Below are 57,671 nucleotides of genomic sequence, written 5' to 3' on the forward strand. Positions count from 1 at the left end.
CGCATCATAGAACGCTTTAATCGCATCTTTATAAGCCTGTTGCACATCTTTGGCAAATTCTTCACGGGTTGCATAGATACCGTGATCCCATTGCACCGGATACATTAATTGGTTCGGGCTTGGAATAGTAAATTTTGCTACCGCTCTACCGGCGACAATCGCATTAAATTTTTTGAAATGCTCAAGGAACGGATGATTCGGATTCCAAGAAACTTTACCGCAACAACGCGTGTTGTACGGACGTACAGCTACGCCTTTAAACGCATACGCTTTCTCCGGTACATAACCTTCGATACCGTTTAAATTCTCTAAGAAATCGATGTGCCACCAAGAACGATGGAATTCACCGTCGGTTACCACTTGAATACCGGCATCTAATTGTGCCTGTACTAATTTTTGACTTCTTCTTCAACAATCGCATCGCGCGCTTCAAGTGAAATCGTGCCGGCTTTATAATCCGCATGCGCTTTTTTCCACGCATCCGTTCTTAAATACGAACCGACCGTATCCGCATGAAAAGGTAAATTTTTTACTGTCATAATTAGGGTACTCCGTTAATGTGATATTTCGTAGTTATCGTAAGCGAACGAACTGTATCACTCAAGGAAAATCATTCAAATTAATGTGAAACTTTTTCGATTTTTTATGAAATTAATTCATAATCAATTTAGAGATTCTTACACGCCGTACTGCTCGCGATAAGCACGCATTGAAGCTAAATACGGTGCGTATTGTTCCGATTTTTCAATAAATTGAATTAAATCGTCAAAATCGATAATCGAGAAAACTTGGCAGCCGTAATCACGTTCGACTTCTTGAATTGCGGAAAGCTCGCCTTTGCCCTTTTCTTTACGATTTAACGCAATCAATACGCCTGCTAATTCCGCTTGATTCGCATTAATGATTTCCATCGATTCACGGATTGCCGTACCGGCGGTAATCACGTCATCAACTAATAAGATTCTGCCTTTCAACGGCGAACCGATAAGATTACCGCCCTCGCCGTGATCTTTCGCTTCTTTACGGTTAAAGCAACAAGGCTTATCCACATCAAATTGATTAACTAACGCAACCGCAACCGTCGTTGCAATCGGGATACCTTTATAAGCCGGTCCGAAAAGTACGTCGAAATTTAGACCGCTTGCTTGAATCGCCTGCGCATAAAACTCACCGAGTTTGGCAAGATCTCTACCGGTATTAAATAAACCCGCATTAAAGAAATACGGGCTTTTTCTGCCTGATTTCAGGATAAATTCGCCGAATTTTAAAACGTTACGGCTTAATGCAAATTCAATAAAATCGTGTTTATATTGTTCCATGTTGTTTCCTTATAAAAAAACCACAGACAACACCGATTTTCACGGAAACTTCCGTTTATCTGCGTTATCTGCGACTAATCAAATTATTCCGGCGTGATCCAACTCACCGTCCAAGATGCCGTTCCTTCCGGAACCAGCACTTCGGCAAGATACGGAAGCACTTTTTTCATCTGGCTTTCTAATTGCCAAGGCGGATTAATCACAATCATACCGCTTGCCGTCATACCACGTTGATCGGAATCCGGTCGTACCGCCAATTCAATTTGTAAAATTTTACGAATACCGCTATCCGCCAAACCGCGTACAATACGTTTAGTGTGCTGGCGTAATACCACCGGATACCAAATCGCATAAATACCCGTGGCAAAACGTTTATAGCCTTCCTCTATCGCTTTCACCACCAATTCATAATCTTCTTTTAATTCGTACGGCGGATCGATTAACACAAAACCACGACGCTCTTTCGGCGGTAATGCGGATTTTAATTGCTGAAAACCGTTTTCACGCTTGGTAACGACATTATCTTTCTTATCAAACTCTTGGCGTAATAACGGGAAATCATTCGGATGTAATTCGGTTAAAATTGCACGATCTTGCGGACGTAACTGATTAACCGCCAATAACGGCGAGCCGGCGTAATAGCGTAATTTCTCGCCTTTATTAATTTTTTTCAGTTCATTAATGTATAACGCGACTTCTTCCGGTAAATCCGTTCGTTCCCACAAACGGGCAACACCTTCCAGATATTCGCCGGTTTTCTCCGATTCCGCGCTTAATAAGCTATAACGCCCGACACCGGAATGCGTATCCAAATAAAGAAAGCCTTTATCTTTCTGTTTTAATGATTGTAAAATCAAAAGCTGAACAATATGTTTTACCACATCCGCATGATTACCGGCGTGGAAACTATGGCGATAGCTGAGCATAAATTCTCTCTATTTTTTCAATATGTTATGAATTGTGATTTTAACACGGAACAAAGCGGAAAACACGGAAAATAGCATAAGTTATCATTCACCGGTTCAATAGCAACAGAAAGGAAATATATGGATCTCACGATACAAAACGGCATACTTATTCATCAAAAACAAGTTCCTTCTCCTCACTTTAACGCTCGCCCGATAGCGAACGATATTTCGCTGTTAGTGATTCACTATATCAGCCTGCCTCCGGAACAGTTCGGCGGTAATTTTATCGACCAATTTTTCCAAGGTAATTTAGATCCGACCGTTCATCCTTATTTTGAAGAAATCAAAGACTTACGCGTTTCGGCACACTGCTTAATTAACCGTAAAGGCGAAATTACTCAATATGTCAATTTTAACGATATGGCATGGCACGCCGGACTTTCCGAATTTAACGGACGAGATAAATGTAATGAATATTCGATTGGGATTGAGCTGGAAGGCAGTAATCATCAGCCGTTTACCGAAGCGCAATACAAATCCTTGGCGCACTTAACTCAAGCACTGATGACGGAATATCCTGAAATCACCTTACAACGTATCGCGGGGCATTGCGATATTGCACCGGAACGTAAAATCGATCCCGGACAATATTTCGATTGGGGTTATTATAAAACACTGATTGCTTAACGATTTAGCTCGTTTGGCATAAAAAACGGCTAGGAATAAATCCTAGCCAATATATTAGGAATGAATAAAATTTTCTAAGTCATTTGGATGATGACCCGTTCTATAACAAGGATGGTTTGTCATAGAACGAAAACATTGTAAACAATAAATTAATTTATGTAAAGCATATTTGTAAAATAATTTAAATTAACTTCATCAAAATTCCGCTTGAGCGGTAAAAGTCATCGCTTCACCGGTTATCGGATGCGTAATGGATAACGATTCCGCATGCAAACACAAACGAGGAGATAAACTTTTAGCTAACGGATTAGCATAAAATTTATCGCCGAGAATCGGATGCCCTAACGCAAGCGAATGTACTCTTAGCTGATGTGAGCGACCGGTAATCGGGGTGAGTTTTACTCGAGTGGTATTATTCGGTAAATGCGCCAATACTTCATAATGCGTAATCGCCTTTTTACCTCGTTCATAACAAATTTTCTGACGAGGACGATTTTCCCAGTCACAAATCAGCGGAAAATTCATTTCGCCGGTATCACCGACCTTTTCGCCTAATTTGCCCCAAAGCAAAGCGATATAATGCTTTTTCGGTTCCCTGTCACGAAACTGACGCTTCAACTCTTTTTCCGCCGCTTTGCTGAGTGCAAATAACAGAATACCGCTGGTTGCCATATCCAGACGATGTGCCGGTTCGGTAAAGCCATATTTCTGCTGTACACGAGTCATTGCACTATCATAATACTCCGGACGATTGCCCGGCACGGAAAGCAACCCACTCGGTTTATTAATCACTAAAATATGATTATCACGATAAACTTCCGTTAAAAACGGTTCAAGCGGAGGATGATATTCAATTAATGCCATTTTTATTACCATAAAAAACACGGAACGGACGAATACATCGAACAAGCGGTAAATTTTGAAGTTTTTTCTGCAAATTCACGTTGCCGTATTTCCGTCTATTCCGTGATAAATACCCTATTCTTTATTACTTACAATCACACGTAAGCTGTCTAAACGCCAATTTGCTAATGCAATTTGCTTAAGCGATTCAATGCGTTGTTGTTCCAATGCTTCAATTTCATCAGCACGAATATTTTTATTCACCGCTTGTAACGAGGTTAAACGGTGCAATTCCGCACTTAATGTACTATCCGCATCTTGGCTGGCTTTTTCGATTAATTCCGGTAATTTAGCTGCGATTTTTTGCTCGCTGATACCGATTAATTTTTTAATATCAGCTTGCGCCATTTTCGCAATTTTATTTGCCATTTGTTTATTCAGCGGTTTTAACTGCTTCTCAAGCCCTGCAAACGACACCTGAGCCGCCATATCGTTACCTTTATTATCTAATAAGATACGCACCGGTGTCGGCGGTAGGAAACGCGTTAAATTTAAACCTTTCGGCGCTTGAGTTTCCACCATATAAATCGCTTCAAGCAATAAAGTGCCTGCCGGTAAGTTTTTATTAATCAGTAACGAAATTGCCGATTTACCGATGTCGCCGGAAGTAATCAAGTCAATACCGTTACGAATCATTGGGTGATCCCAGGTTAAAAACTCAACCTCTTCTCGCATGAGTGCAAGCTGGCGATCAAAAGTCACAGTCGTGCCGTCTTCGGCAATGCCCGGGAAGTCCGGCACTAACATATGACCGGTCGGGCTAATCACGATAGATTGCTCGCCTAAATCTTCCTGCTCTAAGCCGATAACATCAAATAAACTCAAAGCAAAATTGACTAAGTGCGGATTATTATCTTCTTTCGCAATCGCCTCAGCTAACTCTTGTGCCGCTTCACCGCCATTTGAATTGAGCTCAAGCAAACGATCTCGACCTTGCTCTAATTCTGCCTTCAACTGTTGCTGACGTTTAAAGGTTCTTGCAAGAAATTCGTCAAATCCGACCGCTTGCGGGTTCTTCAAGAAGCCTTCCAATTCTTCGCCGAATTCACGGAATAATGCGGCGCCCATCGGACAAGTTTCTTCAAACGCATTTAGACCTTGATGATACCAAGTCGCCAATACCATTTGCATTGAATTTTCAAAGCACGGTACGTGAATCTGAATATCATTTTTCTGACCGATACGGTCTAAACGTCCGATACTTTGTTCCAATAAGTCCGGATTATCCGGTAAATTGAACAACACTAAATTGCTGGCAAATTGGAAGTTACGCCCTTCCGAGCCGATACTCGAACTAATCAAGACCTGAGCGCCCTCTTCCATTTGGGCAAAGTAAGCGGAAGCTCTGTCTCGTTCTACAATCGACATTTTTTCGTGGAACACCGCCGAACGAATCGCTTCACGTTCACGTAAGATTTGTTCCAATGCAATGGCCGTATCCGCTTGCTTACAAATGACTAAGATTTTCTCGTCACGGTGATTTTTCAGGAAGGTAATCAACCATTCGATACGAGGATCAAAATCCGCCCATTTTGCCGCCGGATTCATACGTTGGAATAAACGTTCCGGATAAAGCTGATCATCTTTGGTTACGCCGCCCATCATTCCCATCACTTTTAACGCATTGGTATATTGGCTCGGCATTTCCAAAGTAATTTGATGATAAACACGATGTGGGAAACCTTTCACACCCTGACGTGTATTACGGAATAACACACGGCTGGTACCGTGGCGGTCAATCAGCTCACGAATCAATTCTTGACGCACTTGCAAGCGGTCATTTTCTTTCGATTTTTCGCTATTGATTACCTTAAACATCGGTTCGGTATCTTTCTCGCTGAGTAATTCCGCAATGCTATTTTGCTCGTCATTGCTTAACGCTTTGTCATTCAGCAAGGTCGCCACCGCATCCGCCACCGGTTTGTAATCTTTTTGTTCGGCAACAAAGCTGTTGTAATCGTAGAAACGATTAGAATCCAATAACGCTAAACGAGCAAAGTGACTTTCTTGCCCTAATTGCTCCGGTGTTGCGGTGAGCAGTAATACCGCCGGAGTTTGTTTGGATAAACGCTCAACAAATTGATAGCCGACACTCGGCTCGTTTTCCGACCATGCTAAGTGGTGCGCTTCATCCACGATGAGCATATCCCAATGGCTTGCCAATACTTGCTTCGCACGATTTGGTGAACTTTCTAACCAGTCGATTGAAGCGATTACTAACGCTTCGCTATCAAACGGATTTTCGCTGACATCATTACCGTCTTCATCCGCTTTATCAAAATCGCTGCAACGCTCTTCATCAAATAGTGAGAATTTCAAGTTGAAACGACGTAACATTTCAACCAACCACTGATGTTGCAAACTTTCCGGCACAAGCACTAATACGCGTTCGACTCTGCCGGAGAAAAGTTGCTGCTGTAAAATCATCCCCGCTTCAATCGTTTTACCTAAACCGACTTCATCCGCCAATAACACACGAGGCGCAACACGCTGACCGACTTCTTTGGCAATATGTAATTGATGCGGAATTAAACTTGCACGAATGCCTCGCATTCCTCGTAGCGGCGATTGAAATTGGGCTTGTTGATGTTGTAATGCTCGATAACGTAAAGCAAAACGATCGGAACGGTCGATTTGTGCTGAAAATAAACGGTCTTGCGGCTTGCTGAAGCTTACTTTATGGTCTAACTGCATTTCAGGCAATACGGCTTCTTCACCGGAATCCGCTCGCTTACCTAAATAGATAATAAAACCTTGGTTTTCGACTACCTCTTCAACATCTAACTGCCAACCTTCCACGCTATTGATTCGATCACCTTTTTGAAATTGTACCCTTGTTAAAGGGGCGACCGAAAGCGCATAAATACGCTCTTCTTCTGCGGCAGGAAATTGAATGGTAACGGTACGATTATCACTTGCCGTTACGATACCTAAGCCTAAATTATTTTCTGATTCGCTAATCCAGCGCTGACCTACTACGAACATTTTGGGGTTATTTCTCCTATTTATAAATTATTATCTATTCTAGCAAATTTCACACTTCAAGCGGTCTGATTCTTACGTGATTTTGCAAATTTTCAGCGAAAAGAAACCGCTTTATAAATAAAGCGGCTATCGAATAAACAATTCGGATTTTCGAGCCGATAAATTACCGGCTTATAAACTTTGATAAAGCTTAAATGCCTGTCCGTCCGACATACCTGCCAGATAATCGCAAATTACCCGAGGGCGTTTTGACGGTGTCGATTGTTGCCAACGTAATGCGACATTTTGTGGTAATAAACGCTCCGGATCGGTGCTTAACATATCAAACAACGCCATTAAAATTCGCTGCCCTTTATATTCCACTCTCTGCGTTTTCACATCGCAAATCACATATTGGTAAACAAAGCGTTTTAAAATTTCCAACACACATTTCACATCGTCCGGCAAATAAGCGTTAAAACGTAATAACGGCTCATCAAAGCCAGACTGCTCACGCCATTGGACGTTGGTCACAAAATAATTAACCAACGCCCCGATCACATCTTTACGTTCATAACGATGTTGGGAAAATAATTTCTGGCTAAGGGTCGGTAAAATCGTTTGAATCCAAGGAGAAGAACATTGTGCTAATTGTTGCTCTGCCTGTTGCCATGATTGTGGCGTGACCATACCGCCGGCAATCGCATCTTCCAAATCGTGTACGCCGTAGGCAATGTCATCGGCAAGTTCCATAATGCTGCAATCCAGCGATTTATATTGCGTTTTATGCGGTTCAAGCGGATCTTTACTGAAACTTATCGAACGCAACAAGTTACGATCTTGCTCGCTTAACGGCGCTAACACCCAATCGAAAAAGGTTAGATCATCGCTAAATATACCCTTACAAGTTTTGAATTGGTGCAAATTAATATAGGGCGACTCGGCAAATTGCGGGCGTGCTTGCGGTTCGGTTTCTTCAAGCAGTGCCGGATATTTAATAATGCCTAACAAGGTTCTACGAGTGAGGTTCATACCGTGTTGAGGTGTATAGGGCTCAAGTTGGGTAACAATCCGAAACGACTGAGCATTACCTTCAAAACCGCCATACTCTCGCATTTTATAATTAAGCGCCATCTCGCCACCGTGTCCGAACGGCGGATGCCCGATGTCGTGAGCGAAACAAAGCGATTCAATCAAACTGCGAGACGGCAATAAAGCGGTCAGATTTTCAGCAAAATTTGCAAATTTTTGCTCGGAAACGACCGCTTGAAAACCTTGTGTGTCTTGCAATAATTTGGCACGGATACTACTGCCAATCTGTGCCACTTCGAGCGAATGAGTCAAGCGTGTACGATAAAAATCATCTTCGCCAACTGCGTGAATCTGCGTTTTAGCTTGCAGGCAACGAAAGGCTTCGGAATGCAAAATTCTCGCGCGATCTCGCTGAAACGGCGAACGATGGTCTTGTTCCCGTTTTTTATCCGCCAAAAAACGTTCGGTCCAAACATTCGAAATCATCTTTTCCCCTTTTTCATATATAATAACTGACTTTACGAATTTGATTTTACACTAAAAATGGCACTGTTCTACTCTGAAAAAGCTGCAAAACAGCAAGCAAAAAAATCGGCAAAAATGACCGCCTGTCCGCCGGTTACCATTCAATCTTTGGATTACCAAGGCTTAGGCGTAGCAAAAATAGCCGGTAAAACTTGGTTTATCGAAAATGCCTTACCTAACGAACAAGTTGAAATCCAAATATTGGAAGAAAAACGCCAATACGGGCGGGCTAAAGCGGTTAAAATTTTAAAGCCATCCGCCGAACGCCAACAGCAGAGCTGCGCGCTCTACGGCAAATGCGGCGGCTGCCAAATGCAACATATTCCGCTGGATTTACAGCGAGAAGCCAAACAGCGTGCGCTTTTTCAACGTTTACAAAAACTGCAATCACAGCCGATTGAGTTTCAGCCGATGATTGTCGGCCACGATAAAAGCTATCGCCGCCGAGCAAAACTCAGCATCGCGTTACAAAATAATCAGTTAGCGATTGGTTTTAGAATGCAAAATTCAAACCAAATCATACCGCTTGAACATTGTGAAGTGTTGGTAGAACCACTTTCTCAGCTTATCAAACCATTGCAAAGCCTATTTAGTACGTGGCAGAACAAAAAGGCACTTGGGCATATTGAACTGGTTCAAGCGGATAATACCATTACGATGTTGGTACGTAACGTAGGGCAATTCCATCCGCAAGACAGCCGAAACTTGCAACAATTTGCCGAACGGCATTCACTTTCATTGTATGTGATGACCGCTGAAAACGACATCGTTCAACTAAGTGGTGAAGTGCCCCACTACCAAATTCACGGCGTTAAACTGGGCTTTTCGATTCGTGATTTCATTCAAGTAAACGGCGACTTAAATGAAAAAATGGTGGATAAAGCGCTGGAATGGCTTAATCTTTCCGCACAAGATCGAGTACTGGATTTATTCTGCGGTATGGGAAACTTCACTTTGCCGATTGCCAAGCAAGCCGGCTTTGTTGTGGGGGTGGAAGGCGTTGAGCCGATGGTTGCACAAGCCAAGCAGAATCGTGATACAAGCGGTCTAAAAAACGTAGCATTTTACCAAACCAACCTAGACGAACCTTTTGCCGATAAACCTTGGGCAAGCGAACCGTTTAACAAAGTGTTATTAGATCCGGCGCGTAACGGTGCATTTTTCTGTTTAGATCATTTAGCCGCATTGAACCCCGAAACGATTGTCTATGTTTCCTGTAACCCTGCCACCTTAGTGCGAGATGCGGAAAAACTGATTCAAGCCGGTTATAAACTGAAAAAAGCGGCAATGATCGATATGTTTCCGCATACCGGACATTTGGAATCTATATCACTGTTTAGCAGTCATTAAATTGTCATACATTTTTGTCAGAATAATGTCCTCAAGAATTTCTGATGCACGAAAAATCAACTGAGGACAATTAATGCTGGTTTTTACAAACAAACATAATGAAGCAAAATATACCGCGAAAGAATTAAGCTGGTTGGCATTTAATGAGCGTGTTTTGCAAGAAGCGGCGGATGAAAGCAATCCGCTATTGGAACGTATCCGTTTTTTAGGAATCTTCGCCTCTAATCTGGATGAATTTTATCAAGTCCGCTTTGCCAATTTAAAACACCAATTGCTGATCATTCGTAAACAAGAGTCTTTACCCGCCAAGCAAATTCGCTCTCATTTAAAAACCATTCAAAAACGTACGGAACAGTTAAACGAAAAATTCGAGGAATTATATAATCGTTTAATGTTACGCTTGGCAAAACATCAAATCTTCTTAATTAATGAAAGCCAACTTTCTACTTTTCACCAAGATTGGTTGAAAGACTATTTTCGAAAAGAAATTAAGCAACAAATTTTTCCGATTATTTTAAATGAAGAAATTGATTTATCCGCATCTTTAAACGCACACAATTCAAACCTGATTGTCGAACTGAAGAAAAATAAGAAAACTTCTCAATTGGCTGTGTTGCCGATTCCTTCATATAAACTGTCCCGTTTTGTCGTATTGCCGAAAGAACGTTACAAACGCCATCAGCGCATTATTTTATTAGATAATATTATTCGTTTTTGTGTGGATGAAATCTTCTCAAATTCCGCTTTTGACTATGATGAAATTACCGTCTATTCCATTCGTATGACGCGCGATGCGGAATATGATTTGGTTACCGAGGTGGAATATAGTTTATTGGAGTTAATGTCTTCCAGCTTGAAACAACGTATTGCCGCCCAACCGGTTCGATTTTTATACGAAAAAACAATGCCGAAAGATTTGTTAAAACTCCTTAAAGAACGCTTGAATATGAGTAATTTAGACTCTATCGAGGCCGGTGAACGTTATTTGAGCTTTAAACATTTATTGCAATTTCCGGATCTCGGCAAAAAAGAACTACTCAATACGCCGTTACCACCGATTCGCCATCCGCAAATTAAAGAAGGCTACCCGATTTTAGATGCAATCAGTAAACGAGATATTTTGCTTTATTATCCGTACCATAGTTTTGATGCGATTTGTGAATTATTTCGCCAAGCTTCGTTTGATCCGAATGTTATCTCGATAAAAATCAATTTATATCGTGTCGCTTCCCGCTCACGCATTATTCAAGCGTTAATTAATGCGGCAAATAACGGTAAAAAGGTTACGGTAATTATTGAATTACAAGCTCGTTTTGATGAAGAAGCGAACATACATTGGGCTAAAATGCTTACCGATAATAATATCAAAGTAGTATTTTCATCACCAGGTTTTAAAATCCATTCCAAGCTCTTTTTAATCAGTCGTATGGAAGAGGGTAATTTAATGGAATACGCACACGTAGGCACAGGAAATTTCCATGAAAATACCGCAAAAATTTATACGGATTTTGCTCTACTGACGAAGAACCCGAAAATTACCAAAGAAGTTAAAAACGTTTTCCGTTTTATTGAAATGCCTTTTAATCCGATTAAGTTTGATCATTTATTGGTTTCTCCGGTAAATGTTCGTAAAAACTTAACGGAATTGATAAGACGAGAAATCAAAAATGCGAAAGACGGCAAAAAAAGCGGTATGATTTTTAAAATCAATAATTTGGTTGATCAGGAAATTATTGATTTACTGTACGAAGCAAGCCAAGCCGGTGTAACGATAAAAATGATTATTCGAGGCATGTGCGCATTACGTGCCGGAATGAAAAATCTGAGTGAAAATATTCATATTATCAGTATCGTAGATCGATTCTTAGAACACCCTCGCGTTTATTATTTTGAAAATGAAGGCGATCCGGACGTATATATTTCGTCCGCCGATTTAATGACTCGCAATTTAGACCGCCGTATTGAAGTAGGTACACCATTATATGATGCTCACGCAAAACAATGTGTGATCGATATCCTGAATATCCAACTTGCGGATAATGTAAAAGCTCGCATTATTGATGCGAACGAAAAAAACGAATATGTTCATAATGACAAGCCGATTTGTTGTTCTCAGATTGCCATTTATGAATATTTAGCAAATAAAGCCAACACTAAAAAGTAATTAGGGAGTTATGATGAACACAGAAAAACCGGCTGAAAACCTAGCACACTTTGCTGCCGTAGATTTAGGTTCCAATAGTTTTCATATGATGATTGTCCGTATTGTGAATGGATCAATTCAAGTATTATCTCGTTTAAAACAACGTGTACAGCTCGCGAACGGCTTAGATAACAACAATCATTTAAATCAGGTCGCAATTCAACGAGGCGTAGATTGCTTAGCACTATTTGCCGAACGGCTTCAGGGGATTCCGGTTGAAAATGTACGTACTGTAGCCACCTATACGCTTAGAACAGCCGTTAATAATCAGGATTTTTTAGAAGCCGCCAAAGCGGTTTATCCTTTCCCTATTCAAGTAATTTCCGGTCAAGAAGAAGCCGAATTGATTTATTCGGGCGTTTCTCACACCCAACCGGAAAACGGTCGCAAAATGGTAGTGGATATTGGCGGCGGCTCGACAGAAATGATTATTGGTGATGGTTTTACTCCATTACGCTGTGAAAGTCGTCATATGGGATGTGTGAGTTTTGCTAAAGCATTCTTTAAAACCGACAAAATTAATGAAAAACAATTTCAGAAAGCACAAAAAGCCGCTTTAGCAAAAATTGAAGATTTGGCTTGGGATTACCGTAACTTAGGTTGGCAAGCCGTATTAGGCTCATCCGGTACGATTAAAGCCGTCAGTCAAGTGGTGCAGGCTAATTACCATAGTGATGTGATTACCGCCGAACATTTGCAAAAAATTATTGAACAAGTCTTAAAATTTGACAGTTTGGATAAACTTAAGCTCGATGGATTGGAAGACGATCGCATCGCCTTATTTTTGCCGGGATTGGCTATTTTAAGTGCGGTATTCGAAACCTTTGGTATCGAGCAAATGCGTTATTCCGACGGTGCGTTACGCGAAGGGGTAATGTACGGCTTAGAACAAAGTTTTCAAGTGGACGATATCCGCCAACGTACGGTAAACAGCTTAATGAAAAACTTTGCAATTGATCGAGCCCAAGCCGCTCGCGTCAATCATACCGCTGAAGTATTGGCTAAAGCATACGAGCGTTGGCATCATCCGGAACAATTCGACGAAATGCTCCGAATCTTATCCTCCGCCGCCCAATTACATGAAATCGGACTAGTACTAAATCATAGCCGAGTGCAAAAACATTCCGCTTATATGCTAAAAAGTTTGGATTTACCCGGTTTTTCACTGGAACAAAAACAGCTTTTAGTTAATTTAGTCCGCTTTCACATTAAATCTTTCAAAGCTTTAAATTTATCTAAAGACGGCTCATTCCATAAAAAGGATATGCTTGCCTTAATCGTGCTATTGCGCTTAGCCGTCATTATCAATCGTTCTCGTCAAGCGGCGGAATTTACTGATGACTATACTTTACACATCAATCACGGCGGGGAAAATTGGACATTAGAATTTGAAAAAGATTATCTGGAACGCAATCCGTTAGTGTTGAATGATTTAGCGGAAGAACAAATGACATTAAAAACGATTGGAATTCAATTTAATTATAGATAGTCAATCCGAAAGGCATAGAAAAAAAGAAACCCCGTAGAAAACCTACGGGGCAAATTCTTTTGTTCTAATTCTGGAGGTATGAATCACTGTTTTATAAAAGGAGACAAATAAAACAAGAACAAAAGCAAAACTAAAGGAAATTAGTGGCTCCTCCTGCGGGACTCGAACCTGCGACATATGGATTAACAGTCCACCGTTCTACCGACTGAACTAAGGAGGAACATTTCGGAAAAAAATAATATCGCTAAACCGTTTTAGCGTCAAACGCTATAACCTAACTTGTCAATTCTTTTCAATTCTTGAACATTACCTTTCTATCCACAACAAATCTCACAATTTTGAAGTTTTGGCAGCTTCATTTCCCTTACCGAAAAATGTAAGCCGTCAATCATCAATAATTTTCCGGAGAGACTTTTGCCGATATTCAACAATAATTTAATCGCTTCCAACGCCTGCAAACTGCCGACTACGCCGACAATCGGCGCAATCACACCTGCTTCCACACAACTTAAGGTGCCGTCACCGAATAATTGACTCAAACAGTTATAACAAGGCTCATTTTCAGCATAGGTAAATACTGAAATTTGCCCCTCAAAGCGAATCGCTGATCCGGAAACAAGCGGTCGTTTTTGCGCAAAACATTGCAAATTCAGCTGATTTCTAACCATGACGTTATCGGTGCAATCCACGACTAAATCCACTCGCTCAATCAGCTCGGCAAATTCGGCATCGCTACATTGTTTATTAATCGCCTCAAGCTGAATATGCGGATTGATTTGGCTTAAACGCATTTTTGCCGATTCCACTTTAGGCTGACCGATATTGGCATCCGTATGCAAAATTTGGCGTTGTAAATTGGATAATGAGACTTTATCAAAATCAACCAAGATCAAATGCCCGATGCCGGCAGAAGCTAAATATTGCGCCGCACTACAGCCCAAACCACCCAAACCGACAATTAATACTCGGCTGGCTTTTAGTTTTTCTTGCCCGTCAAAATCAACACTTTTTAAAATAATTTGACGGTTATAGCGTAACATTTCCTGATCGCTAAGTTCCATATTCACTCACTATCTCAATAAACTGTTAAACGGCTGAATCGTCACTTTTTCACCGGCATTCACATCGCCTCGTTCCGCATCCAACACAATAAAGCAATTGCTTTCATAAAAAGCACTGAAAATATGCGAGCCTTGCGAACCGACCGGACGTACCGCGACTTCGCCTTGCTCATTCACATAATAGAAGCCACGTTGGAAATCTTGGCGACCTACCGCTTTTTTCAAATTCGTATCGGCAATAGCGGTTAAATTTTGAGTAAGATTTGCAATACGCTCTTGATTAACACCGGCTAATTTGGCTAACGCCGGTTGCACCAGTTGGTAAAAGGTCACTAACGCGGAAACCGGATTTCCCGGTAAACCGAAGAACCACGCGTGTTGCAATTTCCCAAAAGCGAACGGTTTGCCCGGTTTCATCGCAATTTTCCAAAAGCCGATTTCGCCCAGTTTTTCTAACACGTCTTTAGTGAAATCCGCTTCGCCTACCGACACACCGCCGCTGGTAATTAATACGTCCGCTTGCTGTTGCGCTTGAGTGAATGTTTGTTCAAACACTGCGGGATCGTCCGGTAAAATACCAAAATCTAAAATCTCACAATTCAGTTTTTCTAACATTAAACGCACCGCAAAACGGTTGGTATCATAAATTTTGCCTTGCTCAAGCGGCTCACCAACCGAAGTCAGTTCATCGCCGGTGGAAAGAATCGCCACTTTTAAACGGCTGAACACCGACACGCTCGCAATACCTAACGAAGCTAATAATGGCAGAGTGGTTACGTTTAATAAACTGCCTTTCGCCAATACTAATGCGCCTTGTTTTACATCTTCACCGATGCGGCGAATGTTTTGCCCGAGTTTTGGCGCTTTGCAAAATTTCACTGAAATTTGACCGCTTGTAAGAGTCTCTACTTCCGCTTCTTCTTGCATCACCACTACATCACAATCTGCCGGTACCATTGCACCAGTCATAATGCGAATACATTCGCCGGCTTTCACTTCGCCGGTAAATGGATTGCCGGCAAAAGATTTGCCAGCAACGGTTAAACGTTCAAATTGAGCAAGATCCGCTAAACGAAACGCATAGCCGTCCATTGCCGAATTATCGAAACTGGGTACATTAATCGGGGAAAAAATATCTTCCGCTACAATACGATTGGCACATTGATTAAGCGGTAAGTTTTCGATTTTAGTCGGGGAAGGTAAGCGTGCCAACATATTGGCTAACGCTTCGGATAAAGGAAGTAATGCCATAACTCTTTTTTAGTACCTTAAAAATTTATAAAACGACAAAGGGCGTAAATACGCCCTTTAGTTGATTAATGCTGATTAGATTGTCGCTTTTCGATTTTCTCTACTGTTTTTTTCAATTTATAACCGAAAGCAATCAGAGCGAATGCCATTAAATATAAAAAAATAATCATTTCTACATTCATACATTTTCCTCCTTAAAGATTAGTTCACTCATTTTCTCACGAGTATATTTAGCAATGATTAGACTACAATAAGCAATCAAAATCAAGCCTCCAATACCAAAAGCCTTAAAGATCAAACCTTCTTTGCCGAAGAATACCACCGGCAAAGCAATAATTGAAACTTTAGCAAAGTCCTCCAACATTTTCGCCCAAGCCTCTATCGTTTCTTTTTTAGTTGGAAAACAAAATAAATTCCACATAATTTCTCCTTTTTCATCGTGGCAAATGTAAAAAGAAGATGAATAAAATGCCAGTATTTCAGATCTCTTTTGCGATCAAAATCGCAAAACTCACAAACGGTATAAAATAAGGTAAAATAACCGAATTTTGTAAACTTCTCATCAAAACAGACCGCTTATAATGATTTTTTTCACTGATCTTATCTTAAAACGTGGACAATCCGTCCTTTTAGAAAATACCTCCGCTACCATTCATACTGGGCAAAAAGTTGGGCTGGTCGGCAAAAACGGTTGTGGTAAATCTTCACTTTTCGCTTTAGTGAAAGGTGAATTACAACCGGAAGGCGGCGATGTTTCTCTGCCGAAAAACTGGGCGATTTCTTGGGTAAATCAAGAAACGCCTGCACTGGAAATTTCCGCATTGGATTATGTGATTCAAGGCGATCGCGAATATACCGGTTTGATGAACCAGCTGGAAAAAGCCAATCAAGAAAACAACGGCAACCAAATTGCGATGATTCATACCCAACTGGATACGATTGACGCATGGACGATTCAAGCCCGTGCAGCAACTTTATTAAACGGCTTAGGCTTCTCTAACGAACAACTTTCCGTACCGGTGAAATCGTTCTCGGGTGGTTGGCGTATGCGTTTGAATTTAGCGCAAGCGCTGATCTGCCGTTCTGATTTATTACTCCTCGATGAACCGACTAACCATTTGGATTTAGATGCGGTAATTTGGTTGGAGAAATGGCTGACCAATTATCGTGGCACGCTATTATTAATCTCCCATGACCGAGATTTTCTTGATCCGATTATTGATCGTGTGATTCATATCGAAAATCAGCAGCTGAATGATTACACCGGTAACTACACCTCATTTGAAATTCAGCGTACAACTAAGATCTCGCAACAAAATGCCGCTTACGCACAGCAACAGCGTAAAGTTGCGCATTTACAGAGTTTTATCGACCGCTTTAAAGCCAAAGCAACCAAAGCGAAACAGGCACAGAGCCGTATCAAAGCGTTGGAAAAGATGGAACTGATTGCACCGGCTTATGCCGATAGTCCTTTTGAATTTGAATTCCGTCCGCCGCTCGCTTTGCCAAGCCCGTTATTAATGATGGAAAAAGCCAGTGCAGGTTATGGTAACAAAACCATTTTGGAATCGGTTAAGTTGAATTTAGTCCCCGGCTCACGTATCGGTTTACTCGGGCGAAACGGTGCGGGTAAATCCACGCTGATTAAATTACTCGCCGGCGAATTAGCTCCGCAAACAGGGCATATTGAATTAGCTAAGGGAGTGCAATTAGGTTATTTCGCTCAACATCAAGTAGATACGTTACGCTTTGATGAAAGCCCGTTATGGCATTTACAAAAAATTGCGCCGGAATTAACGGAACAAGAAGTACGCAATTATTTAGGCGGCTTTGATTTTAAAGGCGATAAAGTGAAACAAAACGTCGGCTCGTTTTCCGGCGGGGAAAAAGCCCGTTTAGTGTTAGCGTTAATCGTATGGCAACGCCCGAATTTACTGTTGCTGGACGAACCGACCAACCATTTAGATCTGGAAATGCGTCAGGCACTCACCGATGCGCTCACTTATTATGAAGGTTCACTGGTAGTGGTTTCGCACGATCGTCATTTATTGCGTAGCACGGTGAATGAATTTTATCTGGTGCATGATAAAAAAGTGGAAGAATTCAAAGGCGATCTGGATGATTACCAAAAATGGCTAAACGAACAAAATGCGCTTGAAGCTGCAAAAAATTCGGCCAATTCGACCGCTTGTACGGAAGAAAAAGCGGATAACAGTGCGGCAAATCGTAAGGAGCAGAAGCGTTTAGAGGCAGAGTTACGCCAACAAACCGCACCGTTACGTAAAAAGATCACCCAGCTAGAGAAAGATCTTGAAAAAGCGAGTGAAAAGCTAAATCAACTCGAAGTACTACTGGCGTCAAGCGAGATCTATGAAGCGGAAAATAAAGCGCAACTAACCGAAACGCTCGCGAAGCAAATCGAAGCGAAAAAAGCCGTTGAAGAAATCGAAATGGAATGGCTGGACTGCCAAGAACAGCTTGAGACATTACTTAGTTAATTCTGTTTCCTTGGCGCATTTCTGAAGTCCTAGCACGGCAAAGCCTTTCAGGTTAAGTATAGTTCAGCTCCGCTAGGGCTGGAAATTCCAAATAACAAGCGGTAGGATTTGCAACTTTTTTTGCAAATCCTACCGCTTATTTTCTTTTCTATGTTCTCCGTGTATTCCGTGGTAATTAAAACACTACGTCACAGAATATCTATACTTTCTCACTCACCTTTTCTTCAGTTTTCGCAAAAATCGTGTTTTTAACCGAAGTTAATAATTGTTGGCGAATGGCAGAAAGTTTCGGTTTTTCGCCTGCTTGGAAAGCAACCGGACGGCAAAACTCCATCGCTTTAATGCCTAATCTTGCGGTTAATAAGCCAACCCCAATCCCTTGTGCGGCACGCAGTGAAAGTTTAGCGGTTAGATTCTGCGAGAAAAATTCCATACCGACATCGCTTACCACTTCGGTTGCACCGGCAAACACCATATTTGTTAATACCATTTTGAATAATTTCAAACGGCTGAAATAACCTAATTGCATACCGTAGGTTTTGCTAATTTTATTGACCAACGCAATATTTCGCCAAGCGACCATCAACACATCCACCACAGCTAACGGGCTAACCGCCACAATCAGCGCGTTTTCAGTCGCACTTTTTGAAATCATTCTTTTCACTTGCTTATCAAGCGGTGTGAGCACTGTTTCACTAAATAGGTAAAGCACTTCTTTTGCATTGTAAGCCTCATTTAATTGGCTTTGCCAGCGTTGTTGCGAATGTTGTACGCTCGGCACATTTTTTAAATTCGCCACAACCTCATTGCAAAAACTTACCGCTTTTTCACCGCTTGTCGTTGAAAGTTCTTCTAAAAGTAATTGTTCGCTTACTTGCTGTTGTTGCTGATGATGACGTAAAAAAACTAACTTCCGCCATTCACCGATAATCGCAACCACACCGGTTAAACTGATTAAGGCGAACACAATCGCAAAAGCAAAATAAATCCATTGACGAGCTTGGAAGGTGTCAATCAGCCATTGTACGCTTTGTGCAATCACGGCTACGCTAAACAATCCCAACGCAAACAGTAATACTCTTACCCAAAAACGCGATGGTTTCAGGCTTTCTTCCACAATTAATTCCGCCTCAACTTCTTGATATTCCTCTTCAATTTGAATATCTTCCGAAGCTTCAAACTCTTGCTTGGCGACAAATTGCTGCTCTGTTGTGACCTCTTGCTCACTAAATATTTGTTTCTTCATCGTTTTCTCTTTTCAATTAACCACGGAATACACTCACAGCCTTTTCCGTGTATTCTGTGTTTTCCGTGGTTAAAACCCTATTGTTAAATCCCTTGATTTACCGCTCGTTCAATATGTGCTTTTAGACCGTCATAGCCGTGCTCTGTTTTGAGTATTTGGAATAAATCTTTCGCTTCCGGATATTCTTTGTCTAAATAATGCAGCCATTGCTTGATACGTGCAACATGGTAAAAACCAGAGTCATGCTCATTTTCCATATTCACATATTGAAACAGTAATTGCAGCACTTCATTCCATGGCATTTTAGGCTGATTAAATTTCACCACTCGGCTGAGGTTCGGTGTGTTTAATGCGCCTCGTCCAATCATAAGGCTCGAACAAGCGGTCGTATTTTGACAGTTTTTTGCCGATTCAAAATCCCAGATTTCGCCATTGGCAATCACAGGAATCGAAAGGCGTTTTTGGATTTCGCCGATTGCCTGCCAATTAATACGTTCTACTCGATAGCCGTCTTGTTTGGTGCGACCGTGTACGGTAATTTCATTTGCGCCGCCTTGTGCCACCGCATCGGCGATCTCAAAACATTGATCTGCCGAATCCCAGCCCAAACGAACTTTCACCGAAACGATCTGATCCTGTGGAACCGCTTCTCGCATTGCTTTGGTTGCTCGATAAATCAAATCCGGATCTTTTAGCAATGATGCGCCGCCATTACTGCCGTTTACCGTTTTAGACGGACAACCGCAATTCAAATCCACTCCCTGCGATCCCAACTCTATCGCCAAGCGGGCATTCTCCGCCAGCCATTGCGGATGTTGCCCCAATAGCTGCACTCTCACAGGCGTTCCCGAATCGGTTAAACCGCCTTGCAACAATTCAGGGGCAAGGCGATAAAACGCTTTCTTCGGCAATTTTTGATCCACCACTCGTACAAATTCGGAAATACAGAGATCGTAATCATTTACGGCAGTGAGTAATTTACGGACAAAAGGATCAAGCACACCTTGCATCGGTGCTAAAATCACTTTGGGTATATTATTTATCATTCAATTTTTACTTATTCGATTCAAAAAGTAAGCGGTCGATTTTTGCAAAATTTTACCAAAAACGACCGCTTGAGATGTTTTTATTATTTCCAACCTTTCGTCTTACAAATCAAATCGTAAGCCGCCTGAATTTGCTGTGCTTTTTCTTTCGCTAATTCCATCATTTCATCCGGTAAACCTTTCGCCGCCAATTTATCCGGGTGATGTTCGTTCATTAACTTACGATACGCACGTTTAACCGTATTTTGATCATCGTTTTCCGTCACGCCTAATACCGTGTAGGCATCTTTAACATTCGGGCCACTTGGGCGGTAGCCGCCGTAATTGCCCTGAGATTGATGATATGAACCGCTTTGTTGTTGAGATTGTTGATAAAAACCGCCGGAACGGAATTGTTGCGCCGCCATTACCATTGCAATCATTTGTTCAAATTGGAAACGACTCATTCCCATTGTTTCGGCAATGGTAAATAGAATCTGCTGCTCATTTGAATCTAACTGCCCGTCTTGTAACGCCGCTTGCATTTGTACTTCAACAAAGAAACGCAATAAATCGGCACGCTGACCGCAAGCCTCTCTAAACTCTTGAATCACTTGGCGTAACGGGAAATCCGCTTCTTTACCCAGTGTAAACGCTTGTTGAGCAAGTTGCTGTGCATTCGCATCCAATTTAAGGCGAGCCATAAGCAAACGAGCTAAATGAATATCGTCTTCCGTTACTCTGCCTTTTGCTTTCGCAATATGCCCTAATACCGCAAAGGTCGTTTGGGTAAATAAGGATTGACGAGTCAAATTCTTACCGAAAATTGACGAACGAACCGAACCTAATTCATAAAGTTTCTTATCCGCCAAATGTCCGATAAATACGCCGAGTAAACCGCCGAAAATACCGCCGAACAACTTATACCCGATAAAAAAACCGATAATTTTTCCAATAAATTGCATATGATTCCTTAATTTCCATTCATAAAAAGAATATTCACTACAAGTGATAATATTTTAGCTTAAAAAGCTGAAAAAATAATTAAATCTTTCTCTTTGTTCGCGTGAACATAAACATCAGAAAACCTGAGCTAAAGATAATTAAATAGCCCAAAACACTCCAACCGTCCGGAAATTGTTCAAATATAGTTGCGCCAAGAAACGCGCTGAATAATACCGAAGCATAACTATAAATGGAAATATCTTTAGCCGCCGCATATTTATATGCCAATGTCACACAAAACTGTCCGACGGTTGCGGTGATTCCGGATAATAGTAAATAATTAAATTGAATTGCAGTTATGGGGACGAAATCTAAAAAAACAAAGGGTAATAATACGATAGTGGAAAATGCGGAAAAGAAAAAAACGATCGTATTTGAGGTTTCAGGTTTAGCTCTTTTACCGAGAAGACGTAAGCAAAGATAAGCCAATGCCGCAAAAACCGCACCGATTATCCCGATGACATAAGGGAAAAACTTTATCTCAAATGCCGGTTTAATAATAAATAGCGCACCGACAAATGCCGACAAACACAATCCCCATTGTACGTAAGAAGCTTTTTCCTTTAGAAAAACGGCTGAAAAGACGATTAAAATAAAAGAAGTGAGCTTGCCGATCATATCTACATCGCTTAATACTAAGTGATCGATAATATAAACGCCGCATAAAATACCAAGCAATCCGGTAATAGAACGCAGTAATAATAACGTTCTGTTTTCCGCTTGGCCTAAAAACGATTGTTTATTTCGCCAAATAACGTAACCGCTAATCAATGCCGTGATTGCGTTACGGAAAATCGCTTTCTCTGCTAACGGCAGTTCTCCGGCTAAACGCATAAAAAGCGCCATCAGAGAAAAGCCTAACGCCGATAATAAAATACAAATAATTCCCTTCATTAACGGGGAAATATGATTCCAAAAATTTATCATTATAATTACAGATAAATGTGAAAATTTAACCGCTTATAAAGAAATAAAGCCCTGAAAAATCAGGGCTTCATTGTCTATTCAGTAACTAAATACAAATTAGTATTCTAATACTGCACGACGGTTTTTAGCGTAGTCAGCTTCAGTGTGACCTAACACAGCCGGTTTTTCTTCACCGTAAGAAACAGTTGAAACTTGGTTAGCACCTTTAGTTGCTAAGTAGTTTTTAACTGCGTCTGCACGACGTTGACCTAATGCGATGTTGTACTCTGGAGTACCACGTTCGTCAGCGTGACCAGCAACAGTTACTTTACCGTTTGCAGATGTTAAGTATGCAGCATGTGCATCTAAAAGTTGTTGGTACTCACCTTCAACTGCGTAGCTATCGAAACCGAAGTACACAGTGTTGTAACGAGTTTGTAAGTCTTCAGCAGTCATACCGCCGAATTGACCTGCGTTTGCGTTAGCATTTGCGTTAGCATTGTCTGATGAGCTGCTGCAAGCTGCTAATACGAATGCTGGTGCCGCAATCATCAATACTTTAGCTAGTTTTTTCATTTGTTGCTCCTAAAAAGAATTTTATTTTATTTAGTCAAATACGGTGACCAAGCAGGAAACTTAAATTGTCCACCTGCTCCCGGCAAGTTAGCTTTGAAACGGCCATCTGCGGACACCAATTGTAGCACTTTGCTCGTACCTTTGGTAGAGCTATAAATAACCATAATACCATTTGGCGAAATACTTGGACTTTCATCTAAGAACGTTGAACTCAATACTTCCGTGCCACCCGAAGCGAGATCGCGTTTTACTACTTTATCACCGGCAATCATGATTAAATTCTTACCATCAGAGGATACTTTAGCGTTATAGCTACCGCTACCGCCCATAGGGCTTGCGCCGCCACCTGATGAACCCATTCTATATACTTGCGGAGAACCTGCACGATCCGAAGTGAAGTAAATCGTACTTCCGTCCGGAGACCAACTCGGTTCGGTATTATTACCCGCATTTGCAGTCAATTTCGACGGTTTACCGCCATTCGCACCGACAACATAGATATCCAACTCACCGTCTTGATTCGATGCGAACGCAATACGAGAACCGTCCGGAGAGAACGCCGGCGCACCGTTATGTCCGCGTAACGCCGCTACGACACGACGAGAACCCGAACGTAAATCGTGGACGACAACTTGTGCCTTTTTATTTTCAAATGTTACATAAGCTAAACGACTACCGTCCGGAGACCATTCTGGCGACATCAACGGCTCTTTACTCTTCACAACCGTGAACGCATTATAACCGTCGTAATCGGATACTCTCAATTCGTATGATGATACACCACGTTGCACTACATATGCAATTTTTGTTCTGAATGCGCCTCGAATTTGTGTAATTTTCTCAAATACTTGGTCACTTACCGTATGCGCACCTTGACGAATTTGCGCCGCAGGTACGTTAAATGCTCCTTGAGCCAGTACGGTTGCCGGATTACTTAACGTATCTACTAACTGATAAGCAACATTGTAACCGCCGCCGGTTGGCGTCACTTGCCCTACAACAACCGAATCGACACCGATATCCGTCCATTGTTGTGAATTTACTTCCGCAGCAGAACCCGGCTGTGCAGGTAATTTAGAACGTTCTACGGGAGTAAACTTGCCGCTATTACGTAAGTCGTCGGCAATAATTTGTCCTACGTCAGCCGGCACACCGCCGTTTGCTTTAAAAGGAACAACCGCAATAGGTTGCGCCATACTTACACCTTCATCAACAGAAATTACTACATCTGATTCAGCCGTTACCGTTTGGCTGAAAAAGAGGGTGATAACGCCGATAATACTCGTAAAACGAGATTTTAATTTCATTTTTAACCTCTTGGTTGTTATAAAACTTTTAAACCGAATTTAATAATCGGAGATTTATATTTGTTATAAGTCTCTTCATTTGGCGCTCTCGGAACATTTCTTGCCGAAGTAATCGCCGTTACTGCAGCACGACAAATGTCGTCAGGACCCGATAATACTTGGTGGTTAGTAATATTACCTGCCGGATCAATAAAGATCTTGACTTGGCATTCACGCCCGCTGAAACTCGGATCTACACGATAGGTTCGCGCTAATTTTTTCTTAATTAACTGAGCATATCCCGTATCGGCGCTACCTCTTCCGTCTCCTATTCCCTTAGCATTACCGTTTCCTTGAGAACCCGCCGTATTTTTATTGCCGCCCTTGCTGGAACCGCCGCCAATATCGCCGCCGCTTAAGAAATCATCAAGCGCTTTGTTATTCTTAGCTTGAGCAGCCTTAGCCGCCGCATCCGCTTCTTTGGCTTTCGCTTCTGCCGCCGCCTTCGCTTTAGCTTCTTTCTCAGCTTTAGCCTTCGCATCTTTCTCAGCTTTTAGTTTCGCTTCTTTTTCAGCCTTTTCTTTAGCCTCTTTTTCAGCTTTTAATTTCGCTTCTTTTTCCGCTTTTTCTTTAGCCTCTTTCTCAGCCTTAGCTTTAGCTTCTTTTTCAGCCTTTTCTTTAGCCTCTTTTTCAGCTTTTTCTTTAGCCTCTTTTTCAGCTTTTAATTTCGCTTCTTTCTCAGCTTGTTTTTGCTCTTCAAGTTTCTTTTGCTGTTCAAGTTTTTTCTGAGCTTCTTTTGCCTTTTTCTCTTCTTCCGCCGCTTTTGCCGCAGCTTCTAAATTCTTAGCTTCCGCTTCAGCTTTTAAACGAGCGGCTTCGGCAGCTTTCTTACGTGTAGCTTCTTCCGCTTGCTCTTTTTTAAGTTGTTCTTGCTTTTCAATCTCTTGCTGACGTTTTTCTTCAGCCTTTTTACGCTGTTCTTCTTTGCGTTGCTCTTCTTGCTTTTTCTGCTCTTCAATCATTGCAATGCGTTGTTGTTCTTTCGCCTGTTCTTCGGCAATTTCTTGAGGTGTAGGTTCGTCCTCTACTATTTCCTCTGGTTTCGGCTCTTCTTTTTCCTCTACCTTCGGTTTAGCATTACCCTTTTTATCGGATTTTAAACGCCCATACTCGGCAGCAACCTGCCCGGTATCAACCATCACCGCTTCAAATTCTTCTCCGGTTCCACCGCTACCGCCGGCAGCTTCTTCCAACGTAGTTTTCGTAAAAAATGAACCGAGTATAAGCAATCCGATCAACAATGCATGTAATAGAATTGAAACTATAACCGCCAGTTCCAGTCTGTCGTTTTTAGGTTTCACACATAATCCTTGCTACTATTTGCCCTGGGTCATTAACCCTGCGTTCTTAATACCCGCATCTTTTAAAAGTACGATTCCTTTAATCACTTCTTCATAAGGAATATTTTTTTCCGCAGCGACAAGGAAGAGTGTATTAGGGTCTTTTTGAAATGCCTCTCCGGCATATGCTATAACTTCTTGCTCGCCGAGATCTTCTTGACCGCTACTGCCTTGAACAAAGTTACCGTCAATTTTCAGTTTATATAAACCGACATCGGCAACTTGTAAAATGACGGGAGTTTTATCTTCATTAGATACCGATTGACTATGCTTATCTTCCGGTAGATTAACCTCAACACTTTGGCTGATGACCGGAGCCGTTGCCATAAAGATAAGCAATAGCACAAGCAATACGTCCAAAAAAGGGACAATATTGATTTCAGATTTAATGTCATTACGTTTACGACGGTAAGACATATTTTCCTCTTATATATTAGTGGGATATAAGATCCGAACATATATTCGGATCTACTTATGATTACTCAACAAGCGCTTTTATTTCTTAGAGAATGCTTGACGATGTAAGATCGTCGTAAACTCATCGATAAAGTTTGCGTAATCTTGCTCTAATTTATTTACACGTAAGCTTAAACGGTTATACGCCATAACGGCAGGGATCGCGGCAAATAAACCGATTGCCGTTGCAATAAGCGCTTCCGCGATCCCCGGCGCAACCGATTGTAATGTCGCTTGTTTTACCGCGCTTAATCCCATAAACGAGTGCATAATACCCCATACGGTACCGAATAAACCGATATACGGACTAATCGAGCCTACCGTACCTAAGAACGGAATATAACTTTCTAAATTTTCCACTTCACGATTAAGTGCCAAATTCATTGCTCGGCTAGAGCCTTTCATCGTTGCTTCAGGCGCATCCGGGTTTACTTGTTGTAAACGCATATATTCTTTAAAACCGGCATAGAAAATTTGTTCGGAACCGTTTAAACCGTCACGACGATTTTCTAAGCCTTCATGTAAACGATGTAGATCTTCACCCGACCAGAATTTATTTTCAAATGCCAAAGCGTTTTTCTTCGCTTCCGTTAATACTCTGCTGCATTGAATAATCACAGCCCAAGATAAAATTGAAAAGCTGATTAAAATTAAGATAACAATTTTAACCACGATACTTGCCTGCATAAATAACGAGACAAGATTAAATTCAGTTTCCATTTAGTAAAACTCCAAGTAAATAATTTGCTAAAAATTAGACCGCTTGTAGAGCTTGCCTGATCTCGGCAGGAATGGCTACAGGCTTCATTTTGGTTAAATCAACACTGGCAACAGTAACGATAGCCGAGCTTAAACAAATATCGTCTTTCCATACTTGTTGCTGAAAAACAATTGTTGCTTTTTTTAAGTCAAGCACAGTCGTTTCAACATTCAGTAAATCATCAAGTCGAGCCGGCACTTTATAATCGACTTCTAACTTTTTAACCACAAAGGCAAATGACTTACTTAATAATTCTTGTTGAGAAAAACCGGCTTGACGTAAAAATTCGGTACGTGCGCGTTCGAAGAAACAAACGTAATTTGCATGGTAAACAACACCACCCGCATCCGTATCTTCGTAATACACTCTAATTGGGAAATTCATGATGCTTCCAAAAAAATTCGCCAAAATGAAAAACGCCCAAAAATTAGGCGTAAATTGCAGACTATTTTAGAGAGAGAAAAATCGTTGTGCAATAGGAAAATGAAAATATTTTTTGAAAAGAAAATAATAGAATAATATGGGCTTATTGCCCATATAATCGTAAAGAAATTAAATATACTAACGAACTAAAAACAATTAAGTAGCCTACCAGAGGAAGGAAAACCGTTTTCCAAAACGAATGTCTGATTTCAAAGCCAATGCCATGAATCCACAGGATTGCCATACCATAAAAAGTGATAATAGCTCGATATACCGCATGGCCGCCAAAATGTTGTGCAAATAGATTTGAATTCATCATAATCATTACAAACATAACACAAGCCAATATGAAAGAAAGGGCCTTTAACCAGCCCTTTCTTGTTATGTCATAGAGCGAATGAATCATTCACTATAACCTTATTCGTCAAATTTGCCTGTTTTCTCAATGCTAACAGTAATTACCGTGGCAAAAAGAATCGCAAGTAAAACGCCTAATACCCAAGTTACATAAAACATCTGTTTATCTCCTTAGTATGCGCTTGCTTTGTTATCTTCTAAGTATTTAGCATCTAAGCGACCATACATTTTGAAATATGACCACGTAGTATAAGCTAATACTAAAGGCACAAAAATACACGCAACAACTAACATTACCATTAATGTATATTGACTAGCTGTTGAATCCCAAACCGTTAAACTCATTTCCGGATGAGAAATTGACGGCATAATGAATGGGAACATTGATACTGCCGCAGTCGTGATTACACCAACAAGCATAATTGATGAAGAGAAGAATGCAAAACCGGAACGATTCGCTTTAGAAGCAACGATCGTTAGTAATGCACCTACTACCGCTAATGCAGGAACTACCCATAATACCGGCATTTCAGCAAAGTTTCTAAACCATGCCGCACTTTCAACCGCTACCGTTTTATTGGTTAGGAAAGATTGTGCATTGTGATCTAAATCGCTTGTAATCACAAAACCGTCTTTAAATGATAACCAAACACCGGCTAATACGAATGCCACTAATACAATCGCTGCCGTTAATTGTGCCGTTGCTCTCGCACGATTACGAAGATCACCTGTAGTTTTCATTTGTAACCATGTCGCACCTTGTGTAGTCAGCATCATTAAACTTACTACACCGCATAATAATGCGAACGGATTTAATAAACCGAAGAACGAGCCGGTATATACCACTTGGTTAATATTATTAAATTCGAACGGTACGCCTTGTAATAGATTACCGAATGCTACACCGAAAATTAACGACGGAACAAAACCACCGATAAATAATCCCCAGTCCCAAGCATTACGCCATTTCGGGCTATCAATTTTAGCACGATACTCAAAACCTACCGGACGGAAGAAAAGTGCGGCAAGTACTAAAATCATTGCTAAGAAGAAACCGGAAAACGATGTTGCATAAACCGTCGGCCATGCGGCAAAGATTGCACCGCCGGCAGTTAATAACCATACTTGGTTACCGTCCCAGTGAGGCGCAATAGTATTGATCATTACTCGACGTTCAACATTACTTTTACCGATTACCGGCAATAATGTTAATACACCCATATCGAAGCCGTCAGTAACCGCAAAACCGATTAGTAGTACGACAATAAGAATCCACCAAATAAAGCGGAGAATTTCATAATCGATCATTGTTCACTCCTTATTATTTCGCAGATTGTTCAAAATGGTAACGACCTGTTTTTAGTGCGCTAGGACCAAGTCTGCCGTATTTGAACATTAAGTACATTTCAACTACAAGGAATAGTGTATATAAACCGCATAACAAGCCGATAGCGATCCAAAGATCCGTTGTAGTTAATGCAGAATTAGATACGCCTGTCGGTAACATTTCATAAATTGCCCACGGCTGACGACCGTATTCGGCTAAGAACCAACCGGATTCAATCGCAATCCACGGAAGCGGAATACCCCACAACATTGCTTTTAGGAATAAACGGTTTTTACCAACCGTACCGCGCATATTTTGGAAGAATGCGAAACCGATTAAGAGAAGCATTAATCCGCCTGACGCCATCATAATACGGAATGCCCAGAACGTAGGACCTACGTTAGGAATCGTACTTGCCGCCGCTTTTTGAATTTGTTCTTCGGTCGCATCAATCACATTCGGCGTATATTGTTTAAGCAATAACCCAAAACCTAGATCTTTTTGAACCGCTTGGAATGCCGCTTTATCTTCTGCCGTATAATTACCCGTACGTAATTTTTCGAGTAATGCATAGGCTTGGATACCAGTACGAACACGTTGTTCGTTGATTGCACGAATGTCTTTTAAACCTTTAATTTCGGTATCAAAAGAACGTGTTGCAATAATACCCGCCATATACGGAATATGGATTGAGAACTCGTTTTTCATTTCCGCCGTATTCGGAAGTACAACTACGTTCCATGCAGCCGGAGCCGGTTGAGTTTCAAACTCACCTTCCATTGCAGCTAACTTAGTCGGTTGAGCTTTACCGATTTCATAACCGGATTCGTCACCCATAATAGCTACGGCAATAATAGCGACTAAACCGAAACTTGCACCGACAGAGAATGATCGTTTTGCGAAACCGAGATCTTGACCTTTTAAAATATAGTAAGCGCTAATACCTAACACGAATACCGCACCGCAAGTATAACCTGCCGTTACCGTATGTAAGAATTTAGATTGCGTTACCGGATTTAATACAAGCTCGGAGAAGCTCACAAGCTCCATTCGCATTGTTTCGAAGTTAAACTCTGAACCGACCGGATTTTGCATCCAACCGTTTGCCACAAGGATCCATAAAGCGGATAAGTTAGAACCGAATGCCACTGCATAAGTCGCTAATAAGTGTTTACCTTTAGATAAACGATCCCAACCGAAGAAGAATAAACCGATGAAGGTTGATTCTAAGAAGAACGCCATTAAGCCTTCGATTGCTAACGGAGCACCAAAGATGTCACCTACATAGTGAGAATAATATGACCAGTTCATACCAAACTGGAATTCCATCGTAATACCAGTCGTTACCCCTAAGGCAAAGTTAATACCGAATAACTTACCCCAGAATTTAGTCATATCTTTATAAACTTCTTTTCCTGTCGTTACATAAAGAGTTTCCATTACTACAAGAACAAAAGAAAGACCTAATGTTAACGGCACGAATAAGAAGTGATAGAGAGCAGTTAAAGCAAACTGCAAGCGAGAGAGTTCAACAACGTCTAACATCTCAGACCTCTTATAAAGTACAATATTTATTATTATTGATTATTTAGAACAACAAATAATCACCCAACAGAATTTTGACCTAAAACAAATACCTAATACCAAATAGGTATTTAATTTTTTTAGAATCCGTTTGCTATTCTAACCTTAAATTTAAAATTTAAAAATAGCCAATTTGTTACATCAATCACATTTCGGATAAAAGTTTTACTACTTGTTAAAATATTGAATATTTTTGTTTAAAAAAATGTTTATTTTTCTTTATTAAAATTCTTATTCGTTCAAATATTCAAAATTTACTCGGACATAAAAATTGACATAAATCAAATAAAGAGATCCAAAAAGATCAATAAGTATCACATTTTAGGATGACTTTTATTTCCTATCTGATATAATCGAAAAGATATCTACTATTTTAATGATAGTTTTCATCTATAACAAAAAAAGGTAAAACCATAATGTTAAAAAAATTTATCACTTCCGGTATTGTTAGTGTGATGTTTATTTCTACTATTCAAAATGCTGTAGCCGAGATGAAAACATCTTCACTTTCTATGGCGAAACCTTCGGTCAGTAAACATTTACCGTCTCAATGCCAACAAATGTTTAGTGTTGCGCATAAACTTGTTTCGGATGCGGAAAAGCAACCCGGTACGCATACCCAAGTGCAAAAGATGAAAAATAAGTTATCTTCCACTAAAGAAGAAATCTTAAAAATGGAAACCGAAATGCAAGAAAAAAGTTGTAATAAAGGTTTGACCGCACTTAATACTTTGAAACAAAAACATTAATATTCATTTATATAAAAGCCTCTGAAGATTTTTCAGAGGCTTTTATTTTCCAAAACTTTAATAAAATCCGACCGCTTATTACGATTTCAATAACTTGTCAATCACTCTACTTACCGCAAAAAAGCCGAAAGTTGCGGTTACCATCGTTACCGCACCGAAACCGTTTGCGCAATTCATCGTTGCCGATACCTCACAGCCCTCGCCCATTTTCGGAAAGATGAGCGGTTGCGTTGAGAAAACACAATCAATACCAAACTTACGCTTTGGATTTTGACTAAAGTTATATTCCTTACGCAATAACGAGCGCACTTTAGACGCCAACGGATCTTGAATCGTTTTACTTAAATCGGTAATTTGAATTTGGGTCGGATCGATCTGACCGCCCGCACCGCCGGTAGTAACCATTTTAATTTTGTTACGTTTGCAATAGGCAATCAGAGCCGCTTTAGTTTTGACCGAATCAATCGCATCAATCACATAATCATAACCACGATTCAGATATTCGGGGATATTCTCAGGTGTAATAAAATCATCAATAATTTCTACCACACATTCAGGATTAATCCGTTCAATACGTTCTTTCATCGCTTCGGTTTTTAATTGAGCAATCGTACCGGTCATCGCATGAATTTGGCGGTTGATATTAGTTACGCAAATATCGTCCATATCAATCATAGTAATTTTACCGATCCCCGAACGAGCCAGCGCTTCCACCGCCCACGAACCGACACCGCCAATCCCAATCACACAAATATGTGACTGACGTAATTTTGCTAAACCTTCCGGCGTATAAAGTCGTCCGATTCCGCTAAAACGTTGTTCATAATTATCCACTCTCGCCATTACGAATTCCCATTTTTGATATTTTCTAACGCTTCCCAACGCTCAAAAGCGGCTTCTAATGCCATTTCCGCATCTGCCAATTTTTGTAGCTGTGCTTGCGTATAGCTTGGCTCTTTACTGAAAAAGTCCGCACTATTTACTTCTGCCTGCAAACTTTCCATTTCCGCTTCTAGGGCTTCCATTTTGGCTGGCAACTCTTCAAGTTCTCTTTGCTCTTTATAAGAAAGTTTTACTTTTTTAGCCGGTTCCGACTTCGCTACAAGCGGTTGTTTTTCTTCTGTTTTTTGCAAATTTTCTGCAGAATTTGACCGCTTGTTCGGCTGATTTTGTGCAATAGTAGCATGGTAATTTTCTTGTTGCTGCTTCGCATCAAAATAACCACCTACATACTTATTCAGAACGCCATTACCTTCAAAGAAATAACATTCCGTTACGGTATTGTCGATAAATTGACGGTCGTGACTCACAATCAGCAATGTGCCTTGATAATCCGCCAATAATTCTTCCAATAACTCAAGGGTTTCAACGTCTAAATCATTGGTCGGTTCGTCCAGAATCAACAAGTTATTTGGTTTTAGCAATAATTTAGCTAGCAATAAACGATTACGCTCACCGCCCGATAACGCTTTCACCGGAGTCATCGCGCGTTTGGGCGGGAACAAGAAATCTTGTAGATAACCTAACACGTGGCGTTTTACCCCGTTTACTTCTACATCTTGTTTACCGTCCGCCACGTTATCCATTACCGTTTTCTCAAGATCGAGATCCGCCCGATATTGGTCGAAGTAAGCTACTTCAAGTTTTGTTCCGCAACGAATTGAGCCTGAAGTCGGTTGCAACTCACCTAATAATAATTTGATAAAGGTGGTTTTACCGCAGCCGTTCGCCCCAACTAACGCAATCTTATCGCCTCGTTGAATTGTGGTTGTGAAATTTTTCAGCAAGGTTTTGCCTTCAATTTCATAACTTGCATTTTCCATTTCAAATACGATTTTGCCGGAACGTGCGGTTTGATCGATTTGAATTTTAGCGGTTCCCTGTACTTCTCGGCGATTACGACGTTCTTCACGTAAGGCTTTTAATGCTCGCACACGGCCTTCATTACGAGTACGGCGAGCTTTGATACCTTGACGAATCCACACTTCTTCTTGTGCTAATTTTTTATCAAACAGCTCATTTTGTAATGCTTCAACACGCAAATCTTCCGCTTTAGTTTCTAAATACACATCGTAATTACTTGGATAAGAAACTAGCTTACCTCGGTCAAGATCGACAATGCGAGTTGCCATCTTACGGATAAACGAACGATCGTGTGAAATAAAGATGAGCGAGCCTTTGAAATTGAGCAATAAATCCTCAAGCCAAGTAATTGCTTCCACGTCCAAATGGTTGGTCGGTTCATCTAATAACAAAATATCCGGATCCGCTACCAATGCACGAGCTAATGCCGCACGGCGAACCCAACCGCCGGATAATTCGCATAAACGTTTATCCGGATCTAACTCCAATAATTTAAGAGTATCTTGAATACGATTCTCAAACTGCCAACCGTTATTATGCTCAAGCTGCGCCTGTACATTCGATAATTTTGATAATAGCTCATCGCTATAATCCGTCTGCATTTGTTGCGAAATGTGGTGATATTGCTTTAATAAGTCGCTAAGATGCGCAATCCCTTCCGCTACATAATCAAATACCGTATCTTGAATATGACGAGGCGGATCTTGCTCAAGGCGTGTCACCACAATATCTTTTTCAAAAATCAGCTTACCGTCATCTAATTGAACTTCGCCCGCTAACACTTTCATCAGCGTGGACTTACCCGCCCCGTTGCGTCCAACCAAACAAACACGCTCGCCCGGTTCAATATGTAATTCCGTATGATCCAATAACGGATGATCGCCAAAACCTAAATAGGCATTGGATAAATTTAGTAGTGCCATTTTTATCCTAATTCTAAATTAAATACTTCCACCTACACCCTTAAACTTCTCAATAAATGAAACAATTTTTTGGAAAACCGTTTCTTTTTTCTTATGGCGTTTAGGATCTAGAGGGCTCATTTTTGGTAACATGCTCACTAAATCTGTGCCATTTTCACTGGCATATTCGCGTTTTAGTGAGCTACTAATATAACGTTTTGCAGCTTCTTTGTTTAATTTTTCGGTTTGAATCAGTTCTTCCGCTTCTCTTTTTTGCTCTTTTTGAGCAAATTGGAAAAAGGCTTCTATCACGCTTGCTTTATCAGGAATACTGTTCAAATCCGTTTGATGAATAAAATCTACCACCAAACTTTCTTTCGCTCGATTCCCAATACTTGAACGAATCATTCGGCGAATTTCTTCCACTAAGGCATCTTTATTCTTGATTTTCTTATTATGTTCAAAAATCAGTTCAAGGATATAATCTAGGTTAATTTCTTGTGATTTTAGTAAATCAACCTCGAAAATAACATCGCTCCAATCAACAGAAGATTTTGATTCGTCACTATTACGCTCACGTCGTTGCCAATCTCGAATATCGTTATAAGCTGAACGATAATCTTGAACTTGACGCTCCGTAAGCGTTTCTACTGCATTGCTACCATAAGTAGCTGGTGTTTCACAAACCTGATTATCTTGTCCTGATTTAACTAATTCGTGAAACTCATCATAATTTTGTAGCACATTTTCTAAGCGTAAATACTCACCAAACAACTTAGTAAATGCCTTCTTATCTTCTTCTGTTTTAAGATTATTTGGTTCTGGGAATTTTTCTTGTAATTCTTTAACGACCTCTAAATAACCACGATGTTTCTTGCCTGACGAATCTTCATAACCATGCATATGGTCTTGGTAGCTTCGCTCAAGCACAACATTACGTGTATTTGTATCACCAAATAAAGTGATTGCATCAATCGTTGCTTGCTCCAAATCACGAAAGGTAACAATGTTACCAAATGTTTTGGTTGCATCAAAAATGCGGTTCGTACGAGAAAAAGCCTGCATCAAGCCGTGATAACGCAAGTTTTTATCCACAAACAACGTATTCAATGTTGGTGCATCAAAACCTGTTAAGAACATTCCCACCACAATTAGCAAATCAACTTCTTGATTCTTAACTCGTTTTGATAAATCACGGTAGTAATTTTGAAACGCTTTGCTATCCACGCCAAAATTAGTGCGGAACATTTGGTTATAATCCTTGATCGCAAGTTCCAAAAATTCTTTTGCCGAACTGTTCATTGCCGTTGGTTCAAAGCCTTCATCTTCAATTTCACCAATCGCATTTTGCTCTTCATTTGCCGCAAAAGAGAAAATCGTTGCAACTTTTAGCGGATTTTTAACCGCTTGTTGCTGTAATTTGAATTGCTCGTAATAATGTTTTGCCGCATCTACACTGCTGACTGCAAACATTGCGTTAAATCCCTTACCTGTTGCATTCAAGCGGTGCGTTTTTTGCTTGAAATGACTCAAAATATATTGAGTAATTTCCTTAATACGTTCTGGGTGCAATAACGCTTCTTTGGTTTCAAGTGCGGTTAATTTATCAAGATTTTGCTCAGTTTCAATATCACGGAATTTCGGGCGAACATCATTATAATCAACCTTAAATTTCAGCACTTTTTCATCTCGAATCGCATCGGTAATCACATAAGAATGCAACTCTCGCCCAAATACACTCGCGGTTGTTTCAGTTCCTAACGCATTTTCAGGAAAAATTGGCGTGCCTGTAAAACCAAACTGGCAGAATTTTTTGAATTTCTTATGCAGATTTTTCTGAGCTTCGCCAAACTGTGAGCGGTGGCATTCGTCAAAAATAAAGACAACTGGCTGTTGATAAATCGCCAATTTATCTTCACTTTTCATCAAGTTATTTAATTTTTGAATGGTGGTTACGATGATTTTATTGTCATCTTTTTCAATATTGGCTTTTAGCCCTGCGGTGCCGTCTGAACCATTCACACTATCAGGCGAAAAACGTTGGTATTCTTTCATCGTCTGATAGTCCAAATCTTTTCTATCCACCACGAAAAATACTTTATCAATAAAATCTAATTCAGTAGCAAGGCGAGCCGCCTTAAAGCTGGTCAGCGTTTTTCCTGACCCTGTCGTATGCCAAACATAGCCACCACTCTCCGTATTACACCAATTATTCGCCAAATGTGAACTGCGAATTTTCCATAAAATTCGCTCCGTTGCTGCAATTTGATAGGGACGCATAATCAAAAGTGTATCACTGACATCAAACACCGAATAAGTTAGCAACACATTGAGCAAGGTATTTTTCTGGAAAAATGTTGCAGTAAAATCTTTCAGATCTTTAATTAGCGTATTATCCGATCTCGCCCAATTCATTGTGAAATCAAAGCTGTTTTTATTACGCTTAGTGGTGTTGGCAAAATAACGTGTATCCGTGCCGTTTGAAATCACAAAAATTTGCAAAAATTTAAATAACGAATGTTCAGAATTAAAACTTTCTTTGCTATAGCGATGAATTTGGTTAAACGCCTCACGAATTGCCACACCACGCTTTTTCAACTCAATTTGCACCAACGGTAAACCATTAACCAAAATCGTCACATCATAGCGATTAGCGTGCGTGCTAGTCTGCTCAAATTGGTTAATCACCTGCACTTTATTGCGAGCAATCTGCTTTTTATCCACCAAATAAATATTTTGAATCCGCCCATTATCAAACACAAAATCATAAATATGGTCGTGATGAATTTTACGGGTTTTATCAATGATATTTTCAGACGGCTTATCCAAATATTCCGTTAAAAAACGTTGCCATTCCGAATCTAAAAATTGCACATTATTGAGCGTTTCTAATTGTTTTCTTACATTTTGTAATAACGCTTCTTGGCTATTTAAATCCGTACGATATTCATAACCTTGATTTTGTAAATCCGCAATAAATTCACACTCCAAATCGCTTTCAGTTTGGTAGCTTGAGCCTTGCTCTAATCGCTCGTATTTATCTAAAACGATAAATTTATTGGTTTCGGTAATGGAGGTGGTTTCAATCATTTTGCCTATACCTGATACTGGAAAGAAAAATAAAAACTTGCTTATTTTCTTTTAAATCTTGCTTAATACATAAAAACAATTATTTTTCAAAAAGTTATCACTTAATGCTAAACTTGCTTAAAATGTGTTAGAACTTGCTTAACCCTTTTTAAACGTATATGTTGCATTGACATCACGCTGTTTTAAGCTATGGCGCTCAATAATACGACTGTCAATAAAACTATTTAAATAAGCTCGTATTGAGTTAGCATTAATATTTGTATGTTCAACTAACTCGGTTAATGTTGCCACATTATTTAAAAATAGATAAGTAAGAATTTTTCTTTGTGTTTCATTGTAAGCTAACCAATTTTCTTCAATAAGAACCATAAGTTCCGTTGATATAGTTTTCTCGTGTAACCTGATCCGATTTCTCAATGTTAAATAGACATTACCATTTTGTTCTCGGTACTCTGGTTGAGTGAGCATTGATTTTTCCATTGACTCATAAATTCGAGAAACACCCTCATTTAGTTGGCGAACATAACCAAAATCCTCCAAAGCCCTTGCAATTCTAGGATTTCTTGCAAAACGCTCCGTTTTAATATTTTCAATCGTTACTTGTGCAGGTAATGGACCGCTATTGCTAATTTCTAGCCTGTCATCAAAATGTTTAATATAAATGGCATTACCAGAAACATTATAAGAACGATGACATAAAGCATTTACCACACCTTCTAACCACGCCTCTTCGGGATATTCAGGGACTTTCCTAAATTTACCTGTTTCAATATCTAAAAAATAATAATCTCTCAACGAAGCTCGTAAAAAATAAGCCACTTCGTCAATCAGTTTAGGAATATTATTTTCAAAACGTTGATCTTTAATGACATTATGCTCTGTCCCCACCTTTGCAATCATTCCATCATAACGAATATAACGGACGGAAGCCGAAGGAATATAACGTTCAGGATTTTTACAAAAGAGTAAAATTGCAGATTTTTTAAGCTGATATTCACCCTCTTTTTTAGATACTAAATTACGATTATACAATAACTGAAATACATCACCTTTTGTGAAATTTACCTTCTCTTTATAGGTTTGTAGCAATTCTTGATCAAGATCATCCATATCAAAATCAACAATGACTTCATCTTCAAATAAACGAATATTTTTATCATATTCCAACTTTTTAATTTGCTCTTGATTAAGCTCTCTATTGCTATCAGCAACACGCAAATAAAATTTTTCGTTATCTTTACGACAATAAATACGCTCTAAATCTTGCTCAACGTGAAATAGAAAAATAAGTTTTTCATCTATTTCAATTTCTTCCAACTGAATATGGCAAGGCGGCTTAATAAAATCAAAAACGAGCTTACGATAATCATCTAATTTATCTGCAATCTGGCGTAAATCTTGTATCTCTCCTGCATCTGATACGCCAAAAGCTAAAATTCCACCATCAGCATTCAACATACCGATTAACTCTTCGGCAATTTTAGTGGGTTTAATATCTTTTTCACCCAACCCTTTACGCTCAAAATACTGATTTTCTGGCTGTGTCACTAAGTAATCCTTAGTCACGATACTGTTAATTTTTGATATAGATTCCATCTTTTTTCCTTGCTTATTTTCTCTCAAATCTTGCTTAGCAAAAATAAATTTTTATTTTTCAAAATGTTAGAAAACAACCTTTACCTTACTTAAACTACGTCAAAAATTGCTTACTACCGTAAAATACCCATCAACTAGATAATTTTGTACTACTGCTTAAACCCCAACAACTGCTCTCTATAATATTCATACTGCTTGCGTCTAAGTTCAATTTCTTTCGGTAAACCGTCTGAAATAGAGTTCGTCAAGCGGTCAAATTTATCCAAAATGTTCACGATTTTTTGTTGAGTTTCAAGGTTTGGAATAGGGATCGGATAGTTTTTTATAATTCCTGCATTTAAGTCCATTCTAGCCCCTTGCCCTAAGGCTTTTAAATTCTCATATTCTTTACTAACCCAATAAAATACATATCTGTAATAAGCAACTTCAGGATCAACTTCAATATTACAACAGTGTTGATTTGTAGTAAGTGGGATTTTATTGATAGCTGAACGACCAGCTGTTGCTCCTGAAATCGCAATAATGACACAATTTTCAGATATCCATTTTGCCGAAGAATTCTCTAATCCAACTTGTGTTATTTTTCTTTCTGTTTCAAAAATATCAGAGAATTTTACTTCCTGTGTACGCAACCAAGGAATCTCTCCATCATAATATTCAGAACGAGTTGATAACGGTGTCCCACCTGATGAAATTTTCTTTGCCACGTCCCCCAACGTTTTCCACTCCACATCATCGCCAAAAGTTAATAACTCATTACGATAATAATCATATTGCTTGACACGCAGTGATAATTCAGCTTCCAGCGTAGCTTCCAGCGTAGCTTCCAGCTTCGTAAAAATGTCAAGTGTTTTTACGATTTTTTCTTGAATTTCTAGAGGGGGGATTGGGATTTTCTTATTTGCAAAATTACTAATCCATTGACGTTTATGATCTGTGTTATCTTCCATTGGCAATGTATTTAACCAATAATAAATATATTTTAATGAGAACTTATTTTCATCACTTGATGTGATCATTTTCATTGCTGATGATTTTACTTTAAAATCAAAATCCACCCATTTATTAGCCGTAGTGAAATCATCAAAAATAATTATAGGGTTTGACTTAGCTGGGTAAATTCCATCAATTTCATCTGTATAACCCAAAATAAATGTTTTACCTGCTGTTAAAACAGGAGTGTTAAAATCATCATTGTAATTTGTGGACTTTACCAAATATTTTGTTGGCTGTTCGTATTTAGCTACTTCCCCCAAACTTTTCCATTCCACTTCGCAATCTTTAATCAGCTCTAAAATGTTCATTGTTTATTTCCCATTTGCAAAAATTCGTTAAAATTTGACCGCATTTTATCTCTGTAGGATGGGCTTTAGCCCATCATTCTCCCACCAACAAAACCAATTTGATGGACTAAAACCCATCCTACTTTTACTACTTTTTCGTTATTTTTTCTTTGCCACGTCTTCAATCAATTTGGCAAAATTTATCGCATTTTATGGGCTGATGACGGGCTTGCCTGTTTGGGCTTCGATTTCTTTGCGAGCATTGCCTGCCACCGCTCCACCACGTTTGGCAACGGCTTTATTTTCTGCCAAGCCTTGTGGATTAGTTTGGCGAGTCAGTTCGGTAGTCGTGGCTTCGGCAAGCATATTCAGCACGAGTTCGAGCGTAGTCATATTGTCTCGCAGATTTTTTTTTAGTCCTTTGAACGCCTTATATTCCTTAGTGTTCATTCCGCTCCACGCTCGGCTGATTTCGTTAGTCAAAATCGCATATTCCACACCTTCTTTTACGCCGTGCGTTTGTGCCATTCGTCCGTCAGTTCTTTGCGAACTTGAATCGCCTGCAATCGCTGATTTATCCACTCTCGGCTATACCCTTTTTGCAAATAGGTTTGTAAGGCTCGGCTTTGGGGCTCGGAATGGATTGAATAATGCGGAAAATGCCTGCCATATCAGCGGCATCAGTGCTATAAAATTTGCCATTGGAAGACTGCATTTTCAGTTGTACGATTTTTTCGTACAACTCAATTCCGCTCTCTTCATCGGTGATTTTTCGTTTCAAATCGCTCCAATAACGGCGTGGGTTGCTACTTTCCGTCAATGCCCCCACAATATCCGCAATGCTAAAAAACCATTCTTCTTTTTCATCGTCTTCATCGTCCCAAGTTGAGCGAATTTGGCGGTTTTCAAAAAGTTTGAGTTCGTTCATTTTACTTCCCCTCAATCTCCGCAATAATGCTGTCGATTTCGGTACGCAAGCGGTCAATTTTTGCGACGGTTTCGCTAATTTCGGCATTGAGTTCTCTGATGTTAATCACTTCTCGCTCGTCTTTTGCCTCAACGTAAGAACTGACTGCAAGGTTGTAATCGTTATCGGCAATGGCTTGGTTGTCCACCATTTTAACTAAATGATCAACATCGGCTTTGTCGCCAAACAATTTCAGAATTTCAGCGATATGCTCATCGGTTAAAACGTTGTTGTTGGTTTCTTTCTTAAAAATACCGCTTGCATCAATAAATTGGGTTTTGCTGTCAGTTTTATTTTTCGATAATACCAAAATATTTACCGCAATACTTGTGCCGAAAAACAGGTTTGGTGCAAGGGAAATCACGGTTTCCACAAAGTTGTTATCCACCAAATACTGACGGATTTTTTGCTCTGCACCGCCACGATAGAAAATACCAGGGAAAGTTACAATCGCCGCACGTCCACGAGCCGAAAGGTAACTCAATGCGTGCAAAATAAAGGCGAAATCGGCTTTAGATTTTGGGGCAAGCACGCCAGCAGGGGCAAAACGTTCATCGTTAATCAGCGTTGGGTCGCCATCGCCCACCCATTTCACCGAATAAGGCGGATTTGAGACGATTGCATCAAAGGGCTTGCTGTCGCCAAATTGCGGTTTGAGTAATGTATCGCCAAGCGTGATGTCAAACTTGTCGTAGTTAATGTTATGCAAAAACATATTCATACGAGCAAGGTTGTAGGTGGTGTGGTTGATTTCCTGACCGAAAAAACCTTCTTCAATGATGTGATCATCAAATTGCTTTTTCGCTTGCAACAAGAGCGAGCCTGAACCACAAGCAGGGTCATAAATTTTGTTTACCGCTTTTTGACCGTGCAAAGCAAGTTGTGCAATCAATTTCGACACATTTTGTGGCGTGAAAAATTCACCGCCCGATTTCCCCGCATTTGCCGCATAGTTAGAAATCAAAAATTCATAGGCATCGCCAAACAGGTCAATTTGGTTATCTTCAAAACTTCCAAAATCCAATTCCGCCACGCCTTTTAACACAGCTGCTAAACGCTTGTTTTTGTCTTCCACTGTGTTACCCAAACGGTTAGAAGTGGTGTCAAAATCGGCAAACAACCCCTTGATGTCATTTTCAGAATCGTAGCCTGTAGCAGAGCTTTCGATAGCGGTAAAAATTTCTTTGAGTTCGGTATTTAAATTTGGGTTGCTATGGGCGTTTTTTACCACGTTTTCAAACAGCTGACTTGGGTAGATAAAATAGCCTTTTTCTTTAATAACGTGTTCTTTGCCTAACTTGATATTTTCATCATCGTCCGACCAAGCCGCATATTTTATGCTCTCATCGCCACCTTCGATATAATTCACAAAATGTTCGCTAATAAAACGGTAAAACAATGTGCCAAGCACATATTGTTTGAAATCCCAACCATCAACCGAACCACGTACTTCATTTGCAATTTGCCAAATACGGCGTTGAAGTTCCGCTCTTTGTTGAATTGCTGTCATCTTATCTTTCCTCTCTTTGCTTATAATCAAAAGCGGTCGGATTTTTGCAAAATTTTACCAAAATCCGACCGCTTGTTAGGGTCTTACGCCCTTTGTTTAGGCTTCTATTGAAGTTTCTATGCTTTCTACGTTGTCTAACGCTTCGCTGTTTTCGTCTTCATCATCAGGTTCACAGACTCGTTCTACACTTACTACGCTTTCATCATCTGCGGTACGGATAATGCGAACGCCTTGGGTGTTACGGCCAACGAGGCTGACTTCTGCGACTCGGGTACGAACTAGTGTTCCGGCATCGGTAATCAGCATAATTTGATCCGTTTCTTCAACTTGAACTGCCGCAACTACTTTACCGTTACGTTCGTTCACTTTGATAGAAACTACACCTTTAGTTGCACGAGATTTAACCGGATATTCACCAATCACGGTACGTTTACCGAAACCGTTTTGCGTTACCGTTAGAATATCGCCTTCCGTACGAGGAATCACAAGTGAAACCACACGGTCGGTATCCAGACTCACGCTAGACTCATCCGCTTCTTCGTTTTCAATTTCTACGATTTCCGCTTCTTCAATGTCTTCACTTGAAATGTCTGTCGTAGCAAGTTTAATGCCTCGAACACCGGTTGCGGTACGTCCCATTGCTCGCACGGCTTTTTCTGCGAAACGTACTACTCGACCTTGTGCCGAGAACAACATAATCTCGCTCTCGCCATCGGTAATATCAACGCCAATTAACTCATCGCCTTCGCGAAGTTTTAAAGCAATCAGACCGCTTGAACGCACGTTACTGAACGCATCTAAACTTACTTTCTTCACCACACCGCTTGCGGTTGCCATAAAGATGAATTTATCCGCACTAAACTCACCGTTCGGAATCGGTAGAATCGCCGTAATACGCTCGTTTTCTTCTTTCACTAACGGCAGAATGTTCACGATTGGCGTACCACGTGCGCCGCGGCTTGCTTGCGGTAATTGATACACTTTTAATTGATATAAACGACCACGGCTTGAGAAACATAAAATCGTATCGTGAGTATTCGCCACTAATAATTTCTCGATGAAATCGTCTTCTTTCATCTTAGTCGCCGATTTACCTTTACCGCCACGACGTTGTGCTTCGTAATCCGAAAGCGGTTGGTATTTCACATAACCTGCGTGAGAAAGTGTGACTACCACGTCTTCTTGAGCGATTAAATCTTCCATATTGATATCGCCCGAAGCCGCTGTAATTTCAGTACGGCGTTCGTCACCGAATTCCGCTTTCACTTTTTCTAATTCTTCACGAATGACTTCCATTAAGCGTTCTGCACTGCTTAGGATACGTAACAATTCGCCGATTTCGGTGAGCAATGCTTTGTATTCATCCACAATTTTTTCGTGCTCTAAACCGGTTAAACGGTGTAAACGTAATTCTAAAATCGCACGTGCTTGCGCTTCGGAAAGATAATATTGACCGTCACGTACGCCTAAGTTTTCCGGTAAATCTTCCGGACGTGACGCATCAACACCGGCAACTTCTAACATTGGTGCAACATTACCCAATGCCCATGCACGCGCTAATAAACCTTCACGCGCCTCATCCGCTGTTTTTGAGTTACGGATTAATTCGATAACCGGATCGATATTGGCTAACGCAATCGCCAAACCTTCTAAGATATGCGCACGCTCACGCGCTTTGCGTAACTCAAAAATGGTACGGCGTGTTACCACTTCACGGCGGTGTTTTACGAATGCTTCGATAATCTGTTTTAGGTTCAATACTTTCGGCTGACCGTGATCAAGCGCAACCATATTGATACCAAACGTGACTTGCATTTGCGTTAATGAATAAAGATGGTTTAACACCACTTCACCGACCGCATCACGTTTTACTTCAATAACGATTGAGATACCTTTTTTGTCCGAGTGATCTTGAATACCGCTAATGCCTTCAATTTTCTTATCTTTCACTAATTCGGCAATTTTCTCGATCAGTTTCGCTTTGTTTACTTGATATGGAAGCTCAGTAACAATAATTTGCTCACGACCTTTTTCCGTGGTTTCTACGCTTGCTTTAGCACGCACATAAACTTTACCACGTCCGGTACGATACGCTTCTTCAATCCCTTTACGACCGTTAATAATCGCCCCTGTCGGGAAATCCGGCCCCGGGATAAAACGCATTAATTCTTCAATGCTAATTTGCTCGTTTTCAATGTAGGCTAAACAACCGTCCAATACTTCATTTAAGTTGTGCGGCGGAATATTGGTCGCCATACCAACCGCAATACCGGATGAACCGTTGACCAATAACGCTGGGATTTTGGTCGGTAGTACATCAGGAATCATCTCTTTGCCGTCATAGTTAGGCGAGTAATCCACGGTTTCCTTATCTAAATCCGTTAATAATTCCTGCGTAATTTTTTGCATACGCACTTCGGTATAACGCATCGCCGCCGGCGCATCGCCGTCAATCGAACCAAAGTTACCTTGACCGTCAACCAACATATAACGAAGTGAGAACGGCTGTGCCATACGTACAATGGTGTCATACACGGCTGAGTCACCGTGCGGGTGATATTTACCGATTACGTCACCCACCACACGTGCAGATTTTACGTGCGGGCGGTTAAAGGTATTGCTGTTTTGATCCATTGAGAATAACACGCGGCGGTGCACCGGTTTTAAACCATCACGCACATCGGGAAGCGCACGTCCGACAATAACGGACATCGCATAGTCGAGATAAGACGTTTTTAACTCGTCTTCGATACTGACGGGGGTAATATCTTTGGCTAATTCGCTCATTGAAATTTCCTAATCACGTTTAAAGAAGTAGCCCTATTCGTTAGGGCGAAAAATTCAGTCAATTATAGCACAAAAAACAGTTGAAAGTTGGATTTTGAAAGTTGAAAATGAACACAAGCGGTTAAATTAAGAGAATATTTTGCAATTTGACCTTTTTCACTTACTTAAGACAATTTTCTATGAATAATATTGATCAAACAGAACTCGATAAATTTGAAAAAATGGCAGCCACTTGGTGGGATCCGAACGGCAGTTTTAAACCGATTCACTTACTTAATCCGTTACGCCTTGATTACATTCAGCAAAAAGCAAACGGCTTATTCGGCAAAAAAGTCTTGGATGTCGGCTGCGGCGGTGGCATTTTAAGTGAAGCGATGGCAAGAGCCGGTGCAAATGTTACGGGTATTGATATGACAACCGAACCGCTTGACGTTGCACGTAAACACGCCGAAGAAAGCGGATTAACCATTGATTACCGCCAAACTACAATTGAAGATTTTGTGCAAAATCAGACCGCTTCTTATGCCGAAAAATTTGATGTGATTACCTGTATGGAAATGTTGGAACACGTACCGGATCCGCTTTCGATTATTCAAAGCTGCAAGGCGTTACTCAAACCGGATGGAGTGCTGTTTTTCTCCACCATTAACCGTACGCTTAAAGCCTATATGTTAGTTATCATCGGGGCGGAATACGTGCTTAAAATGTTGCCGAAAGGCACGCACGAATTTGAAAAATTTATTAAACCGGCGGAATTATTAAATTGGTGTGATATGGCGAATTTACGCTGCCAAGAAATGAAAGGTTATCATTTTAATCCGCTAACCGAAAAGTTTTGGCTGAATAATGATGTCAGTTGCAATTATATTGCAATGTTAAAATAGTATAGGAAACAAGCGGTTATTTTTGCCTAAAATTTTACAAAAATAACCGCTTGTATTTAATCTAACTTCGCAATGCCTAAATGCGCATAAGTTCGGCTGGTGGCAATACGTCCTCGCGGTGTTCGTTGCAAAAAACCCTGCTGAATCAAATAAGGTTCAAGTACGTCTTCAATCGTATCTCGCTCTTCGCCTATCGCCGCAGCTAAGTTATCTAAGCCGACCGGACCTCCGTCAAAACGCTCGACAATCGCTTGTAGTAACTTGATGTCCATAAAATCAAAGCCTTCGGAATCTACATCGAGCATCGCCAACGCTTGTTTAGCAATATCAGAGGTAATCACACCGTTATTACGCACATCGGCATAATCTCGTACACGGCGTAATAAACGGTTAGCAATTCGAGGGGTGCCACGTGAACGGCGAGCCACTTCATAAGCAGCATCCGGCGATAAATTTAAGTTTAAGCAATCGGCACTACGTTTTACGATCGAGGTTAAATCATCCACCGAGTAAAACTCTAAACGCTGTACAATACCAAAGCGGTCACGTAGTGGAGACGTTAATGAACCGGCACGGGTCGTTGCACCGACTAGAGTAAACGGAGGCAAGTCCAACTTAATCGAACGTGCCGCCGGCCCTTCACCGATCATGATATCCAGCTGATAATCTTCCATCGCCGGATAAAGCACTTCTTCAATTGCCGGTGATAAGCGGTGGATCTCATCAATAAATAACACATCATAAGGCTCTAAATTAGTCAGCATTGCCGCTAGATCGCCCGCTTTCTCTAACACAGGTCCGGAAGTTGTGCGAATACTCACGCCCATTTCGTTGGCAACAATATTAGCTAGGGTGGTTTTACCCAATCCCGGCGGACCAAAAATTAATAAGTGATCTAGCGCCTCATCACGCAATTTTGCCGCTTTAATAAAGATCTCCATCTGCTCTCGTACAGACGGCTGACCGACATAATCCGCCAATAATTTAGGACGAATCGCACGATCAATCACTTCCTCCTCACGCTTCGGCGAGGCACTAATTATTCTATCTGCTTCAATCATTTAAGGTATTTTTACTTTTTAAAGAGAGGCTTTTAATGCTTCACGAATTAATTGTTCGCTGGTTGCACCCGCTTTATTCACTTTCTTAATCATCTTCTCAGCATCAGCGAGTTTATAGCCTAACGCCACTAAGGCATCACGGGCTTCATCTGCCGGATCGTGCGAATGTGTTGCAACAATCGTTTCAACCGAATGTTCTTCAAAGAAATCACTTTGTGCCACACCTTTGAATTTGCCTTTGAGTTCTACTAATAAACGCTCGGCTGTCTTGCGCCCAATGCCCGGAATTTTAGTTAATTTGGCAAGTTCTTCATTTTCAACAGCATTGGCAAATTGTGAAACCGACATCGCCGATAAAATCGCAAGGGCTAATTTAGGTCCGACACCGTTGGTTTTAATCAATTCACGAAATAGTGTTCTGTCTTGCTTTTGTGCAAAACCAAATAATAAATGTGCATCTTCACGTACGACTAAATGCGTAAAGATTGTGGCTTCTTCACCTACTTGTGGCAAGCTGTAAAAGCTCGTCATCGGCAATAGCACTTCATATCCGACACCTTGAACATCAATTACCATTTCAGGCGGTTGTTTTTCAATAATTTTACCCCGTAATCTTCCGATCATTGATTTTATTCCAAACTAAAAAATTTGCCTTAGCATAACAGAAAACTGTATAGAATAACAGGCTAACAAGCGGTCTATTTCAGCTAATTTTTTTGCAAAAAAATAGCCCGCTAATCAGCGAGCTATTTTCAATCAAATTAAATTATGCTTTTTTTCTTACCACTAATTGGCTTAATACCACCAATGTCAGTGAGAAAATAATCATAATCGTTGCTAATGCATTGACTTCCGGCGTCACACCCGTTTTCACCAGCGAGAAGATTTTTAACGGTAATACTTCATAACTTGGGCTGGTAACGAATGATGAAACCACTACGTCATCCAACGAAATGGTAAAGCTTAATAACCAACCGGAAATAATCGACGGTAATGCCAACGGTAAAATAATTTTACGTAAAATCGTTACTTCGCTTGCACCTAAATCTTTCGCTGCTTCTAACATCTTGCCATCAAAATCGCTTAAACGAGATGAAATAGTAATGACCACATAAGGCAAACAGAACGTAATATGCGCAATTAATAACGAAATAAAACCAAGTTGCACACCTAAAATCATAAATAGCACTAATAAAGAAACTGCCATCACGATATCCGGCGACATCATCACGATAAACAGTAAACCACCGACCATTTGCTTACCACGGAATTTATAGCGGTATAGCGCAATCGAAGTTAATGCCCCTAAAACAGTTGAAAATGTTGCGGCAAAAAACGCAATCGTTAATGAGTTCATCGTCGCTTGCACTAACGTATCATTAGCGAATAAACGCTCATACCAGTTCCAACTGAATCCTTTCCATTGTAAGCCGTAACGGTCTTCGTTAAATGAGTTTACCACCAAAATAATAATCGGAATATAAAGGTAGGCAAACACCACGAACATAAAAAAGTTTCTTAAGGTCTTTTTCATTATTCAAGCTCCACCTTTTTATTTAATAATTTATTTGCACGGTAATAAACATATAACATTAACGCCATTAACACGGTAAGGGCGATACTAACCGCCGAACCTAATGCAAACTGGTTGGTATTTAAGAACAAGCTCTTAATAATATTACCGATTAACGGTGTTTTACCGCCGCCTAATAAGTCGGCAACATAGAACATTCCCATTGCCGGTAATAATACCAATAAACAACCTGCCACAATCCCCGGCATTGTCAGCGGAATGGTTACACGCACAAAACGTTGGAACGCATTCGCACCTAAATCTTTTGCCGCTTCTAATAAACGACCGTCAATTTTCTCGATGGAGGAATAAAGCGGTAAAATCATAAACGGTAACAGTATATATACTAAACCGATAATAATCGCCAATTCGGAGTTTAATAAACGAAGCGGTTCGTCAATTAAGCCGATTGCCAATAACGCCTCGTTTAATACCCCCTTCACGCCTAAGAAAATTTTAATGCCGTAGATACGGATCAGCGAGTTTGTCCAAAACGGCAATACGACTAAAAATAACAAAATCGGACGAATCTTCGCCGGCATTTTAGCGATAATAAACGCAAACGGATAACCGATGATTAAACAGAAAAACGTTGCTATCGCCGACATTTTAAACGAGTTCCACAATACCGTTGCATAGGTATCGTTGAACAACTGCGTATATGCGTCAAGGCTAAAGATGAAATCTACAAAGTATGCGCTTTGGCGGTTTTCGGTTAAAAAGCTGATTAACAGTACCAATACGTTCGGTACGAGTACAAAAAGCAACAACCAACCGAAGATAACCGAAACCGTTCCGGCTTGGAATTTGTTGTTAGCAATCTTCATCGTTGAGTACAACCTCCCAACCTTCATACCAAGTTAATGCCACTTTTTGACCGACCTCGTGATCGATATTCGGATCATCTTCGTTAAAGAATTCACTTACCAATACCGTCATACCGTTATGATCAAGTTTCACGCTTGATTCTAACGTCATACCTTTATAATTACGATCTAAAATATGACCGACAATCGCTTTAGAGCTTTCGTTTTCGTCCAACTCTTCGATCAAAATATCTTCCGGACGTAATAACACTTTCAGTTTTTGATTCGGCTGTACATCCATATCTTCCACTTTAATGTTACAAATACGACCTTCTACATTCGCTTTTACATTACGCGCATCAACACGTTCAATCACGGTTGCATCAAACACGTTGATTTCACCAATAAAGCGAGCTACAAATAAGTTTTTAGGCTCTTCATAAATTTCACGAGGCGTACCATCTTGTGCAATTTTACCGCCGTTCATTACGATGATACGGTCTGACATCGTTAATGCTTCTTCTTGATCGTGCGTAACGAAAATAAAGGTAATACCTAACTGACGTTGTAATGCTTTTAACTCATGTTGCATTTCTTTACGCAATTTATAGTCAAGTGCAGAAAGCGATTCGTCCAATAATAATACTTTCGGCTTATTTACTACCGCACGAGCAATGGCAATACGTTGTTGCTGACCGCCCGAAAGCTGAGCCGGTTTTTGTTCCGCTCTATCTTCCAAACGCACCATACGCAACGCTTCCATTACGCGAGGTTTGATTTGATCATTCGGCACTTTTTGCATACGTAAACCGAACGCCACGTTTTCAAAAATCGTCATATGCGGGAATAACGCATAACTTTGGAAAACCGTATTGACCGGACGTTGTTCGGCCGGAACGTTAGATACATCTTGACCGTCAAGAATGATCGAACCTTCCGTCAAGTCTTCAAAACCCGCAATTAAACGTAACGCTGTTGTCTTACCGCAGCCTGAAGGACCTAAAATAGTTAAAAACTCACCATCGTTAATGGTTAAATTTAAATTTTTAAGAATCGTTTTGCTACCATAGCTTTTCGTCACATTGCGTAGTTCGATGATTGGTTTTTGTTCTAACTGTTCCATCTACTTTTGTCTTCCCCCTAGGGCATAAAATGAAAATGCAAAATCTGAATTATTTTCAGGGCGAGTGCGTAACTATACGCATAAAATTAACTGCTAATAATATAGCGAACAGCTCAATTTTAAAAGCAAAAATTTGATTTTTAAGGCATTTATTTCGGTCGAGAGCCACTGAACAAGCGGTTAAATTTCGCTGATTTTTTGTAATGTTAAATTAGTTTCAGTTATTCGATACGGATCGCAAAATTTTAAAGAAATTCGACCGCTTGTTGTCTTTCGGCTAAAATATTGCGGTTTAAAAAGTGACTGAAGATAAAGTAAATAAAAGTAGATAAAATGAAATTAAATGATCAACAACAACAAGCGGTAGAATATGTAACAGGAGCTTGCCTTGTGTTAGCGGGTGCAGGCTCGGGCAAAACGCGTGTCATCATTAATAAAATCGCTCATCTGATTGCGCATTGCGGTTACTCACCAAAACAAATCGCAGCGGTAACCTTTACCAACAAAGCAGCACGTGAAATGCGTGAGCGTGTTGCCCATTCCATCGGCAAAGAAAACAGCAAAGGGCTAACCATTTCAACCTTCCATACTCTTGGTTTTGAAATTTTAAAACGTGAATACAAATTACTGAGTTTCAAATCCGGTATGACGTTGTTTGATGAACACGATCAACTCGCATTACTCAAACATTTGTTACCGGAAAATGCGGCGGAAGATAAAGATTTACTCAAAGCATTGATTTCTACTATTTCCAACTGGAAAAACGATCTGCTTTCGCCCGAAACGGTATTAACTCGAGTGCGAGATGAGCGTGAACGTGTGTTTTCGCATTTTTATCAGCTCTACCAAAATCAGCTAAAAGCCTATAATGCGCTTGATTTTGACGATTTAATTATGCTGCCGGTATTACTATTTCGCCAATTTCCGGAAGCGAAAACCCGTTGGCAGCAAAAAGTCCGTTATTTACTGGTGGACGAATACCAAGATACCAATACCAGCCAATATGAGTTGATCAAATTATTGGTAGGCAATGAGGCAAATTTCACGGTTGTTGGTGATGATGACCAATCAATCTATTCGTGGCGTGGTGCAAAACCAGAAAATATGCAACGTTTGCGTGAAGATTTTGATTTAAAAGTGATTAAACTGGAGCAAAATTACCGTTCCAGCCAACGCATTTTGCATTGTGCCAATATTTTGATTGATAACAACGATCATATTTTCCAAAAACGCTTGTTTTCGAATTTAGGCGAAGGCGAAAAATTAAATGTTATCGAAGCCAAAAATGAAGAACACGAAGCGGAACGTATTGTTGGGGAATTAATCGCCCATCGTTTTTCCAACAAAACCAAATACAAAGATTATGCGATTTTATATCGTGGTAATCATCAGTCTCGCTTGCTGGAAAAATTGCTGATGCAAAACCGTATCCCCTATAAAATTTCCGGCGGAACGTCATTTTTCGCCCGTGCCGAAATTAAAGATATGATGGCTTACTTGCGTTTAGTAGTTAATCAAGACGATGATGCGGCGTTTTTACGTATCGTTAATACCCCAAAACGGGAAATCGGTGCGGTAACGCTGGAAAAACTGGGCTTACTTGCCAATGAAAAACAGGTCAGCTTGTTTGAAGCGATTTTCGATTTTGAATTGATTCAACGTCTGACACCCAAACCCTATCAAGCATTGCAAGATTTTGCCCGTTGGATTGTCGAAATTGCCGACCAAGCGGAACGCTCTGATCCGATTGAAGCGGTAAAAGATTTATTGGCAAAAATTCAATACGAAGCCTATTTGTACGAAACCGCCACTTCGCCGAAAGCGGCTGAAATGCAAAGCCGTAACGTGCAAACGTTGTTTGAATGGGTGCAAGGTATGCTGGAAGGCGATGAAATTGAAGAACCGATGACGTTAGTGCAAGTGGTAAACCGCCTGACGTTGCGTGATATGTTAGAACGTGGTGAAGGTGAAGATGATGATGAAGCGGACCAAGTGCAATTAATGACGCTGCATGCTTCAAAAGGTTTGGAATTTCCGCACGTTTTCTTAGTCGGGATGGAAGAAGGTATTCTGCCGCACCAAACCAGCTTGGATGAGGATAATGTTGAGGAAGAACGCCGTCTTGCTTACGTAGGCATTACTCGAGCGCAACAAACGCTAACCTTTTCACTCTGTAAAGAACGCCGCCAGTACGGTGAAATTATCAAACCGGAACCAAGTCGCTTCTTACTTGAATTACCACAAGACGATTTAGTTTGGGAAAGTGAAAAACCGAAAATGACCAAGGAACAGAAAGTCGAAAAAACCTCAGCCAATATCGCCAACCTAATGGCAATGCTAAAGGCGAATAAAAAATAAGATTTTCCTCACATTAATAAGGGCTAACAGTGTTATCCCTTATTAATAACGAGTTATTTGGTTTTATGTTATCCCATATAACCGCTGATGATTTCGCCTAATTTGTGTTCGAATTATATTCTCTGGTTCAGCTCTTAATTTCGCTAATTGCGCCAATATTGCTTGTAATTGCTGTGAAATACTCGCATTTCCCAAACTTTCGTGTCGCCACGGGCTGTCGGTTTCAATCAGTAAGCGATTAAGCGGTAATTTTTTGGCAATTTTTTGCGTTTTCGGATTCCATAAAATATCCGGTGTAACACTGGCGAAATAAGGGGTACGAAGAAAACGTTCAAACGAATCATCATCGGTTTTAAACCAATGGAAATGCGCATGTTGAATTTGGTATTTTTCCAGCAAATCCAGCATTATCGCCACATCATCATGCACGATATGCAAATTTAACGGTAAATTTAACCGCTTGCTTAATGCAACAAATTGTTCCAATAAGGCAAGATAGGGCCGATAATCCAGCTTAGGATTCCGTCTTTTTAGATAATGCGGTAATCCTACTTCACCGATAGCGGTCAAATTCGCTCGATTTTTTACAATCCAATCAAATAACGCTTGCTGCTGTTTCTCATCAATTAATACCTGTTCAGGATGAAAACCTGCCGCAATTTGGATTTTCGGAAATTTTTGTTTTAATGCGAGTAACGTTTCCGCACTGGCTAAATCTGTACTGACCGCCAATATACCTTGCAGCAAAGGATCACTCACTATCCGCTCTATTTGGCTCACATCAAGCTGATCTAAATGAATATGGCTATCAAACATCTCTTTCTTATCTCTATTTACAAGCGGTCGAATTTACAAAAAATGCTGTAAATTCGACCGCTTGTCACTTAGCTATGCTGTAACGTATCAAAAATCACTTCGGCAAGTTGTTTTGAAATACCGGGTACGGATTGAATCTCTTCTAACGTAGCGGATTTCACACCTTGCATACCGCCGAGATATTTCAATAATGCTTGGCGACGTTTTGCCCCTACACCGGCAATAGATTCTAATCCGCTTTCCGTAAAGGCTTTTTGGCGTTTTTTACGGTGTCCGGTAATCGCATGATTGTGTGATTCGTCACGAATATGTTGAATCAAATGCAAGGCGGGACTGTCCGGCGGTAAGTGAATTTCCTTATCCCATTTGCTGATCAATAAAGTTTCTAAACCGGCTTTTCGCTCTACTCCTTTCGCCACACCAATTAACAACGGTTTACGCTTATCCCAACTGACATTTAACGAAGTAAAGGTTTCCAACGCTCGATTCAGCTGACCTTTCCCACCATCAATAAAAATAATATCCGGAATTTTTTCTTCTTCTAAATTGCGGTCATAACGTTTTAATAAGGCTTGTTCCATTGCCGCATAGTCATCACCACCGGTAATACCTTCAATATTAAAACGGCGGTAATCCGATTTTAGCGGCCCATTTTCATCAAATACGACACAAGAAGCTACCGTTTGATTACCCATTGTGTGAGAAATATCGAAACACTCCATTCGCTTGATTTCCGCTAAATTGAGTAATGCCTTGAGCGAATCATAACACTGGCGAATATGCGTATCTTGTTTAAGTTGTAAGGTAAGAGCGGCTTCCGCATTGGTTTTTGCTAATGCCAAATAGCGGCTTTTATCGCCACGAATATTTTTATCGGCAATACTGACTTTATGCCCCGCTTGTTCGGACAGCACATTAGCTAATGCAGTCACTTCACTTAACGACTGATCGATAATAATTTGATTCGGTATCGTGCGATGTTGGTTCATTTGTAAATAAAACTGACCGACAAAGGTATCCGCCAACTCGCTTAAATCGGTATTGTTCGGCACTTTAGGAAAATAGGAACGATTACCCAATACCTTACCGTGACGCACAAATAAAATATGTACGCAAGCAATACCGTGTTGATAAGCGATCGAAATAATATCCAAATCATCCAAACGTTCGTTAGAGACAAATTGTTTTTCTTGCACCGCTCGTACCGATTGGATCTGATCGCGAAAACGAGCCGCCGCTTCAAAATCCAGATCTTGCGCAGCGTTTTCCATTTTTTGTACCAAATGTTCCACTACTTGCCCGTCTTTACCTTGCAAAAATAAACGAACAAGATTCACTTGGTTATCATATTCCGCTTGTGAGTAATAACCCTCCACACAAGGAGCAAGACAACGCCCTATTTGGTATTGCAAACAAGGGCGAGAACGATTTTTATAGTAGCTGTCTTCACATTGGCGAATCGGAAACAGTTTTTGCAGCAAGTTTAGCGTTTCACGCACTGCACCTGCATTCGGATACGGGCCAAAATATTCACCGGCAACTTTTTTACTACCACGAAACGAAGTAATTCGGGGATGTTGATGCTTTGTGAGTAAAATATACGGATAGGATTTATCATCACGCAAAAGCACGTTGTACTTCGGCTGATTCTCTTTAATGTAATTATGTTCAAGCAATAACGCTTCCGTTTCCGAATGGGTAATCGTGGTTTCGATATGATGAATGTTAGCGACTAACGCCTCGGTTTTCTTACTGGCGAGTTGGCTACGAAAATAACTGGATAAACGCTTTTTGAGATCTTTGGCTTTACCGACATAGATAATAGTATTTTTCGCATCATACATACGATAAACACCGGGAAGATGAGGAACATCGGCAAGAAAGGCTTTGGCATCAAACATAAATAAAATTGAGTATCCGATTAAATAGAAATTAACTCTATGATAACCAATATTTAATCATTAGTGTACTTCCCTCTCAAAGCCTGCCGTGCATAAACAAAAAGCGGTCGTAAAAACAACCGCTTTTGCAAAATTATTCGGTTAAACCGCCATTAGAAACTATAGTTCATACCGATTTTAAACTCACGTCCCGGGCTTGGCGGCGTGACTTCAAGATTTCTTTGGCTGTGACTACGATAGAATTTATTACCGATGTTTTTTACCGTGAAATTCACATTGAAGTTGTCTTGATTAAGCGGCTGCCAGTTTACGAAAATATCATGTACGCCGTATCCGATACGTCTTCTCGTTTCGACTTTCGGCGCAGCGCCCGTTTTATACTCTTTAGACTGAGCATAGCGACCTAACCAACCGATCTCTAAATTCGGTTCAACAAATTTATACGAAACACCGGTACTCCATTGACGACCTTGCGGAATAACATTCAGCGGATCATTAGAAAGCGCAAAATCCGCTTTCGGATCGGCATACGCCACACCGGCGGTTAATTTTAATGCGTTCCATTGATAATCCAACTCGGCTTCATAACCTTTCGTTTTTAAGGTTCCCGCATTGCTAATGATACTGTTGGTCGTTTGATAGAAGTTTTTAACTCTTTGCTCGAACACGCTGCCTTTTAAATTAAAATCGACATATTTCCATTCAAAACCGACTTCCGCCAAACGTACGTCTTCGGTTTTCAATTTAGGATCGATAAAACGTAAACCTCTGGCTTTATCTAATGAACCGCGGTTATCGGTTATGGTATTTGCCGAAGCTAAAATAGGGCTGCGACTTGCATAATTTAATTTAGCATTCAAAGCAAAATTCGGTGTAATGTCCCAAATCAATCCGAAACTCGGATTTAATCTTTTATCGGATACCGATTTATTACCGGCAAGCGGTTTACCGTTTTTATCCACTTTACCAGCCGTATCCAAATCATAGTAATCATAACGTAACCCTGTGGTTAAGGTCAGCACTTTACCTAAAGACCAAATCCCTTCGGCATATAATCCGTATTCGAATTTTTGTTCGCCTTTAATATTGCCGAACGAATTCTGACTACCTGTCTGCTCTTTACGCAGATTCACACCATATTTAAACAGATGCTCTCCGCCAAATTCGCTGGTAAAGCCTAAATTAGCCCCCGTTGTTTTGGTTTTAGAACTACGTTGATAACCGGTTAATTTATTTTGCTGATAATCTTCTCGCTTATCCGTCCCTAAAATATGGAACACATTCGCTTTAACGTCTCGAGCAAAGCCGATGTCTTTCGCATCATACTCAAGGTTGTAGGTACGTTTGGTCGTGTTCGCATTTACCGGGCGGCTATTAAAAATCATCTCGAAACGATCTTGTCCCGCACCATAAAACGACTCTTGACGGAAACTTAAGCCGATACGCTGTTTATCGGTAATATCATAGCCGAATTTCGCCAAATAATTACCTTGACGACGAGCGGTATTATTCACTACTCGGCTATTTTTATTCACCGCATCCGAATAACCTTTACCCGCCTTATAGTTTTTATCGTCTCCCCAACTGCCTAATAGCAATACATCCAGATTATTCGCTTGTCCATAGAGTGAAAGCGAACCGTTAATGCCGCGATTACTGTTATATTCGGAACCGATACGCGCACCGAATGATCTGCCGTCTTTCAATAAATCTTTTGCCGATACCGTTTCCGCACGGATTACACCGTCCGTTATACCGATACCGGCACTAGCGGAACCGGCGCCCTTATCGATTTTAATCGATTTCACCATAGACGGATCCAGTTGGAAACGACCTTGGTGATACCACTGTTGAGTATTTG

Annotated in this window: 45 protein-coding genes, 1 tRNA gene and 2 pseudogenes (2 of these 48 only partly in view); 8 read left to right on the forward strand and 40 right to left on the reverse strand. The window is 40.5% G+C overall.

From position 1 onward, the window contains the following. The 3 genes and pseudogenes from DY200_RS04735 to DY200_RS04745 form a co-directional block, all read right to left on the reverse strand. Positions 1-539, reverse strand: a pseudogene (locus DY200_RS04735) (5-methyltetrahydropteroyltriglutamate--homocysteine S-methyltransferase) (it extends 549 nt beyond the left edge of the window). A 138-nt stretch (positions 540-677) separates the two neighbouring features. Continuing rightward, positions 678-1,319, reverse strand: coding sequence for an orotate phosphoribosyltransferase (pyrE, locus tag DY200_RS04740; RefSeq protein ID WP_115587110.1), 642 nt, complete (start codon positions 1,317-1,319; stop codon positions 678-680). An 83-nt stretch (positions 1,320-1,402) separates the two neighbouring features. Next, entirely contained in the window at positions 1,403-2,245 is an 843-nt protein-coding gene (locus tag DY200_RS04745; RefSeq protein WP_115587111.1) for a 23S rRNA (adenine(2030)-N(6))-methyltransferase RlmJ, read from the reverse strand. Between the two features lie 120 nt (positions 2,246-2,365). On the opposite strand from DY200_RS04745, the gene ampD reads away from it, so the two are divergent. Then, positions 2,366-2,914 (forward strand): 1,6-anhydro-N-acetylmuramyl-L-alanine amidase AmpD, encoded by a 549-nt coding sequence (gene ampD / locus DY200_RS04750; protein WP_115587112.1) that lies wholly within the window; start codon positions 2,366-2,368, stop codon positions 2,912-2,914. Positions 2,915-3,109: 195 nt separating this feature from the next. Here the strand turns inward: ampD and rluA are convergent, their stop codons facing one another. The 3 genes from rluA to DY200_RS04765 form a co-directional block, all read right to left on the reverse strand. Next, positions 3,110-3,778: a bifunctional tRNA pseudouridine(32) synthase/23S rRNA pseudouridine(746) synthase RluA gene (gene rluA, locus DY200_RS04755; RefSeq protein ID WP_115587113.1), complete on the reverse strand. Its 669-nt coding sequence runs from the start codon at positions 3,776-3,778 to the stop codon at positions 3,110-3,112. 114 nt (positions 3,779-3,892) lie between these two features. After that, on the reverse strand, positions 3,893-6,802 hold the full coding sequence (rapA, locus tag DY200_RS04760) for an RNA polymerase-associated protein RapA (protein WP_115587114.1): 2,910 nt from the start codon (positions 6,800-6,802) through the stop codon (positions 3,893-3,895). 171 nt (positions 6,803-6,973) lie between these two features. Next, positions 6,974-8,299 carry an anti-phage deoxyguanosine triphosphatase gene (locus DY200_RS04765; RefSeq protein ID WP_115587115.1) on the reverse strand — a complete coding sequence of 442 codons (1,326 nt, stop codon included), beginning with the start codon at positions 8,297-8,299 and terminating at the stop codon, positions 6,974-6,976. A gap of 57 nt (positions 8,300-8,356) precedes the next feature. On the opposite strand from DY200_RS04765, the gene rlmD reads away from it, so the two are divergent. The 3 genes from rlmD to ppx all read left to right on the forward strand — a co-directional run bounded on the left by rlmD (position 8,357) and on the right by ppx (position 13,380). Then, positions 8,357-9,688 carry a 23S rRNA (uracil(1939)-C(5))-methyltransferase RlmD gene (rlmD, locus tag DY200_RS04770; protein WP_115587116.1) on the forward strand — a complete coding sequence of 444 codons (1,332 nt, stop codon included), beginning with the start codon at positions 8,357-8,359 and terminating at the stop codon, positions 9,686-9,688. 73 nt (positions 9,689-9,761) lie between these two features. Beyond that, positions 9,762-11,852, forward strand: a complete 2,091-nt coding sequence (gene ppk1, locus DY200_RS04775) for a polyphosphate kinase 1 (RefSeq protein ID WP_115587117.1) — start codon at positions 9,762-9,764, stop codon at positions 11,850-11,852. A 13-nt stretch (positions 11,853-11,865) separates the two neighbouring features. Continuing rightward, a complete protein-coding gene (gene ppx, locus DY200_RS04780; protein ID WP_115587118.1) occupies positions 11,866-13,380 on the forward strand; it encodes an exopolyphosphatase in 1,515 nt (504 codons plus the stop codon). Between the two features lie 144 nt (positions 13,381-13,524). On the opposite strand, the gene DY200_RS04785 is transcribed toward ppx, so the two are convergent. The 4 genes from DY200_RS04785 to DY200_RS04800 all read right to left on the reverse strand — a co-directional run bounded on the left by DY200_RS04785 (position 13,525) and on the right by DY200_RS04800 (position 16,113). Then, positions 13,525-13,600: transfer RNA gene (locus DY200_RS04785), tRNA-Asn, on the reverse strand. Between the two features lie 94 nt (positions 13,601-13,694). Beyond that, positions 13,695-14,441, reverse strand: coding sequence for a molybdopterin-synthase adenylyltransferase MoeB (gene moeB, locus DY200_RS04790; protein WP_115587119.1), 747 nt, complete (start codon positions 14,439-14,441; stop codon positions 13,695-13,697). 9 nt (positions 14,442-14,450) lie between these two features. Beyond that, entirely contained in the window at positions 14,451-15,692 is a 1,242-nt protein-coding gene (gene moeA / locus DY200_RS04795) for a molybdopterin molybdotransferase MoeA (RefSeq protein WP_115587120.1), read from the reverse strand. A 178-nt stretch (positions 15,693-15,870) separates the two neighbouring features. Continuing rightward, positions 15,871-16,113, reverse strand: coding sequence for a hypothetical protein (locus DY200_RS04800; protein ID WP_115587121.1), 243 nt, complete (start codon positions 16,111-16,113; stop codon positions 15,871-15,873). Between the two features lie 160 nt (positions 16,114-16,273). On the opposite strand from DY200_RS04800, the gene DY200_RS04805 reads away from it, so the two are divergent. Next, positions 16,274-18,190 carry an ABC transporter ATP-binding protein gene (locus tag DY200_RS04805; RefSeq protein ID WP_115587122.1) on the forward strand — a complete coding sequence of 639 codons (1,917 nt, stop codon included), beginning with the start codon at positions 16,274-16,276 and terminating at the stop codon, positions 18,188-18,190. A gap of 199 nt (positions 18,191-18,389) precedes the next feature. On the opposite strand, the gene DY200_RS04810 is transcribed toward DY200_RS04805, so the two are convergent. The 14 genes from DY200_RS04810 to DY200_RS04875 form a co-directional block, all read right to left on the reverse strand. Then, on the reverse strand, positions 18,390-19,436 hold the full coding sequence (locus tag DY200_RS04810) for a YcjF family protein (RefSeq protein ID WP_115587123.1): 1,047 nt from the start codon (positions 19,434-19,436) through the stop codon (positions 18,390-18,392). An 83-nt stretch (positions 19,437-19,519) separates the two neighbouring features. After that, positions 19,520-20,482, reverse strand: a complete 963-nt coding sequence (dusC, locus tag DY200_RS04815) for a tRNA dihydrouridine(16) synthase DusC (RefSeq protein WP_115587124.1) — start codon at positions 20,480-20,482, stop codon at positions 19,520-19,522. A gap of 83 nt (positions 20,483-20,565) precedes the next feature. Then, entirely contained in the window at positions 20,566-21,426 is an 861-nt protein-coding gene (djlA, locus tag DY200_RS04820) for a co-chaperone DjlA (RefSeq protein WP_005596219.1), read from the reverse strand. A gap of 79 nt (positions 21,427-21,505) precedes the next feature. Next, on the reverse strand, positions 21,506-22,393 hold the full coding sequence (locus DY200_RS04825; RefSeq protein WP_244924180.1) for a DMT family transporter: 888 nt from the start codon (positions 22,391-22,393) through the stop codon (positions 21,506-21,508). A 96-nt stretch (positions 22,394-22,489) separates the two neighbouring features. Then, complete coding sequence (gene pal, locus DY200_RS04830) at positions 22,490-22,948, reverse strand: peptidoglycan-associated lipoprotein Pal (protein WP_005596217.1); 459 nt, start codon at positions 22,946-22,948, stop codon at positions 22,490-22,492. A 26-nt stretch (positions 22,949-22,974) separates the two neighbouring features. After that, positions 22,975-24,255 (reverse strand): Tol-Pal system beta propeller repeat protein TolB, encoded by a 1,281-nt coding sequence (gene tolB / locus DY200_RS04835; protein ID WP_005596216.1) that lies wholly within the window; start codon positions 24,253-24,255, stop codon positions 22,975-22,977. Between the two features lie 17 nt (positions 24,256-24,272). Further along, positions 24,273-25,595, reverse strand: coding sequence for a cell envelope integrity protein TolA (gene tolA, locus DY200_RS04840; RefSeq protein ID WP_115587126.1), 1,323 nt, complete (start codon positions 25,593-25,595; stop codon positions 24,273-24,275). 15 nt (positions 25,596-25,610) lie between these two features. Continuing rightward, complete coding sequence (tolR, locus tag DY200_RS04845) at positions 25,611-26,051, reverse strand: colicin uptake protein TolR (protein ID WP_005596213.1); 441 nt, start codon at positions 26,049-26,051, stop codon at positions 25,611-25,613. Between the two features lie 78 nt (positions 26,052-26,129). Continuing rightward, entirely contained in the window at positions 26,130-26,810 is a 681-nt protein-coding gene (gene tolQ / locus DY200_RS04850) for a protein TolQ (RefSeq protein ID WP_115587127.1), read from the reverse strand. A 34-nt stretch (positions 26,811-26,844) separates the two neighbouring features. Next, positions 26,845-27,234 carry a tol-pal system-associated acyl-CoA thioesterase gene (gene ybgC / locus DY200_RS04855; RefSeq protein WP_115587128.1) on the reverse strand — a complete coding sequence of 130 codons (390 nt, stop codon included), beginning with the start codon at positions 27,232-27,234 and terminating at the stop codon, positions 26,845-26,847. 142 nt (positions 27,235-27,376) lie between these two features. Beyond that, positions 27,377-27,679 (reverse strand): cyd operon protein YbgE, encoded by a 303-nt coding sequence (ybgE, locus tag DY200_RS04860; protein WP_115587129.1) that lies wholly within the window; start codon positions 27,677-27,679, stop codon positions 27,377-27,379. Between the two features lie 11 nt (positions 27,680-27,690). Further along, on the reverse strand, positions 27,691-27,789 hold the full coding sequence (locus tag DY200_RS04865; protein ID WP_005619000.1) for a CydX/CbdX family cytochrome bd oxidase small subunit: 99 nt from the start codon (positions 27,787-27,789) through the stop codon (positions 27,691-27,693). A 12-nt stretch (positions 27,790-27,801) separates the two neighbouring features. After that, positions 27,802-28,938, reverse strand: a complete 1,137-nt coding sequence (cydB, locus tag DY200_RS04870) for a cytochrome d ubiquinol oxidase subunit II (protein WP_005603563.1) — start codon at positions 28,936-28,938, stop codon at positions 27,802-27,804. 13 nt (positions 28,939-28,951) lie between these two features. Beyond that, positions 28,952-30,502 (reverse strand): cytochrome ubiquinol oxidase subunit I, encoded by a 1,551-nt coding sequence (locus tag DY200_RS04875; protein WP_115587130.1) that lies wholly within the window; start codon positions 30,500-30,502, stop codon positions 28,952-28,954. Positions 30,503-30,957: 455 nt separating this feature from the next. Between DY200_RS04875 and DY200_RS04880 the strand changes: the two genes are divergently transcribed. Further along, positions 30,958-31,290: a DUF5339 domain-containing protein gene (locus DY200_RS04880; RefSeq protein ID WP_005596205.1), complete on the forward strand. Its 333-nt coding sequence runs from the start codon at positions 30,958-30,960 to the stop codon at positions 31,288-31,290. Positions 31,291-31,368: 78 nt separating this feature from the next. Here the strand turns inward: DY200_RS04880 and tcdA are convergent, their stop codons facing one another. The 8 genes and pseudogenes from tcdA to gyrA all read right to left on the reverse strand — a co-directional run bounded on the left by tcdA (position 31,369) and on the right by gyrA (position 45,288). Then, positions 31,369-32,133 carry a tRNA cyclic N6-threonylcarbamoyladenosine(37) synthase TcdA gene (gene tcdA, locus DY200_RS04885; protein ID WP_115587131.1) on the reverse strand — a complete coding sequence of 255 codons (765 nt, stop codon included), beginning with the start codon at positions 32,131-32,133 and terminating at the stop codon, positions 31,369-31,371. Continuing rightward, positions 32,133-34,076, reverse strand: coding sequence for an ABC transporter ATP-binding protein (locus DY200_RS04890; protein ID WP_115587132.1), 1,944 nt, complete (start codon positions 34,074-34,076; stop codon positions 32,133-32,135). Before DY200_RS04890 ends, tcdA begins: the two co-directional genes overlap by 1 nt. An 18-nt stretch (positions 34,077-34,094) precedes the next feature. Beyond that, complete coding sequence (locus DY200_RS04895; protein ID WP_115587133.1) at positions 34,095-37,145, reverse strand: type I restriction endonuclease subunit R; 3,051 nt, start codon at positions 37,143-37,145, stop codon at positions 34,095-34,097. 138 nt (positions 37,146-37,283) lie between these two features. Then, positions 37,284-38,741 carry an ATP-binding protein gene (locus tag DY200_RS04900; protein WP_115587134.1) on the reverse strand — a complete coding sequence of 486 codons (1,458 nt, stop codon included), beginning with the start codon at positions 38,739-38,741 and terminating at the stop codon, positions 37,284-37,286. A gap of 149 nt (positions 38,742-38,890) precedes the next feature. Next, positions 38,891-40,045 carry a restriction endonuclease subunit S gene (locus DY200_RS04905; protein ID WP_115587135.1) on the reverse strand — a complete coding sequence of 385 codons (1,155 nt, stop codon included), beginning with the start codon at positions 40,043-40,045 and terminating at the stop codon, positions 38,891-38,893. A gap of 189 nt (positions 40,046-40,234) precedes the next feature. Further along, positions 40,235-40,952, reverse strand: a pseudogene (locus DY200_RS04910) (BRO family protein). Between the two features lies 1 nt (position 40,953). After that, the gene (locus tag DY200_RS04915) at positions 40,954-42,501 is read right to left on the reverse strand and encodes a type I restriction-modification system subunit M (protein ID WP_115587136.1); all 1,548 of its coding nucleotides are present in this window, start codon (positions 42,499-42,501) and stop codon (positions 40,954-40,956) included. Positions 42,502-42,597: 96 nt separating this feature from the next. Then, positions 42,598-45,288, reverse strand: coding sequence for a DNA topoisomerase (ATP-hydrolyzing) subunit A (gene gyrA, locus DY200_RS04920; RefSeq protein ID WP_115587137.1), 2,691 nt, complete (start codon positions 45,286-45,288; stop codon positions 42,598-42,600). A gap of 179 nt (positions 45,289-45,467) precedes the next feature. On the opposite strand from gyrA, the gene ubiG reads away from it, so the two are divergent. After that, positions 45,468-46,172 (forward strand): bifunctional 2-polyprenyl-6-hydroxyphenol methylase/3-demethylubiquinol 3-O-methyltransferase UbiG, encoded by a 705-nt coding sequence (ubiG, locus tag DY200_RS04925; RefSeq protein WP_115587138.1) that lies wholly within the window; start codon positions 45,468-45,470, stop codon positions 46,170-46,172. Between the two features lie 56 nt (positions 46,173-46,228). Here ubiG and ruvB read toward each other — a convergent pair whose 3' ends face one another. The 5 genes from ruvB to potA form a co-directional block, all read right to left on the reverse strand. Further along, positions 46,229-47,233: a Holliday junction branch migration DNA helicase RuvB gene (ruvB, locus tag DY200_RS04930; protein ID WP_115587139.1), complete on the reverse strand. Its 1,005-nt coding sequence runs from the start codon at positions 47,231-47,233 to the stop codon at positions 46,229-46,231. Positions 47,234-47,251: 18 nt separating this feature from the next. Further along, entirely contained in the window at positions 47,252-47,857 is a 606-nt protein-coding gene (ruvA, locus tag DY200_RS04935) for a Holliday junction branch migration protein RuvA (protein WP_115587140.1), read from the reverse strand. 142 nt (positions 47,858-47,999) lie between these two features. After that, positions 48,000-48,767 (reverse strand): spermidine/putrescine ABC transporter permease PotC, encoded by a 768-nt coding sequence (gene potC, locus DY200_RS04940; protein WP_039708954.1) that lies wholly within the window; start codon positions 48,765-48,767, stop codon positions 48,000-48,002. Further along, the gene (gene potB, locus DY200_RS04945; RefSeq protein ID WP_005603539.1) at positions 48,767-49,633 is read right to left on the reverse strand and encodes a spermidine/putrescine ABC transporter permease PotB; all 867 of its coding nucleotides are present in this window, start codon (positions 49,631-49,633) and stop codon (positions 48,767-48,769) included. The genes potC and potB overlap by 1 nt, the downstream gene beginning before the upstream one ends. Continuing rightward, positions 49,620-50,735, reverse strand: coding sequence for a spermidine/putrescine ABC transporter ATP-binding protein PotA (gene potA, locus DY200_RS04950; protein ID WP_005600350.1), 1,116 nt, complete (start codon positions 50,733-50,735; stop codon positions 49,620-49,622). The genes potB and potA overlap by 14 nt, the downstream gene beginning before the upstream one ends. Positions 50,736-51,068: 333 nt before the next feature. Here potA and rep point away from each other — a divergent pair, with 333 nt between their 5' ends. Further along, the gene (rep, locus tag DY200_RS04955; protein WP_115587141.1) at positions 51,069-53,093 is read left to right on the forward strand and encodes a DNA helicase Rep; all 2,025 of its coding nucleotides are present in this window, start codon (positions 51,069-51,071) and stop codon (positions 53,091-53,093) included. Positions 53,094-53,156: 63 nt separating this feature from the next. Here the strand turns inward: rep and DY200_RS04960 are convergent, their stop codons facing one another. The 3 genes from DY200_RS04960 to DY200_RS04970 form a co-directional block, all read right to left on the reverse strand. Continuing rightward, entirely contained in the window at positions 53,157-53,909 is a 753-nt protein-coding gene (locus DY200_RS04960; RefSeq protein ID WP_115587142.1) for a TatD family hydrolase, read from the reverse strand. A gap of 68 nt (positions 53,910-53,977) precedes the next feature. Then, positions 53,978-55,810, reverse strand: coding sequence for an excinuclease ABC subunit UvrC (uvrC, locus tag DY200_RS04965; protein WP_115587143.1), 1,833 nt, complete (start codon positions 55,808-55,810; stop codon positions 53,978-53,980). 152 nt (positions 55,811-55,962) lie between these two features. Continuing rightward, positions 55,963-57,671, reverse strand: the 3' portion of a protein-coding gene (locus tag DY200_RS04970) for a TonB-dependent receptor domain-containing protein (RefSeq protein WP_115587144.1). 262 nt of this gene lie beyond the right edge of the window; only the last 1,709 of its 1,971 coding nucleotides appear in the window; its start codon lies beyond the right edge, outside the window; its stop codon occupies positions 55,963-55,965.

The organism is Actinobacillus lignieresii (assembly GCF_900444945.1).
GTDB lineage: Bacteria > Pseudomonadota > Gammaproteobacteria > Enterobacterales > Pasteurellaceae > Actinobacillus > Actinobacillus lignieresii.

Bases quoted from the DNA above. Each gene is read 5' to 3' on its own strand.
- pyrE (WP_115587110.1), bottom strand. From the start codon at position 1,319: ATGGAACAATATAAACACGATTTTATTGAATTTGCATTAAGCCGTAAC.
- DY200_RS04745 (WP_115587111.1), bottom strand. From the start codon at position 2,245: ATGCTCAGCTATCGCCATAGTTTCCACGCCGGTAATCATGCGGATGTG.
- ampD (WP_115587112.1), top strand. From the start codon at position 2,366: ATGGATCTCACGATACAAAACGGCATACTTATTCATCAAAAACAAGTT.
- rluA (WP_115587113.1), bottom strand. From the start codon at position 3,778: ATGGCATTAATTGAATATCATCCTCCGCTTGAACCGTTTTTAACGGAA.
- rapA (WP_115587114.1), bottom strand. From the start codon at position 6,802: ATGTTCGTAGTAGGTCAGCGCTGGATTAGCGAATCAGAAAATAATTTA.
- DY200_RS04765 (WP_115587115.1), bottom strand. From the start codon at position 8,299: ATGATTTCGAATGTTTGGACCGAACGTTTTTTGGCGGATAAAAAACGG.
- rlmD (WP_115587116.1), top strand. From the start codon at position 8,357: ATGGCACTGTTCTACTCTGAAAAAGCTGCAAAACAGCAAGCAAAAAAA.
- ppk1 (WP_115587117.1), top strand. From the start codon at position 9,762: ATGCTGGTTTTTACAAACAAACATAATGAAGCAAAATATACCGCGAAA.
- ppx (WP_115587118.1), top strand. From the start codon at position 11,866: ATGAACACAGAAAAACCGGCTGAAAACCTAGCACACTTTGCTGCCGTA.
- moeB (WP_115587119.1), bottom strand. From the start codon at position 14,441: ATGGAACTTAGCGATCAGGAAATGTTACGCTATAACCGTCAAATTATT.
- moeA (WP_115587120.1), bottom strand. From the start codon at position 15,692: ATGGCATTACTTCCTTTATCCGAAGCGTTAGCCAATATGTTGGCACGC.
- DY200_RS04800 (WP_115587121.1), bottom strand. From the start codon at position 16,113: ATGTGGAATTTATTTTGTTTTCCAACTAAAAAAGAAACGATAGAGGCT.
- DY200_RS04805 (WP_115587122.1), top strand. From the start codon at position 16,274: ATGATTTTTTTCACTGATCTTATCTTAAAACGTGGACAATCCGTCCTT.
- DY200_RS04810 (WP_115587123.1), bottom strand. From the start codon at position 19,436: ATGAAGAAACAAATATTTAGTGAGCAAGAGGTCACAACAGAGCAGCAA.
- dusC (WP_115587124.1), bottom strand. From the start codon at position 20,482: ATGATAAATAATATACCCAAAGTGATTTTAGCACCGATGCAAGGTGTG.
- djlA (WP_005596219.1), bottom strand. From the start codon at position 21,426: ATGCAATTTATTGGAAAAATTATCGGTTTTTTTATCGGGTATAAGTTG.
- DY200_RS04825 (WP_244924180.1), bottom strand. From the start codon at position 22,393: ATGATAAATTTTTGGAATCATATTTCCCCGTTAATGAAGGGAATTATT.
- pal (WP_005596217.1), bottom strand. From the start codon at position 22,948: ATGAAAAAACTAGCTAAAGTATTGATGATTGCGGCACCAGCATTCGTA.
- tolB (WP_005596216.1), bottom strand. From the start codon at position 24,255: ATGAAATTAAAATCTCGTTTTACGAGTATTATCGGCGTTATCACCCTC.
- tolR (WP_005596213.1), bottom strand. From the start codon at position 26,051: ATGTCTTACCGTCGTAAACGTAATGACATTAAATCTGAAATCAATATT.
- tolQ (WP_115587127.1), bottom strand. From the start codon at position 26,810: ATGGAAACTGAATTTAATCTTGTCTCGTTATTTATGCAGGCAAGTATC.
- ybgC (WP_115587128.1), bottom strand. From the start codon at position 27,234: ATGAATTTCCCAATTAGAGTGTATTACGAAGATACGGATGCGGGTGGT.
- ybgE (WP_115587129.1), bottom strand. From the start codon at position 27,679: ATGATTCATTCGCTCTATGACATAACAAGAAAGGGCTGGTTAAAGGCC.
- DY200_RS04865 (WP_005619000.1), bottom strand. From the start codon at position 27,789: ATGTTTTATGTAACTTGGGTATTAGGCGTTTTACTTGCGATTCTTTTT.
- cydB (WP_005603563.1), bottom strand. From the start codon at position 28,938: ATGATCGATTATGAAATTCTCCGCTTTATTTGGTGGATTCTTATTGTC.
- DY200_RS04875 (WP_115587130.1), bottom strand. From the start codon at position 30,502: ATGTTAGACGTTGTTGAACTCTCTCGCTTGCAGTTTGCTTTAACTGCT.
- DY200_RS04880 (WP_005596205.1), top strand. From the start codon at position 30,958: ATGTTAAAAAAATTTATCACTTCCGGTATTGTTAGTGTGATGTTTATT.
- tcdA (WP_115587131.1), bottom strand. From the start codon at position 32,133: ATGGCGAGAGTGGATAATTATGAACAACGTTTTAGCGGAATCGGACGA.
- DY200_RS04890 (WP_115587132.1), bottom strand. From the start codon at position 34,076: ATGGCACTACTAAATTTATCCAATGCCTATTTAGGTTTTGGCGATCAT.
- DY200_RS04895 (WP_115587133.1), bottom strand. From the start codon at position 37,145: ATGATTGAAACCACCTCCATTACCGAAACCAATAAATTTATCGTTTTA.
- DY200_RS04900 (WP_115587134.1), bottom strand. From the start codon at position 38,741: ATGGAATCTATATCAAAAATTAACAGTATCGTGACTAAGGATTACTTA.
- DY200_RS04905 (WP_115587135.1), bottom strand. From the start codon at position 40,045: ATGAACATTTTAGAGCTGATTAAAGATTGCGAAGTGGAATGGAAAAGT.
- DY200_RS04915 (WP_115587136.1), bottom strand. From the start codon at position 42,501: ATGACAGCAATTCAACAAAGAGCGGAACTTCAACGCCGTATTTGGCAA.
- gyrA (WP_115587137.1), bottom strand. From the start codon at position 45,288: ATGAGCGAATTAGCCAAAGATATTACCCCCGTCAGTATCGAAGACGAG.
- ubiG (WP_115587138.1), top strand. From the start codon at position 45,468: ATGAATAATATTGATCAAACAGAACTCGATAAATTTGAAAAAATGGCA.
- ruvB (WP_115587139.1), bottom strand. From the start codon at position 47,233: ATGATTGAAGCAGATAGAATAATTAGTGCCTCGCCGAAGCGTGAGGAG.
- ruvA (WP_115587140.1), bottom strand. From the start codon at position 47,857: ATGATCGGAAGATTACGGGGTAAAATTATTGAAAAACAACCGCCTGAA.
- potC (WP_039708954.1), bottom strand. From the start codon at position 48,767: ATGAAAAAGACCTTAAGAAACTTTTTTATGTTCGTGGTGTTTGCCTAC.
- potB (WP_005603539.1), bottom strand. From the start codon at position 49,633: ATGAAGATTGCTAACAACAAATTCCAAGCCGGAACGGTTTCGGTTATC.
- potA (WP_005600350.1), bottom strand. From the start codon at position 50,735: ATGGAACAGTTAGAACAAAAACCAATCATCGAACTACGCAATGTGACG.
- rep (WP_115587141.1), top strand. From the start codon at position 51,069: ATGAAATTAAATGATCAACAACAACAAGCGGTAGAATATGTAACAGGA.
- DY200_RS04960 (WP_115587142.1), bottom strand. From the start codon at position 53,909: ATGTTTGATAGCCATATTCATTTAGATCAGCTTGATGTGAGCCAAATA.
- uvrC (WP_115587143.1), bottom strand. From the start codon at position 55,810: ATGTTTGATGCCAAAGCCTTTCTTGCCGATGTTCCTCATCTTCCCGGT.